Here is a 54,898-nt window from a genome sequence, read left to right on the forward strand (position 1 = left end):
TCGGGAAAGCGCGCCTCGAAAGCCTGGCGCGACATTGGGCGATCAGATTTCCAGCGGGCGGGCATGTGAGAACAATACGGAAACGCGACGCCTGCCGCAAGCCCTCGCACCACATGTTGTGGCTCCGGAGTCAGGGGGATAAGCCTTCAGGTTGAATTTGCTCATCGTTCGCGACCTCTGGTGCTATCGCATATGATCGCACGAAACCGCGCAGAGCAAGGAGCCCCCGCGCAAACGAAAAACGGCGCCCCGCGAAGGGCGCCGTCCTGTCCGTCCGCAGCGGTCCCGCGCTCAGGAGGCTTCGGTGATGAATTTCACCGCATCGCCGAAGGTCTGGATCGTTTCGGCGGCGTCATCCGGAATCTCGATCCCGAATTCTTCCTCGAAAGCCATCACCAGCTCGACCGTATCAAGGCTGTCGGCGCCAAGATCGTCGATGAACGACGCGTTCTCGGTCACTTTGTCCTCTTCCACACCCAGGTGTTCGACGACGATCTTCTTCACCCGGCTCGCGATGTCGCTCATGTCAGTTCCTCATGAAGTTTCGGGAGGTGTCCCGTTTCGTACTGTCCCGTGCTCGTTCGAGCGGCTCACCCCTGCCCGTGGCAGGGTCGTTGGTCCTGCTTGCGCAAGCAAACCGCGCGGCGCTTCCGCCCCCCGGTCCAATCTGCGCCGCCTATAGCATGTTCTCTGCGCAAGGCAAACGCTTTCGGCCCGGCCTCCAGTGCCGCGCGTCAGATCATCGTCATGCCGCCGTTCACATGCAGCGTGGCCCCCGTCACGTAAGCAGCCTCGGCGCTGGCGAGATAGAGCACCGCCGCCGCGATCTCGTCGCCCGTGCCCATCCGCCCGGCCGGGATCTGGATCAGGATCTTACCCTTCTGCTCGTCGTTCAGCTTGTCGGTCATCGCGGTGGCGATGAACCCCGGCGCCACGCAGTTCACCGTGATGCCCCGGCTCGCCACCTCGTAGGCCAGCGACTTCGACATCCCCACCAGGCCCGCCTTGGCGGCGGCATAGTTGGCCTGCCCCGGATTGCCCGTCGCCCCGACGATCGACGAGATGTTGACGATCCGCCCCCAGCGCGCCTTCATCATGCCGCGCACCACGCCCCGGCACAGCCGGAAGGTCGAGGTCAGGTTGACCTCGATCACCTGCGCCCAGTCGTCATCCGACATCCGCATGAACAACTGGTCGCGCGTGATCCCCGCGTTGTTGACCAGAATGTCGACCGCCCCCATCGCCGCCACCGCCGCCTTCGGCAGCGCCTCGACCGAGGCCGCATCCGACAGATCGCAGGTCAGCACATGCGCCCGCTCCCCCAGCTCCGCCGCCAACGCCTCCAGCGGCGCGCGCCGCGTCCCCGATAGCGCCACCGTGGCCCCCTGCGCGTGCAGCGCCCGCGCGATCGCGCCGCCGATCCCGCCCGAGGCGCCCGTCACCAGCGCCGATTTCCCCGTCAGATCGAACATGGTGTTCCCCTTGCAAAGCCCTCCGATCTGATTAGAGCCTCACAGATGCGCTGCCAACCACCGAACGCGCCGCAGCAGGCGGCACCGCGTCGGGATCGCCTGCCTCAGAGCTTCCGCGCACGCCAGGTTCCGCCGGCGGCACCTGCAGGCCCGGCGTCATAGTCACCGCCGATTGCCGAGGCGGAACTCACATACCCCGTCCAGCTTGTGCCAAAAGCATCGATGATCGAGAATTGCGTCCCGCTGAGGCTCCAGTCGCCATTGCGGCTCGGCGCGATATTGCCGTCCGTGAACACCATGCTGCTGGTTCCATTGGCCCTCAGCACCATCGTGCCCCGCCAACCTCCCGAAGGTCCGGTGGGATTCGAACTCCAGCCTGACTGGGTTCCTTCGGTGACCCAGTTGCCGACAAGATCCTTTGCCTCGACGCTCATGTCGATGACCTCCCAAAACACACACGCTAAAGATGCACGAACATGCACCCGGGATCGGTTTTTTGTAAACCCGTTCCTGCCGTTGATGACATCGTGCCGCATTCCCGCAACCTGCAACACGTTGCCCGGTTCTGCTCGTGCACGCGACGAAGGGCCGGGGTCAATTCCCGCATGCCCAGCCCGCCCGCTGTCGCTGACCCTTGCCCTGACTTTGGCAGCCGACGTTGCGGGGCGGCTGCACCGAAAGCCCGGATCGCCCTGCTACCCCGCCACCGCCGCCGCCACATCCTCCGGCGAGCCCACCGCCCGCGTCGCCACATCCTTGACGATCCGCCTCACCATGCCCGACAGCGCCTTGCCCGCACCGATCTCCCAGATCTCGCTGACCCCCGCGCCCGCCATCCACAGCACCGACTCGCGCCAGCGCACCGACCCGGTGATCTGCTCGACCAGCAGATCGCGGATCAGCGCCGGATTGCTCACCGCCTCGGCGCGCACATTGGCGACCAGCGGCACCACCGGGCGCTCGATCGCCACGCCCGCCAGCGCCTCGGCCATCACCGCCGCCGCGGGCTGCATCAGCGCGCAGTGAAACGGCGCACTCACCGGCAGCAGGATCGCCCGCTTGGCGCCCCGCGCCTTCGCGATCTCCAGCGCCCGCTCCACCGCCTCGCGATGGCCCGACACCACCACCTGGCCCGGATCGTTGTCATTGGCCGCCTGGCACACCTGACCCTGCGCCGCCTCATGCGCCACCTCGACCGCCGTGGCGAAGTCGAGCCCCAGCAGCGCCGCCATCGCCCCAACGCCGACCGGCACCGCGTCCTGCATCGCCCGGCCCCGCACCCGCAAGAGCCGCGCCGTATCCGCCAGCGTCAGCGCCCCCGCCGCGCAGAGCGCGGAATATTCCCCCAGCGAATGCCCGGCCACGAACGTCGCGCTCTCGATGCCGATGCCCTCCGCTTCCAGCGCCCGCATCACCGCGATCGAGGTCGCCATCAGCGCGGGCTGCGCGTTGGCGGTCAGCGTCAGCTCCTCGATCGTGCCGTCCCAGATCAGCGCCGAAAGCGGCTCGCCCAGCGCCTCATCCACCTCGTCAAACACCGCCTGCGCCGCCGGATAGGCCCGCGCCAGCGCGCGCCCCATGCCGATCGTCTGGGCGCCCTGGCCCGGAAATACGAATGCCCGGCTCATATCGTCTGTCCCTCTGTTTTCCCTCGCATAGCGCGCGCGCCTCCCCGAGGCAATCCGCGCGCGTTGAGCTTCGGGGCTCCGCCCCGAACCCCGGGATACTTGCAGACCGAAAGAACCACGCAAAGCGTGCACTTTCCTCTTTCGGTCCCCAAGTATCCCGCAGGAGTCCGGGGGCGCGAAGCCCCCGGCGCCCGCCGCCGCGCGCGCCATCCCCGCTTGCATCCCTGCGCACCCTCCCCTATAAGCCCGCATCCTTCCGCAATACCCATGAACCGGCGATGCCTCTCGTGGACGGGCCGCGGAAGGCGCAAGGCCCGTTTCCTATGAAGCCGCCCGACACGAACGGAGCCCGCATGCCGCTTTACGAGCATGTCCTCATCGCGCGCCAGGACTTGTCCAGCGCGCAGGCCGAAGGCCTCATCGAACACTTCTCCACGGTTCTCGCGGACAACGGCGGCAAGGTCGTCGAGTTCGAGTACTGGGGCGTCAAGACGATGGCCTACAAGATCAACAAGAACCGCAAGGGCCACTACGCCTACATCAAGTCCGACGCCCCTGCGGCGGCGGTGCAGGAGATGGAGCGTCTGGCCCGCCTGCATGACGATGTCATGCGCGTGCTGACCATCAAGGTCGACGCCCACGAGGAAGGCCCCTCGGTCCAGATGCAGAAGCGTGACGAACGCTCCGAGCGTGGCGACCGGCCCGACCGTGGCGACCGTGGCGACCGCCCGGATCGTGGCGACCGTCCGAGCTTTGGCGGCGACCGTGGCGACCGCCCCAGCTTTGGTGGCGAGCGGCCCAGCTTTGGCGGTGACCGCCCAAGCTTCGGCGGCGATCGCCGGCGCTGATCAGGCACGAGGAAAGGATACATCATGGCTACCAAACCGTTTTTCCGTCGTCGCAAGGTCTGCCCGTTCTCCGGCGACAACGCGCCGAAGATCGACTACAAGGACGTGCGCCTGCTGCAACGCTACATCTCCGAGCGTGGCAAGATCGTGCCGTCGCGCATCACCGCCGTCTCGGCCAAGAAGCAACGCGAACTGGCCCGCGCCATCAAGCGCGCCCGCTTCCTCGCCCTGCTGCCCTATGCCGTGAAGTAAGGAGAGACCCACATGCAAGTCATCCTGCTCCAGCGCGTGGCCAAGCTTGGCCAGATGGGCGAAGTCGTCAACGTCAAGGACGGCTACGCCCGCAACTACCTGCTGCCGCAAGGCAAGGCCCTGCGCGCCAACGAGTCCAACATCAAGTCGTTCGAGCACCGCAAGACCCAGCTCGAAGCGCATAACCTCGAGACCCGGAAAGAGGCGGAAGGCTTCGCCGGCACGCTCGACGGTCAGGTGTTCGTCGTGATTCGCTCGGCCTCCGACGCCGGCGTGCTCTACGGCTCGGTCACCACCCGTGACGCGGCCGAGGCCGCGGCGGCGGGCGGTTTCACCGTGAACCGCGCGCAGATCGTGCTCGACCGGCCGATCAAGGATCTGGGCATTCACCCGGTCTCGGTCGTGCTGCACCCTGAAGTGACCGTGACGATCAGGCTCAACGTCGCCCGTTCGCCGCAAGAGGCCGAACTTCAGGCCGCGGGCAAGTCGATCCAGGAACTGGCGGCCGAAGCCGAAGCCGCCGCCGAGTTCGAAATCGCCGAACTCTTCGACGAAATGGGCGCCGCGAACGTGGACGGCGAGGACATGGGCCGCTAAGCCCTTCTCCAGAAACAAAGACCAGGGCCGCACCGGGCAACCGGTGCGGCCTTTTCAATCCCTGCCCCATGTCGGGAACGGCGCAGCCGCCGCGGGCGCGCGCAGCTAGGGTCGCAGCAGACACCGCCGAAGGCCGCCCGCATGACCGCCACCGCCCCGCCCGCGACCAGCGCCAACTCGCGCGGCATCCTGCTTTTGTGCATCGGCATCGCCGTCTTCTCGGGCCAGGACGTGATCCTGAAGCTGCTCAGCGGCGGCTACCCGCTGTCCGAGGCGATGACGCTGCGCGCCCTCGTCACCGCGCCCCTGCTGCTGATCCTCGTGCACCGCGACGGCGGGCTCGGCACCCTTGTCACCCCCGGCCTGCGCCGGATGCTGGGGCGCGGCGTGATCATGTTCGTCGCCTATACCGCCTATTACCTCGGCCTCGCAGGGCTGCCGATGGCCACGGCGGTCGCGCTCTACTTCTCGGCGCCGCTGTTCATCACCCTCCTCTCGGCGCTCGCCCTGCACGAAGGTACGGGCTTTCGCCGCTGGGTCGGCGTGCTGACCGGCTTTGTCGGCGTCATCATCATGGTGCGCCCCGGGTCGAGCCTGTTCGACTGGGCCGCGCTGCTGCCGGTGGTGTCGGGCATGGCCTACGCCGTCTCGATGGTCACCGCGCGCCGCCTTGGCAGCACCGAAACCGCCCCGGCGCTGGCGTTCTGGGGTAACGCGGTGTTCCTTGGCGGGGCGGTGGTGATGGCCGCCGTCTTCGGCTCCGGCCGCTTCGACACCGACGCGACGCCCAGCCTCGCCTTCCTCACCCGCGCCTGGGTGATGCCGACCCTGCCCGACGCCGCCCTGATGATGGCCTGCGGCGTGATCGCCGCCGCGGGGCTGACGCTGCTGACCCAGGCCTACCGCATCGGCGAGGCCCATGTCGTCACGCCCTTCGAGTATTCCGCGATGATCTGGGGCGTGCTGAACGGTTGGCTGTTCTGGGGCGACTGGCCCGACACCGTGGGCTGGCTCGGCATCGCGGTGATCGTGGCGGCGGGGCTCTATGTGCTGTGGCGCGAGGCGGTGCGGGCGGGGGACGGCCCGGCGCCGCCATGAAAAAGGGCCGCCACGCGGCGGCCCCTTCCCGAATTCCCGGCGAACCGCCGCGCCTTACATCTCGTCCAGCGCGTCCACGGCGACCTTCAGATCGTCCTTCGACACGTGCTTCTCGGTCACGTTGGCGCCGGACACGATATGGTCCACCACCTTGTCCTCGAAGATCGGCGCGCGCAGTTGTTGCTGCATCTGCGGGTTCTTCTGCACGAATTCGAAGAACGCGCGCTCCTGCCCCGGATACTGCCGTGCCTGCGCCAGCACCGCCTGCGTCATCTCGGCGTCGGTCACCTGGATCTCGTGCTTGCGGCCCATCTCGGCCAGCAGCAGGCCCAGACGGACCCGGCGCACGGCCAGCGTCTTGTGCTCGTCGCTCACCGCGATGGCGTCATGGTTGTGGCCATGCTCCTCGGGGTGCTCCTCGTGCCAAAGCTGGTGGGCGATCTGGTTCGCCTCGGCGTCGACCAGGGTTTCCGGCAGTTCGAACGACACCATCTTGTCAAGCTGGTCCAGCAGCGAGCGCTTCAGCACCGCGCGGGCGGCGCCATTGTATTCGGCCTCCAGCCGCTCGGCGATCTGCGTGCGCAGGTCGGCCAGGCTTTCGGCGCCATACTTCTTGGCCAGTTCGTCATTGACCTCGGCGGCGACCGGCGCCTTCACCTCTTTCATCGTGCAGGCAAAAAGCGCGTCCTTGCCGGCCAGATGCGCGGCCTGGTACTCGGCCGGGAAGGTCACCTGCACCTCGATCGCGGCGCCCGCCGCAACGCCGATCAACTGCTCCTCGAAGCCCGGAATGAACGAGCCCGAGCCCAGCACCAGCGGATAGTCGTCCGCCGCGCCGCCCTCGAACGGCACGCCGTCGACCGAACCCAGGAAGTCGATCACCACCTGGTCGCCCGACTGCGAGACTTCGCCCTCGCCCCGCGCGACGAAGTCCTGCGACGACTTGGCCAGTTCGGCCAGCGCCTCGTCCACCGCGGCGTCGTCGGCCTTGACCACCAGCTTGTCCACCGCAACCTGCGACGGGTCGATCTCGGGGATCGCGGGCAGCGCCTCGTAGGTCATCGCGACCACGACGTCCTGACCCTCGGCCCAGGTTTCGCCGTTCTGCATCTTCACGTCGGGCTGCAAGGCCGGGCGGTCGCCGGTGGCCTCGAAGTGCTCCTTCATCGCGCCGTCGATGGCTTCCTGCATCGCGTCGCCCAGAATGCGCGGGCCGAACTGCTTGCGCAGGATCGGCATCGGCACCTTGCCCTTGCGAAAGCCCTTGATCTCGATGTCGGGCTGCGCCTCGACCAGCTTTTCCAGCACCTTGGCGTCCAGTTCCGCCGCCGTCACCGTGATGGTGTAGCCGCGTTTCAGACCGTCCTTCAGGGTCTCGGTGACCTGCATCTTCACGTCCTTTTTTCTCTCTGGTGCGGGTGAAGGGACTTGAACCCCCACGCCTCGCGGCGCCAGAACCTAAATCTGGTGCGTCTGCCAATTTCGCCACACCCGCATGAAGCAAAGACAGCCCCGCCGAACCTTCCCGGCAGGGCCGTCCCGAAATCCGCGCTGTTCTAACAAAGCCACAGGCGGGATGCGAGGGAAAAAAGAAGCCCCGAAAAAGCTCGCCGTTAACGCATTGTTGCCGTATTTTGATGGAAAAAAGAAAAGGCAGGTTGAAGATGAGGCAGGCCGATGTCGAAACCCACAATCCCCGCTTCCGTCGTGCCGATGCTGGATGAGGCGGCGGTCGCCCCCTGCACCGGGCTTCTTGCCGGAACGCAGGTGCTGACCCTCGCCGGCGAGATACCGGTGGAGTTTCTCAACCCCGGCGACCGCATCATCACCCGCGCCGGCGCACGCACCCTGTGCCGCATCACCGCTCGCACGATCCGCAACGCCCGCGTCGCCCGCCTCAGCGCCGGATCGCTCGGCCACGACCGGCCGGGGCGCGACCTCATGATCGGTGCCGACCAGCCGGTGCTGGTGCGCGACTGGCGCGCCAAGGCGCTGTTCGGCGCGCCCCAGGCGATGGTGCCGGTGTCGCGGCTGGCCGATGGCCACTATGTCCGCGTCGTGACGCTGGTCACCGCGCAGGTGATCACGCTGGAATTCGACCGCGACGAAATCGTCTACGCCGACGGGGTGGAGCTTGGCTGCCCGGCGTTCGCCAGGGCCTGAGCCGCCAGCACCCGGAACACCGCGGGCAGTTGCTCCGGCAGGTCCTCGGCAATCAGCCCCGGCCCGAAGCTCAGCGCACACTCCACATGCAGCCAGGCTGCGGTTTCCGCCGCCTGCATCGGCGCAAAGCCGCGCGCCAGCAGCCCGGCGATGAACCCCGCCAGCACATCGCCCGCCCCCGCCGTCGCCAGCCAGGGCGCCGCGCGATCGTAGGCCGCCGCGTTGACGCTGCACCGCCCCGAAGGGTCGGCGATCACCGTATCCGCCCCCTTGTAAAGCACCACGCAGCCCGCCCGCGCCGCCGCCTCGCGGGTCGCGTCCACCTTGGAATAAGCCGGGCCGCTGGTTGGCGGGGCCGCGAGCTTCGCCGCAAGATCCGGAAACAATCGCGCGAATTCGCCCCCGTGCGGCGTCAGCACACACTTGCCGTGGACCTGCGCGAACAGCCCCGCATCCGCCGCCAGCGCCGTCAACGCATCCGCATCCAGCACCAGCGCCCGCCCCCCCGAGGCCAGCGCCACCGGCAGCATCGCCGCCGCCCGCGCGACCCCCAGCCCCGGCCCGAGGCCGAGCGCGTTGATCCGCCGGTCCGCCAGCACCGCCGCCAGCGCCGCCGCATCCTCGACCGGCCGCAGCATCACCGCATCCAGCCGCGCCGCGTTCTCCGCCACCGCCTCCGCCGGGCACCCCAGCGTCACCAGCCCGGCCCCGATCCGCAAGGCCCCGCGTGCCGCCAGCCGCCCGGCGCCGCCGTGGCCGGGCGCGCCCGCCAGCACCAGCGCGTGGCCGTGGGCGTATTTGTGGCCCTGCGGCTTCACCTGCGCGTCATCCGGCCGCGTCTCTTCCACCACCGCATCGCCATCGGCGCGCAGCATGGCGTCCATCTGCGCGGCAAGCCCGATCGGCACTACCCGCAGCCGCCCCGACAGCCGCGCCCCTTCGTCCAGGACATGCCCGAGCTTCGCGCGCTCGAACGTCACCGTCAGGTCCGCCGCCCGCTCGATGAACCCGCCGTCAGCCCGCACCCGCCCGCTGTCGGCGCAGAGCCCCGAGAGGATGTCGACCGCCACGATCCGGCAGCCGCGCGCGACCGCCATCTCCAGCAGCCCCCAGACCCCCGGCGCGATCGCGCGGGCAAGCCCGGTGCCGAACATCGCATCGACCACCAGCGGTCCGCCGTCGAGATCGCGCCAGTCGAACGCCGCGGTCGTGCCAACCGGACCCATCGCCGCCCACCTGGCCCGCATCGCGGCGGCATCGGGCGTCAGCGTCGGGCCAAGCGCCACCACCTTGACCGCCCAGCCGAACGCGCGCAGCAACCGCGCCACCACGAACCCGTCGCCACCGTTGTTGCCCGGCCCGCACAGCACCACCGCGCGCCGCGCCCCCTCACTTTCGGTCGGCAAATATCCCGGGGGTGCGGGGGCAGCGCCCCCGCGGCTTGCCCCAAGCTCCGGCCATTCGGCGAAAATCGCCGCCACCACCCCCTGGCCCGCGCGTTCCATCAACTCCCGCCCGGTCACCGCCCCCGCGGCGATTGCCGCCTGTTCGATGGCGCGCATTTGGGCAGATGTCAGAAGTTCGGTCATCGTCGGCCCCTCCGGATTCGCAATCCGCCCAAGAAATAGGCGGCTTGCATGGATTTTGATCGCCACCGCCAGAATCCCCCGGCTCCGCGCGCTTCGTCCAGCCTATCCAATTGTCCCTCCCGCGCGGAAGTGGTCAGTCACAGTCGGACAGTGCTTCAGCGGAGAGTCGGCGGCGATGAAGAAAATCGAGGCGATCATCAAGCCCTTCAAGCTCGACGAGGTGAAGGAAGCCTTGCAGGAGGCCGGCATTCAGGGCCTTTCAGTGATCGAGGTCAAGGGCTTCGGGCGCCAGAAGGGCCATACCGAGCTTTACCGCGGCGCCGAATATGTGGTGGATTTCCTGCCCAAGGTGAAGATCGAGGTGATCCTCGCCGATGATCAGGTCGAAGGCGCGATCGCGGCCATCATCGGCGCCGCCCGCACCGAAAAGATCGGCGACGGCAAGATCTTCGTCTACCCCTGCGAACAGGCGATCCGCATCCGCACCGGCGAATCGGGCGACGAAGCAATCTGACAGACGCGCCCGCGCCTTGGCGCCGGGCCGGAATTACGCTCAACAGAAGGGATCATGGCGACATGAGCAAGGATAAGGTTCTGAAGATCCTGAAGGACGAGGAGGTCGAATATGTCGACATCCGCTTCACCGACCCGCGCGGCAAGCTGCAGCACGTCACCGTCTGCGCCGACCTCGTGGACGAGGATTTCATCGACGAGGGCTTCATGTTCGACGGCTCGTCGATCGCGGGCTGGAAGTCGATCGACCAGTCCGACATGAAGCTGATGCCGGATACCTCATCGGCCTACATGGACCCGTTCTACGCGGAAAAGACGCTGTGCATCCATTGCAACGTCGTCGAGCCCGACACCAACGAGCCCTACAGCCGCGACCCGCGCTCGACTGCGCAGAAGGCCGAAGCCTACCTGAAATCCTCGGGCATCGGCGACACGTTCTATTGCGGGCCGGAAGCCGAATTCTTCATCTTCGACGACGTGCGCTACGCGGTCACGCCGCGCAAGGTGGGCTACGAGATCGACGCCGAGGCGGCGGCCTGGAACACCGATGCCGAATTCGACTCGGGCAACCTGGCGCACCGCGCGGGCCACAAGGGCGGCTACTTCCCGGTCAACCCGGTCGACGAGGCGCAGGATCTGCGCGGCGAGATGCTGTCCACCATGAAGCGCATGGGGATGAAGGTCGACAAGCACCACCACGAGGTCGCGACCTGCCAGCACGAACTCGGCATGATCTTCGGCAAGCTCACCGAGCAGGCCGACAACATGCAGAAGTACAAATACGTCATCCACAACGTGGCGCATGCCTACGGCAAGACCGTCACCTTCATGCCCAAGCCGATGAAGGGTGACAACGGCTCGGGGATGCACGTCAACATGTCGATCTGGAAGGACGGCAAGCCGCTTTTCGCGGGCGACAAGTATGCCGACCTCAGCCAGGAGGCGCTTTACTTCATCGGCGGCATCCTCAAGCACGCCAAGGCGCTGAACGCGATCACCAACCCCGCGACCAACAGCTACAAGCGCCTGATCCCCGGCTTCGAAGCCCCGGTGCTGCGCGCCTACTCGGCCCGCAACCGCTCTGGCTGCGTCCGGATTCCGTGGACGGAATCGCCCAAGGCCAAGCGCGTCGAGGCCCGCTTCCCCGATCCGGCGGCGAACCCCTACCTCGCCTTCGCGGCGCTGCTGATGGCCGGTCTGGACGGCATCAAGAACAAGATCGACCCCGGCCCGGCCTCCGACAAGGATCTTTATGACCTGCCGCCGGAAGAACTGGCCGCGATCCCGACCGTCTGCGGTTCGCTCCGCGAGGCGCTGACCGAACTGGAGGCCGATCACGACTTCCTGCTGGCCGGCGACGTGTTCACCAAGGACCAGCTTGAAGGCTACATGGCGCTGAAGTGGGAAGAGGTCTACGCCTACGAACACACGCCGCACCCGATCGAGTACCAGATGTATTACAGCTGCTGACCGGGCTCACTCCCGGTTCGGACGAGGGGCGCGCCACCTGGCGCGCCCTTTGCATTGGCGCGGGATCGTCTTGCGGCGGGAAACCGTACCCCGAACCGCAGCCCGAACCGCACCTCTCGCCGAACACTCGCCGACATGCGGCGCAACGCAACCTGCGGGCTATAGTGTTGCCGCAATTGTGCGGGAATTTTCCACAATGCGCCCCCAATGGGAGCACATTCCTCAATCATAGCTTAACGCGTAGCTTGGTTTGAGGAGTCCGTCATGGCGACCAAAGGCACAAGTACGAGTGTTTCGCTTTTGTATGTCGAACGTCCGGTCTTCAACTTCGTCCGCTATGTGGACAATCTCGAACGCGCGCTGCGCGAAAGTCAGCATGACCGCTTCGACCTGCGCTGGGACAATGACGACTTCGTGGTTTTCGACATCGACGGCAGCCGGGTCGTGCTGGGCTACTGCGACCTGGTCAGCGAGGCCGTGCATCAACTGGGCGAACCCGCGGCCTATGCCGCAGCCCTGGTGCTGGCGGTCGGCCCGAGCGGGCGCAACTGGATGCCGCAACCCATCGCCGACAACGCCCGCGAGTTGTGCATGTCGGTGATCGAGCGCATCCAGACCCGCAATTCCGCCGACCTGATCCTGTGGACCGAAACCCCCGGCGTCTTTACCGCCGACACCTTCGACAGCCTGGTGGACGCCGCGATCTCGACCCCGCTGGCCGAGGCCGAGGACGCGGTCGACAGCGAAAATGCCAACATCTTCGCCTCGACCCCGACGCCGCGGATGATCGACCGCTTCGGCGAACCGCCGGTCGCCCGCCTGCTGGACCGGCTGGCCGCCGAAATCCGCCCCCACGACACCCTGCACGCGACCCGCGTGACGGAACGCCCGGTCGTGCCGGACTATGCCCTCGTGGTGGCCGCCGCGGTCATGCCGATGCCCGATCAGCGCAAGCCCTCGCCCCCCGACATGGCGCGCATCCGCGATGCGCTCTACCCGCCGGAACCGGAAGGCGAACGCCGCAAGAAGGAACCGCTGGTCCGCCGCATCACGCTTTACAGCCTGAACACGACGTTGATGATCGTGGCCCCGCCGATCGGCGCGGCGCTGATGACCTACAGCGTGCTCGGGCGCGAGGACTCGCGCACCACGGCCCGCGTCATGGCGCTGACCGGCGCGGTGTTCGCGATCACCCACGCCTTCCTCCGCGGTTACTTCCACATCGGCGCCTGACGACCGACTTACCCCCCCGCGCGGTGGATCGGGTGCTCGTGCAGCGCCTGTTCCTGCGCCGGTGTCAGGTTGTCGCGACGCAACACCCAGGTGTGGATTGCGAAGACCACTGCATTCGTGCGCGGCAGCCGCGTCAGGCTTTGCCGTTCCGACCGGATGTAGGGCGCGACACCCTGCGGCTTGGGCCGCGGCGCCGCCTCGGTGCGCGGATGGTGCAGCGTTGCGTCGGTGTAGTGCAGCGCGTTCGCCCGCCACAGGCCCTGCCCCGGCCGGATCGCCTCAAAGAGCCGCTGCACCCGGCGGGCAAGGTCGGCGTCGTAGACCGCGACCGGAACATGGATGCCGATCAGCGGACGGAGGAACTTTTCCGCCAGCGTCCAGCTTGCCGGAAAGCACAGGATCGCGCCGGTCAGGATGTGCTCGCCCTCGCCTTCGGCGCGTTCCAGCAGGCAGAAATCCTCCTGGCAAAGCCGCCCCAGCGTCAGCAGCGGCTCCGCGCAGTCGAGCGGCACCACCACACCATCGGGCCGGGTGACCGTCTGCGTCGCAACCGTATAGCCCGGCTTGCCGCGCAGATCGTCCAGCACCACCTCCAGCAATTCCTCCGCCGCCGGGCGCGCACGGTCCGACAGCGCGTGGACGGCCTCGCGCCGGGTGGCGATCAGCCGGTCCCGTTCGGCCATCTGGCCGGCGAAGGCGTCATCGGCGCGCAGCCAGTCGCCCGGTTCCAGCGGCAGGATGCCCGGCAGGCGCCGGGTGCGGGGATCGGCCCAGGGGGCGAACGGCAGGCTGGCTTGTAGAATCTCGGTCATGGCGCCGGGATACCCCAAACCGGGCGGGCCGGAACAGGCCCAAACCGACGCCCCCCGTCGCATTCCGGCGCGCGCACCGGGCCCGGCGGCACGCATCCTGACCCCAACAGGGGGGCACCGATGACCACGCATTATTCTGACCGCCGCAAGATCGACCCGAGCCGGGGCCAGACGCTGGGCGACGGCAGCCCGAACGACCTTGACCGGGTGGAGATCGGGCCGACGCAACTGGCGTTTCGCGAATGGGCGGCGGCGGGGCTGACGCCGCCCAACCTGACCGCGATGCGCGAATTCCGCTGGGGGCGGCTGACGCAGGCGCTGGTGGACCGCGACATCGGCGGCGTGCTGATGTTCGACCCCTTGAACATCCGCTACGCCACCGACACCACCAACATGCAATTGTGGAACAGTCACAACCCCTTCCGCGCCGTTCTTCTGTGCGCCGACGGGCATATGGCGATCTGGGACTACAAGCAGGCGCCGTTCCTGACCGCCTTCAACCCGCTGGTCAAGGAGGTCCGCTCGGGCGCCTCGTTCTTCTATGCCGTGACCGGCGACCGCGGCGACGCGGCGGCGCAGTCCTTCGCGGGCCAGATCGACGAGGTGATGCGGGCCCACGCGGGCCGGAACCGGCGGCTGGCGGTCGACAAGATCATGGTCGCCGGTCTGCGCGCGCTGGAACGCGCCGGGTTCGAGGTGCTGGAGGGCGAGGAGGTCACCGAACGCACCCGCGCCATCAAGGGCCCGGACGAGATCCTGGCGATGCGCTGCGCCCACCACGCCTGCGAGGCGGCGATCGCCGAGATGGAGGCGGCGGCGCGCGATGGCATCCCCCGGGGCGGCATGTCGGAGGATGACGTCTGGGCCGAACTCCACGCGGGCAACATCCGCCGCGGCGGCGAGTGGATCGAGACGCGGCTGCTGGCCTCGGGCCCGCGCACCAACCCGTGGTTTCAGGAATGCGGGCCCCGGATCATCCGGCCCGATGAAATCGTTGCCTTCGACACCGACCTGATCGGCGCCTACGGCATGTGCATCGACATCTCGCGCACCTGGTGGGTCGGCGAGGCCCGGCCGACCAACGCGATGATCTCGGCCATGCACCACGCGATGGACCATATCGAGGTGAACCGGTCGCTGCTGAAACCCGGCGTGACGGTGCGCGAACTGACCCACGGCGGCCATCAGCTTGACCCGCAATACTGGGCGCAGAAATATTCGTGCAAGATGCACGGCGTCGGCCTGTGCGACGAATGGCCCTTCGTGCCCTACCCCGACGGCTGGGTCGATGGCGCCTTCGAGGTGGTGCTGGAACCCGGCATGACGCTGTGCGTCGAGGCGCTGGTGTCGCCCGAGGGCGGCGACTTCTCGATCAAGCTGGAGGATCAGGTGCTGATCACCGAAACCGGCTTTGAAACGCTGACGCGCTATCCGTTCGACCCGCGGCTGACCGGCCGGGCGTGATAACGGCGGCGAAAAATCGGGCAAATTCTGCGCGTTGTCGGAAAAAATGTCCACCCGAGGGAAAACAGCCAAGGCACGGCTTGCTTTTGAATGCCCGTTCAATAAGCTTGCGGCTACAACGCGCCCTGCGCGGGCTTGACCCGTGCGAAAGGCCAGAGCACCCGGATCAGCCGGGTCAGCAACAGGGATACGCCAAACGTGCTTGATGCACCGGATACGTCTGCAATCGCCATTCGTCAGGTCAGCAAGGTCTTCGGCACCGGGGACGACCGCGTCACCGCGCTGGCCGAGGTCGAGATCGACATCCGGGCGAATGAATTCTTCACCCTCCTTGGCCCGTCCGGCTGCGGCAAGACCACCCTGCTGCGCCTGATCGCCGGGTTCGATTACCCGACCACCGGCGAAATTCGCCTTTATGGCGAGGATATCGCCCGCCTGCCGCCCTACAAGCGGCCGATCAACACGGTGTTCCAGAACTACGCCCTGTTCCCGCACATGACGGTGGGGCAGAACATCGGCTTCGGCCTTGAAATGCTGGGCAAGCCGAAGGCCGAGATCGCGGCGCGGGTGGATCAGATGCTCAAGCTGGTCCGCATGGAGGAGTTGAAGAACCGCAAGACCAGCCAAATCTCCGGCGGCCAGCAGCAGCGCGTGGCGCTGGCCCGCGCGCTGGCGCCGCAGCCCAAGGTGCTGTTGCTGGATGAGCCGCTGTCGGCGCTCGACTACAAGCTGCGCAAGGAGATGCAGCTTGAACTGAAGCGGTTGCAGCATGAAACCGGCATCACCTTCATCTTCGTCACCCACGATCAGGAAGAGGCGCTGACGATGAGCGACCGCATCGCGGTGATGTCGAAGGGCCATGTGCTGCAGATCGGCTCGGCGCACGAGATCTATGACAAGCCGTCGGAACGCTTCGTGGCGAACTTCATCGGCGAGACCAACTTTCTGGAAGGCGCGGTGATCGCCATCGACGGCGCCAATGCCAGCGTGCGGCTGGGGGCCGGGGCCACGCTGTCGGCGGGCGTGCCGGACGGCTTTGCGCCCAGGGGCCGCACCACCGTGGTGATCCGCCCCGAACACGCTGAGGTGGTGGCGCCCAGCGGCGCCGAGGCCTTCGCCGGCACCGTCGCGAACGTGGTCTATTTCGGCACCGACACGCATTACTACGTCACCCTCGACGGCGGCGAGGAATTCATGGTGCGGCGCCAGAACAGCCGCGGCGCGCAGGTGTTCGACACCGGCGCCCGCGTCGGCATCCGCGTCGACGAGGGCGCCGCCCGCGTGCTGAGGGATTAGGGATGACCGACACCCCCCCCGTCAACGATTTCGAGGCCGAGGCGACCCGCGCCGCCGCCCGCCGCAACCGCGCCCTCGCCAGCCCGGCGGTGGTGATCGTGACGCTGTTCGGCATCGTGCCGCTGTTGATCGTGCTGGTCTATTCCTTCCTCGCGCCCGCGCCCTATGGCGGCGTGCTGTGGCAGTTCACGCCCAACGCCTACATGAACTTCCTGTTTCAGCGCGACATCTTCTCGGACGCGCTGCAATTCTCGCCCGACTTCCTGATCATCTACTTCCGCTCGTTCGTCTTTGCGGTGGTGACCACGGTGGTCTGCCTCGGCATCGGCTTTCCGACCGCCTACTTCATGGCGACCCGGCCGCCCGCGCAGCGCAACTGGTGGGTTCTGCTGATCACCATTCCGTTCTGGTCGAACCTGCTGGTGCGCACGCTGGCGATCATGTTCATCATCCGCGACGAGGGGCTGATCAACATCACGCTGATGAGCCTGCACATCATCGACAAGCCGATCACCCTGCTTTACACTAACTTCGCCATCGTGCTGGGGCTGCTCTACAGCTTCCTGCCGTTCATGGTGCTGCCGCTGTACGCCAGCCTGGAAAAGCTCGATTTCCGTCTGGTCGAGGCGGCTTACGACCTTTACGCCACCCGCCGACAGGTGCTGTGGCGGATCATCATCCCGATGTCGATGCCGGGTATCGTGGCGGGCAGCCTGCTGGTCTTCATCCCGACGCTGGGCGCCTATGTGACGCCGCTGATCCTGGGCGGCGGCACCCACCTGATGATCGGCGACCTGATCGCGCAGCAGTTCGGCTCGGGGCGGAACTGGCCGCTGGGTTCGTCGCAGGCATTGATCCTGATGGCGGCGGTGCTGGTGGCGCTGTTCTTCTATGTCCGGGCGACGACGCGGGGGACGAAGCATGGCTGAAAAGCTTCTGCTCGACACCAAGGAACAGCCGGGCTTTCGCGGCGTGGCACTCTTCTGCCTGTTCGTGCTCTATGCGCCGATCCTGATCCTGATGATCTTCTCGTTCAACTCGGGGTCGATCGTCACGCACTGGGAGGGCATCAGCCTGCACTGGTACGGCACCGCGCTGGCGAATGAAGATTTCCACTCGGCGGCGAAGAACACGATGATCATCGCCGTCACCGCCACCATCGTGTCGACCGTCACCGCCACGCTGGCGGCGATCGGGATGACGCGGGTGAAGCCCTGGCGCGGCCTGATGGCCGCCTTCATGGTGATCAACCTGCCGCTGATGGTGCCCGAGATCGTCACCGCGATCGCGACGCTTTCCTTTTTCGCGCTGGTGGCGGGCCGACTGGGCATCAACCTGGGCATCGGCAACCTGATCATCGCGCATTCGGTGTTCTGCATCCCCTTCGCCTACATGCCGATCCGGGCCCGGCTGGAGGATATGGACCTGACGCTGGAACAGGCCGCCGCCGACCTTTACGCGACGCCCTGGCACGCCTTCCGCCGGGTGACGCTGCCCTTGCTGGTGCCCGGCATCCTGTCGGGCATGGCGCTGGCCTTCATCGTCTCGTTCGACGACTTCACCATCACCCAACTGGTGGCCGGGCCGGGCCAGACCACCCTGCCGCTGTACATCTGGAACCAGATCCGCCGCCCGATGACGCCCGAGATCAACGCGATCTCCACCATCCTCCTGATGGTCTCGATCATCGTGGTGGCGATCTCGTTCCTGATCGCGCGCAAGCGCCGCTGACCTGATCGCGCGCAAGCGCCGCTGAACCTGCAAGCCGAAAGACCAACAGAGGAGACGACAATGAAAAAAGGACTGATGGCCGCCATGATGGCGACGGCCGCACTGGCCGTGGCGCTGCCCGCCCTCGCGGATGGCGAGTTGCACATCTACAACTGGGGCGACTACACCAACCCCAAGCTGATCGACAAGTTCGAGAAGCAGTACAACATCAAGGTCACGCTCGACGACTACGACTCCAACGAGACGATGCTGTCGAAGGTGCGCGCCGGAAACTCGGGTTACGACATCGTCGTGCCCTCCGACTACACCGTGAAGATCATGGTCGGCGAGGGGCTGCTGGAAAAGACCGAGCCTGACCAGATGTCGAACTTCAAGAACGTCAAGCCGGAATACGTCGGCGTCTACTGGGACGACGGCCGCCACTATTCGGTGCCGTGGCAGTTCGGCACCACCGCCTTTGCGGTGGACACGTCGAAGTTCAAGGGCGACATCAACACCTACGCGATCCTCTTTGACACCCCGGCCGAGCTGAAGGGCCAGATCAACGTGCTGGACGACGAGAACTCGGTCATCCACGCCGCCGAACGCTACCTTGGCCTGCCGCGCTGCGGGGCCGACAAGGACGCGCTGAAGAAGGTCAACGACCTGCTGCTGAAGGCCAAGGCCGACTGGAAGACCTTCAGCTATGACACCATCACCAAGATGACCTCGGGCGACGTGATCGTGACGCAAACCTGGAACGGCGCGGCCTACCGGATGCGGCAGAAGATGCCGACGGTGGCCTTTGCCTATCCCAAGGAAGGCATCGAAGGCTGGATGGACAACGTCACCGTGCTGAAGGGCGCGAAGAACATGGACAACGCCAAGCTCTTCCAGAACTTCATCATGGACCCGGAAAATGCCGCGCTGATCTCGGAATTCGCGGGCTACAACAACGGCATCGAGGGCAGCCTGAAGTTCCTGCCCGCCGAGTTCGCGACCTCGCCCGAGGTAACGCCGCCGGCCGGCACGCCGGTGCCCGAGTTCGTGCCGCCCTGCCCGCCCGAGGTTGTCGACATCTACAACAAGATCTGGACCAACCTGCGCAAGTGATCCCGACGGGGGGCCTTCGGGCCCCCCGTTCCCGTTCAGGACAAAGCATGACCCCCGATCCCACGTCCGATCCGCGCCCGGCCATCATGGCAGGTTCGCCCCCGACGCTGATCCCGCCGCGCCTCGACTGGGACCGCGCGCCGTGGAACCGCTGGAGTTTTCAGCACATCCGCGAGGTGCAGCCCACCGCCGAGGTCTGGCGCGGGCCGGGGCCGGTGACGCCGCTGGCGCGGGCGGAACGCGATCTCGATACGCTCGACGTGCCGCAGGTCGGCGGCGGGCAGGGGCCGCTGACACGGCTGTGGCAGGACACCTATACCGACGGCTTCCTGCTGATGCAGGACGGCGCGGTTGTGGTAGAGCGGTATTTCAACGGCATGACCCCGCGCAGCCTGCACCTGTCGCAGTCGGTCGCCAAGACGGTGACGGGCGCGGTGGCGGGCATCTTGATTGGGCGCGGGCTCCTGGACCCCGCCGCCCCGGTGACGGCGTATCTGCCGGAACTGGCCGCCACCGGCTGGAACGGCGCGCTGTTGCAGCATGTGCTGGACATGACCACCGGCGTGCGGTTCGACGAGACCTATGAGAACCCGACCTCCGAGATCGGGCAGCTTGATGTCGCCTGCGGCTGGAAGCAGCCGCCGCCCGAGGCCGACCCGGCTTTTGTCTGGCCGGAACACGTCTGGAAGCTGATTGTGAGCCTGAAGGATCAGGTGCGGCCCCACGGGCAACGCTTCGAGTATCGCTCGATCGAGACCGACGTGCTGGCCTTCGCGATGGAGCGGGTAACGGGCAAGCGCCTGCCGCAACTGGTGTCGGAGGAAATCTGGCAACCGATGGGCGCCGAGGAAAGCGCCTGTTTCACGGTCGATCGCGCGGGCTATGCGCTGGCCGATGGCGGCTTCAACGCCAGCTTGCGCGACTATGCCCGTTTCGGCCAGTTGTTCCTGGGCGGCGGGGTGATCCCGCCCGGCTGGATCGCCGCGATCCGCAGCCGCAACAGTGCCGAATTCCCGCCCGAGGCGCGCGCCACCCTGCCCGAGGGCGGCTATCGCAACCAGTGCTGGCTGGGCAACCGCGACAACAGCCTGATCCTGGCGCGCGGGGTGTTCGGCCAGTTGATCTATATCGACCTTGCGCACAACGCGGTGGCGGTGAAGCTGTCAAGCTGGCCCGAGTTCCTCAGCCCGATGCGCGACGTGCCGACCCGCGCCGCGATTGCCGCGATGATCGCGGCGGTGGGGTAGGGCGTCGCGGGACCGCAAGGCAACTCTCCAGTGGAGAGTTGTCCGGTCCCGTTGCCCATAAGGCTGAAAGCCGTTGGGCAAGTTGGGTGCGGCTGGAACCGAACCGCGTTCATCGGGCCGCGCCTGCCTGGGCTGGCGCGGTAACGCGCCAGCCAGGGGGTGATGAGGGAAAAGCAAAGGTCCTGTAGACCTTTGCCCCGAAGAACGGCCGCCCCGTGGGCGGCCCGGGTGGCAGGCGCGGCCCGATGTGTCAACGGACACATCGGGCAAGATCCCCCCTGCAACAACCGCTCACCATCCCGTCAGGTCGCTGACACAGGCTTGCGGCGCGGCACCCGCCCCGGCAGGTTTCCGCCCAAGGGAGACCCGCATGCCAACCGAACGACTGACCTTCGAGGGCCGCGACGGCCTCCGACTTGCCGCCCGGCTCGACCTGCCCGAGGGGCCGCATCTCGCCACCGCGCTCTTTGCCCATTGCTTTTCCTGCGGCACGGACGTGGCCGCCGCGCGCCGCATCGCGCGCCGCCTGACCGCGCTCGGCATCGCCGTCTGCCGCTTCGATGTCACCGGCCTCGGCCATCCGGGCGGCGAGGTCGAGAACCCGAGTTTCAGTGCCAACGCCGCCGACCTGATGGCCGCCGCGCAGGCACTGGAGGCGCGCGGGATGCCGCCCGCGCTGCTGATCGGCCATTCGCTCGGCGGTGCCGCGATCCTGTGCATGGCGCCCTGGCTCGACTGCGCCCGCGCGGTGGTGACGCTGGCCACGCCCTTCGATCCGACCCATGCCGATGGCAACTACGGCGGCGCGCTGGAACGGCCGACCGATCGCGGCTGGGCCAGGATCGACCTTGGCGGGCGCAGCTTTCGCGTCGATGACCGCTTCATCGCCGACATCGCGCCGGGCAAGCTGCGCCAGGACCTTGGCAAGCTGAACAAGGCGCTCTTGGTGATGCACGCGCCGCGCGACCCGGTGGTCGGCATCGACAACGCGACCCGCATCTTCACCGCCGCGAAACACCCCAAGAGCTTTGTCACGCTTGACACCGCCGACCATCTGATCAGCGATCCTGCCGATGCCGACGCCGCCGCCGGGGTGATCGCCGCCTGGGCCGCGCGCCATCTCGACCTGCGCCCCCCGGCGCCGCCGCCCGGAGCGCCCGAGGGCGTGGTCCGCGTGACCGAGGCCGATCCGCGCGGCTTTCAGCAGGACGTGGCGCTGGGGCCGCGCCACCACCTGACCGCCGATGAGCCGCTGGCCTATGGCGGCACCGACCGCGGCCCGTCGCCCTACCAGTTGCTCGCCGCGGGCCTCGGCGCCTGCACCGCGATGACGATCCGGATGTATGCCCGCCGCAAGGGCTGGCCGCTGGCCCAGGTGATAGTCGAGGTGACGCATGACAAGGTGCACGCACAGGACTGCGCGCATTGCACCGAGGCCGACAAGATCGACCGCTTTACCCGCCGCATCACGCTGGAGGGCAAGCTCGACACCCCCCAGCGCGTCAAGCTGATCGAGATCGCCGACCGCTGCCCGGTGCACCGCACCCTCGGCGCCGCGACACGCATCGACACGGCGCTGGTGGGGTAAGGTTGCACCCCCCGGCGGTTCCGGCCAAGGATGGCGACCAACCGCAGGAGTCCCCGATGCAGGCGCATATCGTTCTGGCCCACCCCGAGCCGCAGTCGTTCAACGCGCACCTTGCCGCCGTGGCGCGCGAGGCGCTGATGGCGCAGGGCTGGGGCGTCACCGTCTCCGACCTTTACGCGATGGGCTTCGATCCCTGCGAGGGGCCGACGTACTACCCCGACCGCGCCGACCCGGCCCGGTTCGACGCGCAGTCCGAACAACGCCACGCCTCGGCCACCGGCACCCTGCCGCCCGAGGTGACAGCGGAAATCGCCCGCCTCGACGCCGCCGATCTGGTGATCCTGCAATACCCGATGTGGTGGCACCTGCCGCCCGCCATGCTGAAGGGCTGGTTCGACCGCGTGTTCGCCTATGGTGCCGTCTACCGCGGCGATTACCGCTTTGAAACCGGCCGCTTCATTGGCAAACGCGCGCTGCTGTCACCCACCGTGGGCACCAGCCGCGACACCTATGGCTTCGACGGGCGCAGCGGCGACATCGATCTGATGCTCTGGCCGGTCAATTTCACACTGGCCTATGTCGGCTTCGGCATCTGCGCGCCCCAGGTCGCCTATGGGGTCGAGGCGGGTCTGCGCTACTCCGATCCCGCCACGGTCGAGGCGCGGTTGCGTGGGATCACCGACGGTCACGCCGCGCGGATGGCGGGCATCATGGCCGAGCCGCTGGTGCCCTTCAACCGGATGGCCGACTGGGGCCCCGACGGCCGCATCAAGCCCGGCGCGCCGGTCCACAGCCCCTACATCCGCCGCCGCGAACGGCTGGAGATCGAGTAGGGCCGCCGACGCCGCGCCCCCCGGTCCGAAAGGACACCTTTCCGGGGATCGGTGCCAGGGCCGGTTGCCCATAAGGCTGAAAGCCGTTGGGCAGGGGCGTGCGGCCGGGTGCGTGTGGGATCATCGGGCCGCGCCTGCCTGGGCTGGCGCGGTAACGCGCCAGCCAGGGGGTGATGAGGGAAAAGCAAAGGTCCAGTGGACCTTTGCCCCGAAGAACGCCCGCCCCGTGGGCGGGCCGGGTGGCAGGCGCGGCCCGATGTGTCAACGGACACATCGGGCAAGACTCCTGCCCATCCGGCAACGCGACTCTTCCCGCGCCTGTCATCACGTCCTAGTCTCGCCCCATGACCCAACCCGCCGCCCTCTCTGCCCCCATCCCCCGCGCCGTGGTTGCCCTCGGCTTCGTGTCGCTCCTGATGGACGTCTCGTCCGAGATGACCTACGCGCTGCTGCCGGTGTTCATGGTCACCGTGATGGGCGCGCCGATGGCGGCGGTGGGGATGATCGAGGGCATCGCGCTGGCGACGGCGGCGATCGTCAAGGTCTTTTCCGGCGCGCTGTCGGACTGGCTGGGGCGGCGCAAGGCGCTGGCGGTGCTGGGCTACGGGCTGGCCGCCCTGACGAAACCGCTGTTTCCGCTCGCGCCCACACTGGCCTGGGTGGTGGCCGCGCGCTTTCTCGACCGGGTCGGCAAGGGCCTGCGCGGTGCGCCGCGCGACGCGATGATCGCCGATCTGGCCCCGCCCGAGGCGCGCGGCGCCGCCTTCGGCCTGCGCCAGTCGCTCGACCTCGCCGGGGCCTTCCTGGGCCCCTTGGGCGCGATGGTCGGCGTCTGGCTTTTCGCGGGCAACCTGCGCGCGGTGTTCTGGGTCGCGGTGGCGCCCGCCTTCCTCGCCCTTGGCCTCTTGATCGTCGCGGTGCGCGAGCCCGCCAGCAGCGCCCGCCCCGCCGCCCGCATTCCGCTGCGGCGGGCGGAACTGCGGCGGCTCAAGCCCGCCTACTGGCTGGTGGTCGGCGTCGCGAGCCTGATGACGCTGGCCGAGTTCAGCACCGCCTTCCTGATCCTGAAGGCGCAGGAAACCGGGCTGCCGCTGGCGCTGGTGCCGCTGGCGCTGGTCGGCGTCAACCTCGTCTCGTCGCTCGCCGCCTACCCGGCGGGGCGGCTCTCGGACCGAACGGGGCGCATCGGTCTGCTGGCCGCCGCCTTCCCGGTGCTGATCGCGGCCGATCTGGTGCTGGGCCTCGGCACCGGCCTCGGCGCGCTGGCGCTGGGTATCGCGCTCTGGGGCCTGCATGTCGGGCTGTCGCAGGGGCTGCTGGCCACGCTGGTCGCCGACATCGCCCCGCCCGACCTGCGCGGCACCGCCTACGGCATGTTCAACCTGATCACCGGGGTGGCGCTGCTGGTCGCCAGCACGCTGGCGGGCGTGCTCTGGCAGGCGGCGGGATCGGGCGCGACCTTCCTCGCCGGGGCGGGGCTGGCCGTCCTCGGCCTGATCGCCCTCGGCCTTGCCCGCCGCGCGATCCCGACGCTGGGCGCCACGCCCAAGGCCTAGCGCGAATTGCGTTTTATCTGACACAAGGACATCAGAATTCGCCCAAATCCTGGGGCGAATTCTGAGTCAAGATGAACGCAATTCGCTTTAGATGGCCGCGCCCCGCCGCACCCGCCGCCGCGCCACGACCTTCATCACCGTGAACTGCACCAGGAACAGCGCCAGCTTGCTGACCAGCGCATAGACCGCCATGACCGAGGCCCATTGCACCGGGTCGAGCCGCAGCGCCAGCACGATGTTCAGCCCGGCCGACAGGATCATCAGCCCGGCCCAGAGAAAGCCGAAACCCTCGACCACATCGGGCACCAGCTTTTGCACGATCGGGGGCATATAGCGCGTCATCCAGCCCCGCTTCAGCATGACGGCGCCAATGATCAGGTAGATCAGGCTCGGCTTCAGCATCACGATCCGCGCGTCGCCGGTCAGCAGCGCGACCCCGCCCGAGCCCAGCACCAGCCCGAGGCTGAGCCATTGCATCGTCTCGACCCGGCGGCCGCGCCAAAGCTCCCAGCCGATCTGGGCGGCACCCAGCGCCATGCCCGCCAGGATCGCCGACGGCACATCGCCGGTGGCGATCACGATGATGAGGAACAGCACGGTCGAGGCAAGGTCGGACAGCAAATGCCCGACCGCATGAACGAAGTATTGCACTGGCCACCGCCCTCTCGCTACTTCGCCGAACCCCTTACCAGACTCCCGCCCTCCGGTCCAGCCACCACACCGCTTGCGCCGCCCGGCGAAACCCGCGAAAGCTCGGATGCAGCGCAACAGCGGGACACGCCATGCTTTCCTACCAGCACCTTTACCATGCCGGAAACCTCGCCGACGTGCACAAGCACGCGCTGCTGGCGGTGATGCTCGATTACCTGACGCGCAAGGACAAGCCGCTCAGCTACCTCGAAACCCACGCCGGGCGCGGCCTCTATGCGCTCGACGCCCCCGAGGCGCGCAAGACCGGCGAGGCCGCCGGCGGCATCCTGCGGGCCGAGGCGCGGGGCTGGTTTCCCCCCGATCACCCCTATGCCCGCCGCCTCGCGCAGACCCGCGCCCTGCACGGCCCGGCCGCCTACCCCGGCTCGCCGCTGATCGCCGCGCTTTCGCTGCGCCCCGGCGACGTGATGCACCTCGCCGAGTTGCACCCGCAGGAACACGCCGCCCTGGTGCAGGCGATGGCCCCCTACGGCCTCGCCCGCGTCCACCGCGAGGACGGCTTCGCGATGGCGCTGTCGCGCACGCCGCCGACGCCGCGGCGCGGGCTGATGCTGATCGACCCGAGCTACGAGGTAAAGACCGACTACGAGGCCCTGCCCGACCTGATCGCCGCCGTGCACCGGCGCTGGAACGTCGGCACCCTGATGCTGTGGTATCCCTTGCTGCCCGACGCCCCCCATCACGCCATGCTGCGCGCGCTCGGCGAGGCCGGCCTGCCCGGCGCCTTCCGCCACGAGGTCCGCTTCGGCCCCGCCCGCGACGGCCGCGGGATCGAGGGCAGCGGCGTCTTCCTCGTCAACGCCCCCTGGGGCATCGAGGTGGAAGCCAAGCGGCTGAGCGGGCTGATCGAGGGGTGACAGGCGCGGCGCGGAACCGCGAGGGCAGACCCGGGCCCGGCGCCGCCCCACCGGGGCCGCCCCGGCGACGCGCCTTGCCCCAAACGAAACGGGCGCCCGCCTTGCGGCGCGCGCCCCTCATCCGTCCGGAAACCCCGATCAGCCGCGCGCGCGGCCGACGATCTTCCACAGCCCCGGCAGCAGCAGCGCGGCCAGCGCCAGCTTCATCGCGTCGCCGATCAGGTAGGGCGTCAGGCCCCAGGCCAGCGTCTGATCCCGGACGGTGGCAAAGGTGTCGGCCTTGAACAGGCCCCCCGCCACGATGACATGATTCAGCCAGAGCACGCCCGGAAGGTAGATCAGCGCGTTGCCGATCAGCATCGCGCCCGCCATCTTCGGCACCGAGCGATCCCAGCCCGCCCGCGCCGCCAGCCCCAGCGCCAGCGTCGCCAGCACATAGCCCGCCAGATAGCCGCCCGTGCTGCCCATCATGTAGGCCAGTCCGCTGACCTTCGCGGACCCGGCGAACACGTCGGCGCCCAGCGCACCGATCGCCATGTAACCCAGGATCGTCACCAGCCCCAGCCGCGGGCCATAAGCCGCGCCCAGCGCCAGCACCGCGAAGGTGCCCATCGTCACCGGCACCGGCGAGGGCCACATCGGCACCTGCACCTTGGCCGCCAGCGTCAGCAGCGCGATCCCCGCCACCACCAGCACCACCTGCATGAGCGCCGCGCGCGGCGCGACCCGCTCGGCCAGGGTCATGTCCGTCATCGCCATCTGCCGTCCCTCCGTGAAAGCCTTGCCCCGTTTCTGCCGCAACCCCCGCCCCCGCGCAAGCCCCGCCATGCTGCGGTCGCGAAACCGCCGGGGCGCGGCCCCCCAGCCCGGCCCACGGGGCCGGGCGTTCGTTGCGGACATGCGCCACTGGCGCATGTCGGATCGCGCCTCAGCCCGGGATATTTGCGGGCCGAAAAAGAGGCGGCGCGGCCCCATTTTCGGTCCTCAAGTATCCCGGGGGGTGAGCGCCGCACGGCGCGAGGGGGGCAGCGCCCCCCTACCGGCGGTAGAGGCTTTCCATCCGGTAGTCCTTGCGCGGCCCGCGCACCTGCCACACCGCGCGCCACAGCGGCCAGGCGCTGAAATCGTAACGCACGCGGTAATCGTCGGGGTCGCACCAGTGCGCGGCCTCCGCCGCGCCCGCGGCGGGATCGAAGCTGTGGAACGCCCGCCCGTCGGCAAAGGCCACCGCGATGCGCCCGCCCTCGCCTTGCGTCCAGCGATAGCGCCGCTCGGCCGTCATCGGCGCGCCCGCCCCCAACACCAGTTGCCCGCGCTCGGCGTAGGTCAGGCCCGCGCCCTCGGGCGTCAGGTCGGCCGCGCCGTCAAAACGGCCCTCGACCCCGGCGCGGCGGTCCGCGATCCGCCGCTCCAGCCTCCAGCGCCCCGCGAAGTCCTGTATCCCCGGCATCCGCGCCCTTCCGCTTGTCGCGCCCCCGCGCCCGTTCTATGAGGGCGCGCGCCCGCCCCGCAACCCTTCCCCGCGAAAGGCCTCGCCGATGATCCCGCGTTATTCCCGCCCCGAAATGGTCGCCCTGTGGTCGGCCGACACCAAGTTCCGCATCTGGTTCGAGATCGAGGCCCATGCCTGCGACGCGCAGGCCGCCCTTGGCGTGATCCCCAAGGCCAACGCCGAGGCGGTGTGGCGCGCGAAGGACGCCACTTTCGACGTCGCACGCATCGACGAGATCGAGGCCGTCACCCGGCATGACGTGATCGCCTTCCTGACCCATCTCGCCGAGATCGTCGGCGCCGACGCCGCCCGCTTCGTGCATCAGGGCATGACCTCGTCGGACGTGCTCGACACCACGTTCAACGTGCAACTGATGCGCGCCACCGACATCCTGCTGGCCGACATGGACCGGGTGCTGGCCGCGCTGAAGGCGCGCGCGTTCGAGCACCGCATGACGGTGCGGATCGGCCGCAGCCACGGCATCCACGCCGAACCGACCACGATGGGCCTGACCTTCGCACGCTTCTACGCCGAGATGGCGCGCGGCCGGGCGCGGCTGGTGAACGCGCGTTCGGAAATCGCCACCGGCGCGATTTCCGGCGCCATCGGCACCTTCGCCAACATCGACCCGGCGGTCGAGGCGCATGTCTGCGCGATGCTGGGCCTGACGCCGGAACCGATTTCGACGCAAGTGATCCCGCGCGACCGCCACGCGATGTTCTTCGCCACGCTGGGCGTGATCGCCAGCTCGATCGAGAACTGCGCCACCGAGATCCGCCACATGCAGCGCACCGAGGTGCTGGAGGCGGAAGAGTTCTTCGCGCCCGGCCAGAAGGGGTCTTCGGCGATGCCGCACAAGCGCAACCCGGTGCTGACCGAGAACCTGACCGGCCTCGCCCGCCTCGTGCGTTCGGCGGTGACGCCGGCGCTGGAGAACGTGACGCTCTGGCATGAACGCGACATCTCGCACAGCTCGGTCGAACGCGCGATCGGACCGGACGCCACCATCACGCTCGATTTCGCGCTGAACCGGCTGGCGGGGGTGGTGGAAAAGCTGGTGATCTACCCCGAGACCATGCTGCGGAACCTCAACCAGTTCAACGGGTTGATCCATTCGCAGCGGGTACTGCTGGCGCTGACCCAGAAGGGTGTCTCGCGCGAGGACAGCTACCGGCTGGTGCAGCGCAACGCGATGAAGGTGTGGGAACGGGGCGCCGATTTCCGCGCCGAACTGAAGGCCGACCCCGAGGTGCGCGCGGCGCTGAGCGAGGCCGAGATCGACGAGAAGTTCGACCTTGGCTACCACACCCGGCACGTCGACACGATCTTTGCCCGGGTCTTCGGCGAGAGCTGACGCGGGCGGCCGACCGTAAGGCGGCCTTAACCCCGGCCTGTCAACCTGCCCCCGAGTCAAGCGACGGAGGGTGATGGTGTCGAACGAACTGGCCGCCAGAGCGGCGTCCCCGCGCCGAATGCCCGGCGGCGCCATCGCCACGCCGCCCCAACGCGGGCTGACCAGCCGCCAGAAGGCCGCGGTGATCGTGCGGCTGTTGCTGGCCGAGGGTGCCCCGGTGCCGCTGTCGGCGCTGCCCGAGCATCTGCAAGCCGCGCTGACCGAGGAAATCGGGCTGATGCGGATGGTCGACCGCGACACCCTGCGCGCCACGGTGGAGGAGTTCCTGACCGAACTCGACGGCGTGGGCCTGTCGTTCCCCGGCGGCATCGACGGCGCGCTCGGCCTGCTCGACGGCCACATCAGCGCTTCCGCCGCCGCGCGTCTGCGCCGGATGAGCGGGCTCGCCGACCGCGCCGACCCCTGGGAACGCATCGCCACGCTGCCGCCCGAACGGCTGATGGCCGTGCTCGACGCCGAAAGCGCCGAGGTGGCGGCGGTGCTGCTGTCCAAGCTGCCGATCACCCGTGCGGCCGATCTGATGGGCCGCCTGCCGGGCGAGCGTGCCCGCCGCATCGCCTATGCCGTGTCGCTGACCGCCAACATCGACCCCGACACCGTGCGCCGCATCGGCCTGTCGCTGGCCGCGCAGCTTGACGCGGTGCCGCCGCGCGCCTTCGAGGCCGACCCGGTGGAACGCGTGGGGGCGATCCTCAACCTCTCGGCCGCGCTGACGCGCGACGAGGTGCTGCGCGGTCTCGACGCCACCGATGCCGAGTTTGCCGGGCGGGTGCGGCGCGCGATCTTCACCTTCTCCCATATCCCGCGCCGCCTGGTGCCGCGCGACGTGCCCAAGGTGCTGCGCCTGATCGACCAGGCGACGCTGGTGACCGCCTTCGTCGGTGCCGCCGCCGCCCCCGAGACCGCCGCCGCGACCGAGTTCCTGCTCGCCAACATGTCGCAACGCCTCGCCGCCGCGCTGCGCGAAGAGATCGAGGCCCGCGGCCCGGTGAAGGCGAAAGACGCCGAAGACGCCATGAACGCCGTTGTGATCGCAATCCGCGGGCTCGAAACCGCCGGCGAGGTGGTGCTGATCCTGCAGGAGGACTAGGCGCCCGCGCCCTGCCCTCCCCCTGCCCGGCCCCCCAAGGGTGGTCTCGGCCGCGGCGACCGGGCGCATCACCCAAAGACCGCCGGGCCGCGCCGCGCCGACCCGGCCGGACCCGCGCCACGCCCTTCGCGGGACCACGCCGCCCCGCCGTCCGGGCCGCCAACACTCGCGGAGCGATGAGCGTCCGGAAACCCGTCGGGGGCCTCGGGGGCAGCGCCCCGCCGACCCAACGCCGTCGCACGCGCCCCGTTGCCTCTGCCCGGCCGGTCCGCCTAAGGTCGCGCCATGACCACCCCCCGCCCCTCTGTCACGCCCGCCCTGCCCGCCGCGACCGCGCGCGGCATCGTGATGATGCTGGCCGCCGTCGTCGCCTTTACCGCGATGGACGCGCTCGCCAAGGCGCTGATCGGGCGCTACGACACGGTGCAGGTGGTCTGGGCGCGCTACACGGTGCAGTCGGTCGGGGTGGCGCTGTGGCAGGCGCGGCGGCTGGGGGCGGTGCTGCGGACGGCGCATCCGTGGTTGCAGGTCGCCCGATCAATGTGCCAGCTCGGCTCCACCGCGATGTTCTTCGCCGCGCTGCGCTGGATCGGGCTGGCCGAGGCGACCGCCATCGCCGACCTCAGCCCGGTCTTGATCACGCTGGCCGCGGCACTGGTCCTGAAGGAAAAGATCGGCCCGCGCCGCATCGCCGGGGTGGCGGCGGCCTTCATCGGCGCGCTGATCATCATCCGGCCCGGCAGCGCGGTCTTCACCCCCGCCTCGCTGCTGCCGCTGGGCGGCGCGCTGTGCTACACCGGCTACGCGATCATCACGCGCCGGATCGGGCAGGCCGAGTCGGTTTGGACCTCGCTGCTTTACTCCACCCTGATCGGCGCGGCGGCGACCACGGCGGCCCTGCCCGCGGTCTGGCGCCCGATCGCGCCCGCCGACCTGTGGCTGTTCGCCGGCATCGGGCTGGTCGGCGTGGTGGCGCAGCTGTTCCTGATCCGCGCCTTCACCCTGGCCGAGGCTTCGGTGGTCGCCCCCTTCGGGCAGACCGACCTGATCTTTGCCGCAGCCCTGGGGCTGATCTTCTTCGGTGACTGGCCCGATGGCTGGACCATTCTCGGTGCGCTTGTGATCGCGGGGGCCGGACTTTATGTCTGGCACCGGGAAACCCGGGCCAGCCGCGCCCGGCAGGCCACCGGACGGGACGGGACATGAGCGACGAGACCGAGGGCCGCACCGCCGCCGACTGGCGCCAGGACAGACTGCTGCGCGGCCTGATCGGTGCGCTGCTGCGCGTGCCCTACCGCTGGCGCGTGCCGCTGTGCGGCTGGGTGATGGCGCGGCTGGTGGCGCCGCTGGCGGGCTACCGGGCCCGTGTCCGCGCCAACCTCGCGCTCGTGCGCCCCGACCTGCCTGCCGCCGAGGTGCGCCGCCTGATGCGGGCGGTGCCCGACAACGCGGGCCGCACGCTAATCGAGATCTACTCGGGCACCGAATTCGCCGCCCGCGTGGCGCAGATGCCGATCACCGGGCCGGGGCTGGCAACGCTGGACCGGGCGAAGGCCGAGGGGCGGCCGGTGGTGCTGGTCTCGGGACATTTCGGCAATTACGACGCCTGCCGCGCCGCGCTGATCGCGCGGGGCTACCGCGTCGGCGCGCTTTACCGCCCGATGAGCAATCGCTACTTCAACGAGCATTATGTGCGCGCGATCGAGGCGATCGGCCGCCCGATGTTCGCGCGCGGCAAGGCGGGGCTGGCTGACATGGTGCGGTTTCTGCGCGGCGGGGGGATGCTGGCGATGCTGATCGACCAGCATTTCCACCGCGGCGCGCGGCTGCGTTTCTTCGGCCACGAGGCGCTGACCGCGCTGTCGGCGGCCGACCTGGCGTTGCGCTACGATGCCGACCTGGTGCCGATGTACGCCATCCGCGCGCCCGACGGGATCAGCTTTCACATCGTGGTGGAGTCCCCGATCCCGCCCGGCACGCCCGAGGCGATGACGCAGGCGCTGAACGACAGTCTGGAGGCGCATGTGCGCCAGAACATGGACCAGTGGTTCTGGGTGCACCGCCGCTGGAAGGGCGGGTCGGAAGACTGACCCTAGCGCAGCACGGCCGCCGCCAGAATCTCGCCCGGCCCCGGCTGCTGCACGATCACCACCACCGGCTCGCTGCCCTGCGCCTGCGCCAGCAGCGAGAACGGCTGGGCGCCGTCCCAGGTGCCGACGGTCTGCCAGGCGGTCACGATGTTGCGGTAGGTGATGGTCTTGCCCGCGTTCTCGCCGCGTTCGATGTCGACGGTCTGTTCGGGCAGATAGCGGACCAGTTCCAGCAGCACCTTCGGCCCGAAGGTCTGCGTCGAACTGGCCTCGATCTTCACGCTGTCGCCGTCGCGCACCAGCGTCAGCACCACGGGCGTGGTTCCGGCGTGGTGTTCCTGGATCAGTTCCGCCACGTCGAGCGGCCGCGGCCCCTCGACCCGGTCGTCGCCCTCGATGATCAACTGCGGCGTGTAGATCGTGCGATTGCCCGCGGCATGGGCATAGGCCTTCTGCCGCGCGGTATAGGCGGGCGAGCCGAACTTGTCGGCCCAGCCGATGTAATCCCAGTAATCGACGTGCAGCGCGAGCGGGATCACGCCGGGATGGTTGACAAGCTGCGACAGCACCGCGTCGGCCGGCGGACAGGAGGAACAACCCTGCGAGGTGAACAGCTCGACCACCACGACCGGGTGCGCGGTGGCGGCGCCGGGCTGCGCGGGGGCGGCGTCCTGAACCTGGTGCTGGCCCGAATCGGCGCGCTGCGGGTCTGCCGGATGCTCGTCATTCGGCCCGTCGGCGGCGGCGACCGCGTCCATCTCTTCGGCCGCGCCGAGGTTGGCCGCGAGCGCCAGAGCGAAACCGACGACAACAGCGGCCAAGCGACGCTTCTTCATGACTCGTTTCCTCTGGTTCGCCCCAGTCTTATTCAACTGTGGCGCCTGCGGCCAATCAAGGTTTAGCGAGGCGAACCCGACACTTGCTGTCGGATTCTCGATCGGCCGTGACATGGGCGCCTCGTTCCGGCAACGGGAGGATGAATTGCACTGGATTTTTGGCATACAATTGCATACAATTGTGCCGACTCCCTTGCACCGCAACCCCCCGTGGGGCAAGAGGACATTGCCCATGACGCCAGATGCCAGGAGGCCCTGATGACCGTGATCGTCGGACATGACAGCGCGAAAACCCGCAAGACCCTGACCGCGGGCGGCGCCACCGTCGCCTATTATTCCATCCCGGCGGCCGAAGCCGCGGGGCTTGGCCAGTTCTCGCGCCTGCCCGCCGCGCTGAAGGTGGTGCTGGAGAACATGCTGCGCTTCGAGGATGGCAAGACCGTCAGCCTGGACGACATCCGCGCCTTCGCCGACTGGGCCACCCTCGGCGGCAAGAACCCGCGCGAGATCGCCTATCGCCCGGCCCGCGTGCTGTTGCAGGATTTCACCGGCGTGCCCGCCGTGGTCGATCTTGCCGCGATGCGCGACGCGATCATCGCGCTGGGCGGCGACGCCGAAAGGATCAACCCGCTGAACCCGGTCGATCTGGTCATCGACCACTCGGTGATGATCGACGAATTCGGCAACCCGCGCGCCTTCCAGATGAACGTCGACCGCGAGTATGAACGCAACATGGAACGCTATGTGTTCCTGAAATGGGGCCAGTCGGCGTTTCAGAACTTCCGCGTCGTGCCGCCGGGCACCGGCATCTGCCATCAGGTCAACCTCGAATACCTCGCCCAGACGGTCTGGACCGACACGGATCAAAGCGGGGCGGTGGTCGCCTATCCCGACACGCTGGTCGGCACCGACAGCCACACGACGATGGTCAACGGGCTTGCCGCGCTCGGCTGGGGCGTCGGCGGGATCGAGGCCGAGGCCGCGATGCTGGGCCAGCCGGTGTCGATGCTGATCCCCGAGGTCGTCGGCTTCAGGCTGACCGGGGCGATGCGGGAAGGCACCACGGCCACCGATCTGGTGCTGAAGGTCGTGCAGATGCTGCGCAAGCATGGCGTGGTGAACAAGTTCGTCGAATTCTGGGGCGAGGGGCTGGACCATCTGCCGCTGGCCGACCGCGCCACCATCGCCAACATGGCGCCCGAATACGGCGCCACCTGCGGCTTCTTCCCGGTCGACGGCGAAACCATCCGCTATCTGCGCCAGACCGGGCGGGATGAGGCCCGCGTGGCGCTGGTCGAAGCCTACGCGAAAGCCAACGGCATGTGGCGCGGGGCGGATTATGCGCCAGTCTATACCTCGACGCTGGAACTCGACATGGGCACCATCGTGCCCGCGATCTCGGGGCCGAAGCGGCCGCAGGATTACACCCCGCTCGATCAGGCCGCGGGCGGCTTCTACAAGACCGTTTGCGAGTACCGCGGCGTCGATGCCGGCACCGCCGCGAAGGACATGGGGTCGGAGGGCCCGAACCACACCCCGGTGATGGATGCCCGCAAATCCGCCGCCGTCGCGGGCGAAGCCTACACCCTGCACGACGGGTCGGTGGTGATCGCCTCGATCACCTCCTGCACCAACACGTCGAACCCCTATGTGATGATCGGCGCGGGGCTGGTGGCGCGCAAGGCGCGCGCGCTGGGGCTGACCCGCAAGCCCTGGGTCAAGACCTCGCTGGCGCCCGGCTCGCAGGTGGTCAGCGAATACCTCGAAGCCGCGGGCCTGCAGCAAGACCTCGACGCGATCGGCTTCAACCTGGTCGGCTACGGCTGCACCACCTGCATCGGCAACTCCGGCCCGCTGCAGCCCGAGATTTCGAAGGCGATCGGCGACAATGACCTGATCGCCACCGCCGTGCTGTCGGGCAACCGCAACTTCGAGGGCCGCATCTCGCCCGACGTGCGCGCCAACTACCTCGCCAGCCCGCCGCTGGTGGTGGCCTATGCGCTGGCGGGCGACATGAACATCGACCTGACCATCGAACCGCTTGGCACCGGCACGGACGGCCAGCCGGTGTTCCTCAAGGACATCTGGCCGAGCAACGCCGAAATCGCCGATCTGGTGGACCGGACCGTCACCCGCGCCGCGTTCCTGAAGAAATACGCCGACGTGTTCAAGGGCGACGCCAAGTGGCAGGGCGTCAAGACCACCGACAGCCTGACCTACGACTGGCCCGCCACCTCGACCTATGTGCAGAACCCGCCCTACTTCAAAGGCATGGCCAGGGAACCGGGGGTGATCCACGACATCGACGGCGCGCATGTGCTGGCGATCCTGGGCGACATGATCACCACCGACCACATCAGCCCGGCCGGTTCATTCAAAGCCTCAACTCCGGCCGGCAAGTATCTGACCGAACGGCAGGTTCCGGTGTCGGAATTCAACAGCTACGGCTCGCGGCGCGGCAACCACGAGGTGATGATGCGCGGCACCTTCGCCAACATCCGCATCCGCAACGAGATGCTGGCCAATGAAACCGGTGGCGTCGAAGGCGGCTACACCAAGGGGCCGGACGGCGCGCAGACCTCGATCTATGACGCCTCGATGGCCTGGCAGGCGGCGGGCGTGCCGCTGGTGATCTTCGGCGGCATCGAATACGGCGCGGGGTCGTCGCGCGACTGGGCGGCCAAGGGCACCGCCCTGCTGGGCGTCAAGGCGGTGATCGCCGAAAGCTTCGAGCGCATCCACCGCTCCAACTTGGTCGGGATGGGCGTGATCCCGTTCGAGTTCACCGCAGGAATGACGCGCAAGTCCCTGGGATTGAAAGGGGATGAGGTTGTCTCGATCCACGGGTTGGCGGGCGATCTGACGCCGCTGAGCCTGGTGCCCTGCACGATCCGCTTCGCGGACGGGTCGGAAACGACGATCGAGATCAAGTGCCGGATCGATACCGAGATCGAGATCGACTATGTGCGCCACGGCGGCGTGCTGCACTACGTGCTGCGCAACCTCGCCAAGGCGGGGTGATCCGCACCGCGGCCGGGGGGCTGTCTGCCCCCCGGACCCCCCGAGGATATTTGCGGACCGAAAATGAGGGGCGCGGGATCTGGACGTCGCGCCCTTTCGCCTAGTCTGGCAGCACTGCGGCGCGGTAGAGGTGCCATGTCGCGTGGCCGAGGATCGGGATCACCACCACCAGCCCCAACAGCGCCGGAATCGCGCCAAGTGCCAGCGAGCCCGCCACGATCAGGCCCCAGACCGCGACCGTTTCGGGGCTTTGCCGCGCCACCTCGACCGAGGTCACCACCGCCACCGGCAGGCCGACGTTGCGGTCGAGAAGCAGCGGGAACGAGATCACGCTGACCACCAGCACCAGCGCCGCGAAAAGGAAGCCGCTGCCGAGGCCCAGCAGGATCAGCGCGTGACCGCCCGCCGTGGTCAGCACGTCATGCAGGAAAGCGCGGGCCGAAGCGGGCACCTGCGGCCCCATCGTCAGGGCGTAGAGCCCGTCGGCGACCAGAAGCCAGACCACGAAGGTTGCCAGCAGAAAGAGCCCGAGCACGAAGATCGCGCCGAACGAGGGTTCCGCCAGCACCGCGAAGGCGTCGGCCCAGCTTGCCTGACCCATCCGCTCGCGCCGGCGGCTCATCTGGTAAAGCCCGACCGCCGCGACCGGGCCCAGGAGCGCGAAGCCCGCCAGCAGCGGGAACAGCATCGGCAGCATGCTCTGGTGGAACGCCACCCAGCAGAGCGCGAGGCCGATCACCGGGTAAAAGAGGCACAGGAACGCGACGTCGCTGCGCAGGGCGGCGAAATCCTCGACGCCCTTGCGCAGCGCCACGCGGATGTCGTGCATGCCGATGTGACGCACGCGCGGCCGCGCCAGTTCCGGCGCGCCGCCAAGGGTTTCGGTCATCTGGGCGACATGCGCGCCCGCCCCGGCGAGCGATTTCGCCGTCCACGATAACGGATTGCCGATTGTCTGAACCATGCCGCCCTCCTCAAGCGAGGCAATCCCGGCGGCGACCCTGATGACCCGTGACCCCGGGGCCGTCGGTTCGAGGGCCGCACGACATTGCACTTTCCGGTTGCGACAAAGTAGCACAGGCCGGGCGGGCTGTCGCCTGCCCCGGTGCTCACACCTGCGGGATTGGCGGCTTCGCTCAGTCGGCGGCGGCTTTGGCCAGCGCGGGCTTGATGGCGGAGTTCAGCACGTCATTGGTGATCGGGCCGGGAAGGCGCAGCAGCACCTTGCCCTTGCCGTCGATCACATAGCTTTCCGGCACGCCGTAGACGCCCCAGTTGATCGCCATCTGCCCGGCGACATCGGCGCCCATCGCGCTGAAGGGATCGCCCGCGTCGGCCAGAAAGCCCAGCGCGGCGGCGGGTTTGTCCTTGTAGTTCACGCCGTAGATCGGCAGGCCGCCCGCCGCCATCCGGCCCAGCGTGGCCGCCTCGGCGCGGCAGGGCTCGCACCAGCTTGCCCAGAAGTTCACGATCTTGACGCGGCCGTCGCGCAGCGTCGCATCGGTGAAGGGCGCGCCATCGCCCAGCGCCGTCAGCACGACGGCGGGGGCCTGTTGCCCGACGATCATCGAGGGCAGATCATCGGGGTTGTGCCGGTTCATGCCGATCCAGAACGTCGCCGCAAGGGCGGCGAACAGCACCGGCGGCAGGATGACAAGCGGCTTAACCTTCATGCGATTTCCTCTGCCGGGCCTCGACCTCTTCCAGTTGGCGGCGCACCTTGGCGCCCCGGATCAGCGTCACCGCGATCAGCGCGGCGATCAGCACGATGGCGGCGGCATAGGCCGACAGCACCGTCACCTCGTATTTGCCGAGATCGGGCAGCATCAGGCCATCCTCTCGCGCGCCAGCAGCGCCTTGAGGCGGCGGGCGCGAATTTCGGTGCGGGTGCGCAACAGCACCATTGTCAGGAAGAACAGGATGAACCCGGTGATCGAGAGCATCAGCGGATACCAGTAGGCATCGGCGACGTGCTGTTTCTGGTCGATCGTCAGGCTGGGGCCCTGATGCAGGCCCTGGTTCCAGAAGTTCACCGCATAGCGGCTGAGGATCGCGAAGACCGAACCGACGAGGCACAGCACCGAGGTGAGGTCGGCCGCGGTGTCGGGGTCGTCGATCGCCTCCCACAGCGCCATGTAGCCGAGGTAAAACAGAAACAGGATCAGGAACGAGGTCAGCCGCGGATCCCAGGCCCACCAGGTGCCCCACATCGGCTGGCCCCAGATCGCGCCGGTGATCAGCGCGATCAGCGTCATGGTGGCGCCGATCGGCGCGGCGGCGCGGGCGGCGAGCGCCGAGACGTGGTGGCGCCGGATCAGCCAGATCAGCGAGGCGACCAGCATCATCAGCCAGGCGTTGATGCCGATCATCGCCGAGGGGACGTGCAGGAAGATGATCTTGACGGTCGATCCCTGCCGCATCTCGTCGGGGGTGAAGAAGAAGCCCCAGACCAGACCGGTCAGCATCAGGCAGGCGGTGACCGGCACCAGCCAGGGCAGCACGCGGCCGGAGGTCCGCATGAACAGGACGGGGTTGGCATATTTCCAGATCGACATGGGGCCCTGCTTAGGGGGTTTCGCGGCTGATCTCAATTCAGGAATGCGGGCCGCTCACCGCAGATTGATGCGCAGCGCGGCGGCCGAGGCGAAGGGCAGCAGCGCCGCCGCCCCCGCCGTGATCCCGGCCAGCAGCAACAGCGGCGTATCGGTCGCCTGCCCGGTGGCGCCGCGCTTCACCACCTCAGCGCCGAAGATCAGCGTGGGGACGTAAAGCGGCAGCACCAGCAGCGACAGCAGCAGACCGCCGCGCTTGAGCCCCACCGTCAGCGCCGCGCCGAAGGTGCCGATGACCGACAGCGCCGGGGTGCCGAGCACGAGGCTGAGCATCAGCCAGCCATAGCCGCCGAGGGGCAGGTTGAGGAGCAGCCCGAGCACCGGCGAGGCGAGCGTCAGCGGCAGGCCGGTGGTCAGCCAGTGCGCCAGCGCCTTGACGCTGACGACGCCTTCGAGCGGGATCGGCGCGGTGGCCAGCAGGTCGAGCGAGCCGTCCTCGAAATCGAGCGCGAAGATGCGGTCGAGCGACAGGAGGCAGGCCAGCAGCGCGGCGACCCAGAGGATGCCGGGGGCGATCAGCGCCAGCGTGGCGCCCTGCGGGCCGACGCCCAGCGGCACCAGCACCACCACGATCAGGAAGAAGGCAAGGCCAAGGCCGAAGCCGCCGCCGGCGCGGATCGCCAGCCGCAGGTCGCGGGCAAGGAGGGCGATCACAAGCCAGACCTTCTCATAAGAACGCCTCGTCGAACGCGCCGGTGATGCCACCCTGCCCCGGCGGCTTCGCCTTGTGGGGGGTGAGATCGAGAATCGCGGCCTCGGGCAGGCCGAGGTCGATGTGGGTGGCGATCAGCGTGCTGCCGCCGCCCGCAAGGTGGGCGCGGATCACCCCGCCGAAGAGCGCGACCGAGGCGGCATCGAGCGAGACCGTCGGTTCATCCAGCATCCAGACCGCGCGGCCCGAGACCAGCAGACGGGCGAGGCCGAGGCGGCGTTTCTGCCCGGCCGACAGGTTCTGCGCCTGCCGGTCGGCCAGCGCGGTCAGGTTCATCGCATCGAGCGCGGGCGCGATGGCGCCGGTGCCGAAGATGCAGGCCCAGAAGGCCAGGTTTTCCGCCACCGTCAGCGTCGCCTTCAGCCCGTCGGCATGACTGGCATAGGCGATCGCCTCGGGCGGCGCCGAGATGGTGCCCGCGAGCGGCACTTGCAGCCCGGCCAGCGTGCGCAGAAGGGTGGTCTTGCCGATGCCGTTCGGGCCGCGCAGGATCAGCGCGTGGCCGGGGGCGAGGGTGAAGCTCACCCCCTCCAGCACGGGCAGGCCGCCGCGCGCGACGGCAAGATCGGTGACGGCAAGGTTCATGCCCCGGACCTAGCCGAAACCGGCGCGGCGCGGAAGGGGGGCGATTTTTCCGCGAAAAATCACAGCCTCCGGCGGGAGTATTTTTGCCAGGAGAATTGGGCGGATCAGACCGGGATCAGGGCGGCGGCGATGCGGCGGCCTTCCGAGAGGATCACGTTGTAGGTGCGGCAGGCGGCGGGGGTATCCATCGCCTCGACCCCGATCCCGGCGGCGTCGAGCGCGTTGCGCAGGGTGGCGGGGATGCGCGCGATGGCGGCCCCGGTGCCGAGAAAGATCACGTCGACCTGACCCGCGAGGGCAAGCAGCGTGTCGGCGTCGCCATACCCGCCCCAGGCGGTCACGCCGGTCGCGGTGACCAGAGCCGCGCCGTGGTGCACCTGGCCCGCGACACGGAAGAAGCCCGGCCCATAGCCGTCGATCGGGCGCGCCTCGGGATAGCTGATCTCGGTCAGGCGCATCAGCCCTTGGCCGCGAACTGCGTGCCCGCCCCGGTATCGTCCTTCTTGCCCCAGTCGCGTTTGATGCCGAGCATCAGCACGATGTTCTTGGCGACGTAGATCGAGGAGTAGGTGCCGGTGATGACGCCCCAGGTGATCGCGAAGACGAAGCCGCGGATCACGTCGCCGCCGAGGATCAGCAGCGCGATCAGCGGGATCAGGGTGGAAAGCGAGGTCATCAGGGTGCGGCTGAGGGTCTCGTTGGCCGAGAGGTTGAGCACCTCGCGCAGCGGCATCTTCTTGTATTTGATCAGGTTCTCCCGCGCCCGGTCGAACACCACCACGGTATCGTTCAGCGAATAGCCGACGATCGTCAGCAGCGCCGCGATGATCGACAGGTCGAACCGGATCTGCAGCAGCACGAAGATGCCGACCGTCAGCGCCACGTCGTGGATGGTGGCGACGGCGGCGCCGAGCGCGAACTGCCACTCGAACCGCAGCCAGATATAGGCCATGACCGCGATGATGGCGCCGGTGATCGCGGTGAACGCCTTCCATTCCAGCTCGCCCGAGACCTTGGGCCCGACCGAGTCGATCGAGGGGAAGGTCATCGAGGGGTCCACCGCGTCCAGCGCGGCCTCGATCTTGTCGAGCACGGCGGGGGCGATGCTTTCCTGGCCCTGTTCGGCCGAGACGCGGATGTTGGCGACATGCTGGTCGGGGCGGAACGAGGGGTCGAAGACCTCGGTGATCACCACGTCGCCGAGCTTCAGCGGCTCCAGCGCGGCGCGGTAGGCGGCCACGTTCACCGGCTGGGCCGCCTCGGTGCGGATCGTGGTGCCGCCGAGAAAGTCGATGCCGAAGTTCAGCCCGAAGATGAAGGGCGCGATCAGCGACAGCACGACAAGGATCATCGAGCCGCCGAAGGTGACGCGGGCGATGGCGAAGAAGTCGATGTGGGTATGGTCGGGGACCAGGCGCAGGCGACGCATCTTACACCTCGATTGTCTTGGGGCGGCGACGCTCGAACCACATCACGATGATGAGGCGCGAGAGGTAGACCGTGGTGAACACCGAGGTCACGATGCCGAGCATCAGTGTCACGGCGAAGCCGCGCACCGGGCCGGAGCCGACGAAGTAAAGGATCATCGCCGTGATCATCGTGGTGATGTTGGCGTCGATGATCGCGCTGAGCGCGCGGTCGTAGCCGAGTTCGATGGCCCGGGCCGGGCCCTTGGCGTGGCGCAGTTCCTCGCGGATGCGCTCGTAGACCAGCACGTTGCCGTCGACCGCGGTGCCCACCGTCAGCACGATGCCCGCGATGCCGGGCAGCGTCAGCGTGCCGCCGATCAGCGAGAGCGCGCCGAACATCATCGAGAGGTTCAGGATCAGGCCGAGGTTGGCGATCCAGCCGAAGAAGCCGTAGACCGCGACCATGAAGACCGCGACGGCCAGACCGCCCGCGACGGCGGCGACCTTGCCCGCGCGGATCGAGTCGGACCCAAGCTCGGGGCCGATCGTGCGTTCTTCCAGGAAGGTCATCTTGGCCGGCAGCGCGCCCGCGCGCAGCAGCACGGCGAGGTTGGTCGAGCTTTCCACCGTGAAGTTGCCGGTGATGATGCCCGAGCCGCCGCCGATATGCGACTGGATCACCGGCGCCGAGATCACCTTGTTGTCCAGCACGATGGCGAAGGGCTGGCCGATGTGGCCGGCGGTATAGTCGCCGAACTTGCGCGCGCCCGAGGTGTCGAAGCGGAAATCGACCGCCGGGCGGCCGTTCTGGTCAAAGGCGGGCTGCGCGTCCACCAGATCGTCGCCCGAGACGACCGCGCTGGTGTTGACGATGTAGAACACGCCCTTTTCATCCTGCGAGGGGATCAGCGTGTTGCCGGCGCCCGCAATCGCGTTGGCGTCACCGGTGCGGCCCATGACCTGGTTGAAGGTCAGCCGCGCCGTGGTGCCGAGCAGTTGCTTCAGCTCGGCGGCGCTGCCGATGCCGGGCACCTCGATCAGGATGCGGTCGGTGCCTTCGCGCTGAATCGTCGGCTCGCGGGTGCCCGCGGCATCGACCCGGCGGCGCACGATTTCCAGCGATTGCTGGAGGGTGCGGTCGTCGGTGGCGGCCTGCTCGGCGGGCGACAGGCTGAGGGTGATGGAACTGCCGTCGGCGACGGCCTGAATGTCTTTCTGGCCGACCCCGGTCAGCGAGACGACCGGGCGTGCGAGGCCGCGCACGACCTCCAGCGCCTTGTCGATCCCCGCCGGGGTCGAGATCGAGACCTTGAGCACGCCGGGCGGTGAGGGTTCGCGGCGCACGTTGCCCACGGTATCGCGTTCCTTGGCCAGCGCATCGCGCACGTCGGGCCAGAGCCCGTTCATGCGGTCGGTGTAGACATCGCTGAGCTGCACCTCGGCCAGCAGATGGGCGCCGCCGCGCAGGTCGAGCCCGAGGTTGACGATGTCGGACGGCAGCCAGGCGGGCCAGCCCGCCGCCGCCGCGTCAAGCGCGGGCGTTTCGTCGCCGCGGGCGATCTTGGCGAGCGCGTCGTTGTGGTTCTCGACCCGGGCATAGAACAGGTTCGGCAGCGCGAGCAGCAGCCCGAGCAGGCAGAGCCCGAGGATGATGGTCCGCTTCCAGAAGGGGATTTGCATGGGGGCGTCCGATCTCAGGCGGCGGGTTCGGTCTTCGACAGAACCTGCGAGATGGTCGAGCGGATCACCCGCACCTTCACGCCGTCGGCGATTTCCACCTCGACCTCGCCGTCGTCCTTGACCTTCACGACCTTGCCGACCAGGCCGCCCGCGGTCACGATCATGTCACCGCGCCGCAGCGCCTCGACCATCGAGCGGTGATCCTTCAGCTTCTTCTGCTGCGGGCGGATCAGGATGAAGTACATGATCCCGAAGATCAGGATCAGCGGCACGAAGCTGGTGAATGTGCTGAGCGAGGCGCTGCCGCCGGCGGCCTGGGCGAAGGCGGGGGTTGCGAACATGACGGCTCCTGTTGGTCTTGCGCGCCACAAGGGCACGGGAAAGGGGCGCGGCACCCGGCAGGGCGCCCGCGAAACTGGCGCGCACCCTACAAGCGGCCTCCCGCGATGGCAAGGCGGCGCGGGGTCATTTCGGCGCGCCGTCCGGCCCCCCCGGATCAGCGCAGGAAAAGCCCGAGGATGACCGCCATCAGCCCGATCGTGGCAATCCCCAGCGCGCCCAGATTATAGGCCACCAGCCGGTTGAGCCGGTCGCGCAGGGCCGCATCGGTCAGCCCCGCGCGGCGCAGGCGCAGCCCGCCCACCGCGCAGGCCAGCAGCCCCGCGACGCCCGCCAGCGCCATCACCGCGCCGCCCCAGATCAGATAGACCATGCCGCCCTCCCGCGTTGCGCCGCCGCCATAGCGCGCGACGCCGCCAAAGGGCAAGTCGCCCCCTCCCTTTCGGTCCACAAATATCCCACGGGGGTGAGGCGCGCCCGCAAACCCTCCGGGGGAGGGTTTGCAGCGACGAACGCCTTGCCCCGCAAAGGGGCGAGGCCGGGGCGGGGGTGTGAAACCCCCGCTGCTGCCCGCGCCGCCTTGCGCCCGGTCGGCCCTTGAACGCCCGCCCCGCCCCGGCTAGGGAAAGCCCGACACCCCGCGAGAAGGAGGCCCCCCATGAGCGACCCCATCACCGACGCCCAGACCAATGCCACCGCCGAGGAGCTGCGTCAGTTCATCGAGCGTTACGAGCATCTGGAGGCCGAGAAGAAAGACCTCGCCGACCAGCTCAAGGAAGTCATGGCCGAGGCCAAGGGCCGCGGCTACGACACCAAGGTGATCCGCAAGATCATCGCACTGCGCAAGCGCGACAAGGACGACCTGGCCGAGGAAGAGGCGATCATGGAACTTTACAAGGCCGCGCTGGGAATGGCCTGACGCGCTACGGCGTCAGCACCGTCACCCCCGGCATCGCCGCAATCTCCTCGAGGTCGTCGTCGTAGCGTTCCGACAGTTCCTCGATCAGCGCGTCATCCCAGCCGGGCAGGTCAAGCTCCACCTCGATCTGGTCGGCCAGCGCGTATTTGTCGAGGAACGCCGCCACGATGCGGCGGCGCTGGGCGGTGGTGAGGCCGGGATGGCCGTCGAGGTAGGCGGTGAGCCGCGCCATGCCCTCGGCCGACATGATGCCCGCCAGCAGGTCGTTTTCCCGCGCCAGCGCCATTTCGGCCGGGGCGCCCGCCACCGCGCGCAGCACCTCGGGCCAGATCAGCGGCGTATCCTCGTCGCACCAGAGCGTGATCGGCAGGGTCGGGTTGGCGGCGCGGATGCGGCCGATCACGTCGGCCCAGCTCAACCCCAGCGGATCGGTGCCGCCGAGGAAATCGTCGAAGCTCGCGTTCTTGCCCGACTGGTAGAGCGCGGGCAGGAAGGTCGCGGGATTGCGGATCGCCAAAGCGATCTCGGCCTCGTGCGAGGGCAGGAGGCCGACCAGCCCCGCCACCTTGTCGCCCGCCGCCGTATAAAGCGTGTTGCGCCCCAGCACCCAGGCGCGCACGCACAGGAACGCATCGTTCGAGAACACGATCCGCTCGGCCTCGTCCTGCACCATCACGGCGTCGAGGATGGTTTCCTCGGTGTCGGCGGTCGAGGGCTTGCCCTTCATCGCGTTGACGACGTTGCGCAGCATCGGGCGGTAGACCTCGGGATCGGGGATGATGATTCCCTTTTGCGCCAGCGCATCGGCGTTGGCGCGCAGGCAGGTCACCAGCCTGCGCTCATCGGTGCAATGCACCCCGAGATGATAGATGACCTTCATCCTGACCCGCCTTCCGCCCCCGGCACGACGATACGGAGTTTGCCGCCAAGGGGAACCGTCTTACCCATGACAGCCGAGTTGGGCAAGAGTGTGGCCGCGCGTCTTGCAGCACCGGGCGCGCGCTGCTAAATCGACGGCGTGCCCCTATAGCTCAGCTGGTAGAGCGCCAGTTTTGTAAACTGGATGTCGGCGGTTCGATCCCGTCTGGGGGCACCAATCACCCGGAAAACGGCGCCACCGCGACCTGGCGGCCGATCAGGAAGGCGTCGGCGCAAAGCCGCAGCGGGGCCAGGTCAACGTCGCTGGCGCGTGCCGCGATCAGGTCGGCGAAGTGGCGGTAGATGCCGGGGTATTCGGCCTCGGGGCCGACATCGACCGGGGCGCCGTCGATCGCCATCTTCGCGCCGCCAAGGGTCAGGCGCAGGGTATGGCCCCCGGCCTCGACCGCGATATCCCAGGTCTGCACCCCCTCGTGGCGCCAGTCGAAGGTCGCCTGCACCGGCACCCCCCGCGGGCCGGTGATCGAAAGCCGGGCACCGATCGGGGTGGCGCAGTTCGACGGCACCTCCAGCGTGGCGGCGGTAACGTGCATCGGGCCGGGCAGGATTTCCGTCAGGATCGACAGCGCGTTGATGCCGGGATCGAAGACGCCGAAGCCGCCCGGTTGCCAGATCCAGTCCTGACCGGGGTGCCAGCGGCGCACGTCCTCTTTCCAGGTGATGGTGACGCGGTCGAGGGCGCGACCCGCGAGCCAGGCTTTGGCGGGGGCCACGGCGGGGGCAAAGCGCGAATGCCAGGTGGCGAACAGCGTGACCCCCGCCGCGCGGGCGGCGGCGGTGATCGTCTCGATCTCGCCCAGTGTGGCGGCGGGCGGCTTCTCGATCAGCAGGTCGCGCCCGGCGGCGACGGCCTTCAGCGCCATGTCCAGCCGGACGGCGGGCGGGGTGCAGAGCGCCACCGCCGCCTCTGGCCCCTCGGCCAGAAACCGGTCGAAATCGGTGAAGTTCGGCACGCCGGGCACGGTTGCGTGCCGCGACACGGCGGCGACCAGGCGGAAGCGCGGATTGGCGGCAATGGCGGGCAGGTGCTGGTCCTGCGCGATCTTGCCGACGCCGACGAGGGCGAGCGGAATCGGTGTCATCTGCGCCCCCTAGTGGCTGTCGCGGCCGACCGCGTGGCCGCGGCAGCCCTTCAGGAAATCAAGGTCCGCGCCGGTATCCGCGCCTTCGACGTGGTCGTGGTAAAGCTGCGCATAGCCACCGTTCGGGCGGGCGATCGGCGTGCTCCAGGCCGCCAGCCGCGCCTGCAATTCGGCATCCGGTATATCCAGGTGCAGGCGGCGGTTCGGCACGTCCAACTCGATCATGTCGCCGGTCCGCACCACCGCCAGCGGCCCGCCGCGCGCCGCCTCGGGCGAGGTGTGCAGCACCACGGTGCCATAGGCGGTGCCCGACATGCGGGCATCGGAAATGCGCACCATGTCGGTGATGCCGCGGCGCAGCACTTTCGGCGGCAGGCCCATGTTGCCGACCTCGGCCATGCCGGGATAGCCGCGCGGGCCGCAATTCTTCATCACCATCACGCAGGTCTCGTCGATCTCCAGCGCCTCGTCGTTGATGCGGGCCTTGTAGTCGTCGATATCCTCGAACACGACGGCGCGGCCGCGATGCACCATCAGGTGCGGGCTGGCGGCCGAGGGTTTCAGCACCGCGCCACCGGGGGCAAGGTTGCCGCGCAGCACCGCGATGCCGCCATGCTCGGTCAGCGGGTTGTCCACCGGGCGGATCACGTCCTCGTTCCAGTTGCGCACGTCCTTGACCTCGTCCCAGATGCCGCCACCCGAAACGGTGATCGCATCGCGGTGCAACTGCCCGGCCTCGCCCAGACGGCGGATCACCACGGGCAGGCCGCCGGCATAGAAGAACTCTTCCATCAGATACTTGCCCGAGGGCATCAGGTTCACGATGGTGGCGATGTCGCGCCCGCACCGGTCCCAGTCATCGAGCGTCAGATCGACACCGACGCGGCCCGCAAGCGCCAGCAGGTGGATCACCGCATTGGTCGAGCCGCCGATGGCGCCGTTCACCCGGATCGCGTTCTCGAACGCCGATTTCGTCAGGATGTCAGAGGGTTTCAGGTCGTCCTTCACCATGTCCACGATGCGCCGCCCGGTCAGATGCGCCATCACGCGGCGGCGGCTGTCCACCGCCGGAATCGCGGCATTGCCCGACAGCGCCATCCCCAGCGCCTCGGCCATGCTGGCCATCGTCGAGGCGGTGCCCATCGTGTTGCACGAGCCGGGCGAGCGGCTCATCGCCTGTTCGGCGTCCAGAAAATCCTCTTTGGTCATGGTCCCGGCCTTGATCGCCTCGGACATCTGCCACAGCGCGGTGCCCGACCCGACCCGTTCGCCCCGGAACCAGCCGTTCAGCATCGGCCCGCCCGACACCACGATGGCCGGAATATCGACGCTCGCCGCCCCCATCAGCAGCGCGGGCGTGGTCTTGTCGCAGCCCGCCAGCAGCACGACGCCGTCGATCGGGTTGCCGCGCAGCGCCTCCTCGACATCCATCGCGGCAAGGTTGCGGAACATCATCGCGGTGGGGCGCAGCGTGCTTTCGCCGGTCGAGAACACCGGGAATTCGACCGGCAGCCCGCCCGCCTCATAGATGCCGTGCTTCACCCGCTCGGCCAGATCGCGCAGATGGCCGTTGCAGGGGGTCAGCTCGCTCCAGGTGTTGCAGATGCCGATCACCGGGCGGCCGTCGAACAGGTCGGCGGGCAGGCCCTGATTCTTCATCCAGCTGCGGTGGTAGATGTTGTCCTTCGAGGTGCCGCCAAACCAGGTTTGCGAGCGCAGGACGCGGGGCCATTGGGCGGGGGCGAAGGTCATCGGGTTTCCTGTCAAAGTGCGCGGACGCCCGCATCCTGCGCGGGGTCGAGCGAAAGGGTGTTGATCAGCGGCAGCCCGAAATCGGGCGTTGAAATCTCGAACTGGTCGCCGGTCCGGGTCTGGATGCCGTCGGCGAAACTCAGAGTGGCGGTGCCGAACATGTGGATGTGCACGTCCCCCGGCTGGCGGAACAGCGCGTATTTGAAATGATGGTGTTCCAGGTTCGCGATGGAATGCGACATGTTCGCCTCGCCCGACAGGAACGGCTTTTCCCAGATCACCGCGCCCTGGCGGCGGATGCGCGAGGCGCCGCGAATGTCCTGCGGCAGCGGGCCCAGCCGCAGTTCGGGGCCGACCGAGGCGGGCCGCAGCTTGGAATGCGCGAGCCAGAGGTAGTTGCCCTTTTCGGTGACGTGGTCGGAAAACTCGTTCGCCAAGGCAAAGCCAAGCCGATACGGCACGCCATCCGGCCCGATGATATAAAGCCCGGCGATTTCAGGCTCTTCGCCGCCGTCCTTCGCGAAGGCGGGCGAGGCCAGCGGATCGCCCGGCCCGGCCAGCGTGGTGCCGTTGCCCTTGTAGAACCACTCGGGCTGCACGCCCTCCACGCCGACAGGCGGCTTGCCGCCCTCGATCCCCATGCGGAACATCTTCATGCTGTCGGTCAGGCCCGCCGCATCGGCGTGCATCGCGTCGCGCGCCGAGGCCGACCCGGTATGGGTCAGCCCGGTCCCGGTCAGGTGCAGGTGCGCGGGGTCGGGGTGGCGCAGCGGCGTGTCGATCCGCCCCTCGTCGAGCAGGCGGGCGAGATAGGCGACCTCGCCCTCGCCCTTGCCCGTCACGGTCTCGGCCAGGCTGGTGCCCGCCGCGATCGCCTGCTGCGCCAGCGCGTAGACCGTGGTCGTGCCGGGCACATGGCGCGCGACAGGGCCGACGCGGCAGATCACGCCGCCGTCTTTCAGTTGGGTCAGATGCATCTTTGCCTCAGGTGGATTTGGATTTGTTGTAGACGTCGAAGATCACCGCCATGAGCAACACGAGCCCCTTGATGACCTGCTGGTAGTCGATGCCGATCCCGAGGATCGACATGCCGTTGTTCATCACGCCCATGATGAAGGCACCGATCACCGCGCCGACGATGGTGCCGACCCCGCCCGACATCGAGGCCCCGCCGATGAAGACGGCGGCGATCACATCGAGCTCGAACGAGACGCCGGCCTTGGGGGTGGCGGTGTTCAGCCGGGCGGCGAAGATCAGGCCCGCCAGCGCCGCCAGAAACCCCATGTTGGCGAAGGAAAGGAACACCAGCCGTTCGGTGTTGATGCCCGACAGCTTGGCCGCCTTCTCGTTGCCGCCGATGGCATAGATGCGGCGGCCCACGGTGGTCGAGTTGGTGATGAACATGTAAAGCACGATCAGGATCGCCATCGTGATCAGCACGTTCGGCAGGCCGCGGTAGGTCGCCAGCAGGAACGAGATGTAGACGATCGCCACCGCGATCAGGCCGTTCTTGCCCGCGAAGAAGGCAAACGGTTCATCCGCCATGCCGTGCGCGGCGGCGCGGGCCCGCCCGCGGCTGGCGAGCACGAGGATGGTGACCGCCATCGCCAGCCCCAGCAGGAACGCCGTCGCGTTGAACTGCGCCAGCCCCAGCAGCGGCGCCATGTCGGGCAGCACGTCGGGCACGAAGCCGGTGGACAGAAGCTGGAACACCTTCGGGAACGGCCCGACCGACTGGCCGTTCAACAGCCACAGCGTGGCGCCGCGGAACACCAGCATCCCCGCCAGCGTCACGATGAACGACGGGATGCGCCAGTAGGCGACCCAGTAGCCCTGCGCCGCGCCGATCGCCACCCCCACCGCCAGCGACGCCGCCATCGCCAGCGGCACCGGCCAGTGCCACTGCACCAGCATCACCGCCGCCAGCCCGCCGACAAAGCCCACGACCGAGCCCACCGACAGGTCGATGTGCCCCGACACGATGACCAGCAGCATCCCCAGCGCCATGATCACGATGTAGCTGTTCTGCAGGAACAGGTTGGTCAGGTTCACCGGCTTCATCAAGGTGCCGTCGGTCATGAACTGGAAGAAGGCCATGATCGCGACCAATGCCAGCAGCATGCCGTATTGCCGCATGTTGTTCTTCAGATAGGCCCCGATGCCGCCGGTCCTTGCCATGCTCATGCGCCTCCCCCAGCGCCCTTCTCGGCGGCCATGATCATCGCCATGATCCGCTCCTGACTTGCCTCGGCGCGCGTCAGTTCCCCGACGAAGGCGCCCTTGTTCATCACATAGATCCGGTCGCACATGCCCAGCAGTTCGGGCATTTCCGACGAGATCAGGATCACCCCCCGGCCCTGCTCGGCCAACTGGTTGACGATCGCATAAATCTCGAACTTCGCGCCGACGTCGATGCCGCGCGTCGGTTCGTCGAGGATCAGCACCTGCGGATCGGTGAACAGCCATTTGGCCAGCACCACCTTCTGCTGGTTGCCGCCCGACAGGTTCACCACCTTCTGGAACACCGAGGGTGTGCGGGTGCCCAGCGCGGTGCGGTATTCCTCGGCCACCCGGCGTTCGCGGTTGGCGTCGATCACGCCCCGCGTGGACACGCCCGCCAGATTCGCCAGCGTGGTGTTGCGCAGAACGGTATCGTCGAGCACGAGGCCCAGCGCCTTGCGGTCTTCGGTGACATAGGCCAGCCCGGCGCGGATCGCGGCGGGCACGGTGGACAGATCGACCGGCTTGCCGCCCAGCGTCACCCGGCCGGTGATGCGCTGGCCCCAGCTCTGGCCGAACAGGCTCATCGCGAATTCGGTGCGCCCGGCCCCCATCAGGCCCGCGATCCCCACCACCTCGCCGCGCCGCACCGTCAGGTTGGCGCCGTCGATCACCTTGCGGTCGGCGTGGGTCGGGTGGAACACGCACCAGTCGCGCACCTCCAGCAGCGTTTCACCGGGGTGCGGCGTGCGGGCCGGAAAGCGGTGCGCCATGTCGCGGCCGACCATGTCGCGGATGATCCGCGCCTCGGAGATTTCGGCGCGCCCCATGCCGGACACGGTCGCCCCGTCGCGCAGCACGGTCAGCCGGTCGGCCACCCGGCCAACCTCGTTCAGCTTGTGGCTGATCAGGATCGAGGTGATCCCCTCGGCCTTGAATTCCAACAGCAGGTCCAGCAGCTTCTGGCTGTCGGTCTCCTGCAGGGCCGCGGTCGGCTCGTCGAGGATCAACAGCTTGACCTTCTTCGACAACGCCTTGGCGATCTCGACCAGTTGCTGCTTGCCGACGCCAAGGCTGTCGATCCGCGCGCTGGGGCTTTCGCGCAGCCCGACCTTGGCCAGCAGCGCCTCGGTGCGCCGGTAGGTCTGGTGCCAGTCGATCACGCCGTGGCGGGTGATTTCGTTGCCCAGAAAGATGTTCTCGGCGATCGACAGCAGCGGCACCAGCGCCAGTTCCTGGTGGATGATGATGATGCCGCGCGCCTCGCTGTCGTGGATGCCGCCAAAACGGGCGGGCTGGCCCTCGAACAGGATCTCGCCGTCATAGCTGCCGTAGGGGTAGACGCCCGACAGCACCTTCATCAGCGTGGACTTGCCCGCGCCGTTCTCGCCCACCAGCGCGTGAATTTCGCCGGGGCTGACCGACAGGGTCACGTTGTCCAGCGCCTTGACGCCGGGGAAGGACTTGGTGATGCCGCGCATCTCGAGGATCGGGACCATGGCGCCATCCGATATCTGCAGGGAAAGGGTGACCCCGCCGCGGGGAGCGCGGCAGGGCCGGGTCGGCCGGTCAAGCTTACTTCAACTGGTCGGCGGTGTAGTAGCCGCCGCCCACGAGGATCTTCTCGTAGTTGGACTTGTCGACTTCCTGCGGTTGCAGCAGGTAGGACGGCACCACCTTGACGCCGTTGTTGTAGGTCGTGGTGTCGTTCACTTCGGGGGTCTTGCCGCCCAGCAGCGCATCCACCATGCCGACGGTGACCTTGGCCAGTTCGCGGGTATCCTTGTAGATCGAGGAATACTGCTCGCCCGCGATGATCGACTTGATCGACGGAACTTCGCAGTCCTGGCCGGTTACGATCGGCATCTTCAGATCGCCCGTGCCGTAGCCGACGCCCTTGAGCGACGACAGGATGCCGATCGACAGCCCGTCATAGGGCGACAGCACGCCGTTGACATGCTTGTCGGTGTAGTTGGCCGACAGCAGGTTATCCATCCGCGCCTGCGCCACCGCGCCATCCCAGCGCAGCGTGCCGACCTTGTCCATGCCCATCTGGCCGGACACGACCTTGACATCGCCCGCGTCGATCATCGGTTGCAGCACCGACATCGCGCCATTGTAGAAGAAGAAGGCGTTGTTGTCGTCCGGGCTGCCGCCGAACAGTTCCACGTTCCACGGCTTCACGCCGGGGAAGCGGTCCTTCATGCCGGCCACCAGCGAGTTGGCCTGCTCGACGCCGACCTTGAAGTTGTCGAAGGTGGCGTAATAGTCGACATGCGCGCTGCCCTTGATCAGGCGGTCATAGGCGATGACCTTGATCCCGGCGGCGGCGGCGTTGTCGAGCGCGTTCGACAGCGTGGTGCCGTCGATCGCCGCGATCACCAGAACCTTGTCGCCCTTGGTGATCATGTTCTCGATCTGGTTGAGCTGGTTGGGGATGTCATCCTCGGCATATTGCAGGTCGGTCTTGTAGCCTGCGGCCTCGAACAGCTTGACCATCGAGTTGCCGTCGGAAATCCAGCGCGCCGAGGATTTGGTGGGCATTGCGATGCCGATCGTGCCCTTGTCTGCCGACAGGGCCGGTCCGGCGGCGAGCAGCGCGCCAAGCGCCAGCGACGCCAGAGCGGCGGTAAATGTCTTCATGTCAGTCCTCCCTATCCCTGACGGTCGCCGGGCTCTTGCCCGTTCTCGCCGCAGGTGTGTTGTGGCCGGTCGATCCGTCCGCCCGCCAGACTAGACTCCGAATGGCATATCGTGCAAATTACTATTGCGACGCCTCGCATATCAATCATGGTATCCCCTATGCCCAACGCCCTGGCCGCCCGGCTGCAGATCAAGCATCTGCGCCTGATCACCGCGATTGCCGACCGGGGTCAGGTGTCGCTGGCCGCGCAAGGGCTTGGCATGACGCAGCCCGCCGCCTCGCGCGCGCTGGCCGAGATCGAGGCGATCGTCGGCACCCCGCTGTTTGAGCGCCACCCCAAGGGGATGACGCTGACGCCGGTGGGCGATGGCCTCGCCCGCCACGCCCGCAACGTGCTGGATGAAATCGCCTCGGCGGCGGTGGCGGTGGAAAAGCTGCGGCTGGGCCATGCCGGGGTGGTGCGGATCGGCGCCGTCACCGGGGCCGCGGTCGGTCTGGTGGTGCCCGCGATCCGGCGGCTGAAGGCGCTGGCGCCCGAGGTGGACCTGCACATCGACGTCGGCCCCAGCGAGGAGCTGATCAAGGGGCTGGTCGGGCTGCGGCACGACATGATGCTGGGGCGGCTGCCGGTGGGCGCCAAGACCGCGGATTTCCACCTGCAACGCGCCAGCGGCGAACGGGTGCGCATCATCGCCAACCGCGCCAACCGCTTTGCCGGGCAGGCCCGCATCGGGCTGGCCGAAACCGCGCACAGCGACTGGGTGATGCAAAGCCCCGGCGCGCCGATGCGCCAGGCGCTCGACGATGCGTTCCTCGCGCTGGGGGTGCAGCCGCCGCGCAATGTCACCAACACGGCCTCGTTGCTGGTGGTGCTGTCGCTGTTGCAGGACCGCGAGGTGCTGACGCCGGTCAGCCAGGAGGTCGCCGACCTGCTGACCGGAACCCATCCCGATCTGGTGCAACTCGACATCGTCGAGTCCGTCGTGGTCGCGCCCTATTCACTGATCACGCTCGCCGCGCGCCGCCTTCTGCCGGTGGCGGCGCGCTGCCATGACCTGATGTCCGAGGTGCTGCGCGAACAGCGCCTGCGGCCGGTCCAGGCGCGCCCGTGACCGGCGGCGTTCACCCCGGACCGGCCGCAGATCGGGTTTGCCGACCTCAGGCGGCGACGAAGGGCTGGCCCTTCACCGACGCCGCGAACCCGTCCAGCGCGGTGCTGACCTCGGCCCAGTGCGGCAGCGCCTTGACCCGGCCGAGCCAGGCATCGACCGCCGGGTATTTCGTAAGATCGGTGCCGATCATCTCGCCCAGCGCCACGATGCTGCCGGCGAAGTAGTCGGCGATGGTGATCCGGTCGCCCGCCAGCCAGTCCTTGCCCTGCCCCAGCCAGTAGTCGTTCAGCACCTGCAGCCAGAACTGGCTGTTCTTCTGGCCCCAGGCCACCGTCATCGCCTGCGCCTCGTCGGTCTGGCGCTTGTGGTGCGGGAACAGTTGCGGGTAGGCCAGATTGTAGCCCCAGTCGCGGTAGAAGTTGGAGTTGAACCAGTCCATCACCTCGTTGACCTTGGCGCGCTCTTTCAGGCCCTTGGGGTATTCGGGCAGGTCGAACTTGTCGGCCAGATACTTCAGGATCGCCGAGCTTTCGGTCAGCTTCAGATCGCCATCCTCCAGCACCGGCACCAGCCGGTTGGGGTTGAACGTGATGTAGGGCTCCTGATGGTGGGCGCCGGAGAACAGATCGACGATCACCGGTTCCACCGTCAGGCCCTTCTCGGCGATGAACAGGCTGACCGGGCGGCTGGTGATCGAGGCGGGATGCATATGCAGTTTCATGGGCTTCACCTTCTGTTGGCTTCAGGTCTTGTAGGGGTCTTTCGGTGTGCGGTCGGCCGAGAGCGAGCCCTGACGGCGGGCGACCAGCAGTTCGATCGCGTCGGCAAGGTGAATCTCGGCGATGTGGTGATCGCCGCGCGCCACCCGCAGGCGGTGCGCCTCGATCATCACGTCGGCAT

56 protein-coding genes and 2 tRNA genes (1 of these 58 cut by a window edge) are annotated in these 54,898 nt (G+C 68.2%); 26 read left to right on the plus strand and 32 right to left on the minus strand.

All coding sequences use genetic code 11. The annotated features are described in order from the left end of the window. Positions 1-291 precede the first annotated feature (291 nt). From AC11WY_RS11235 to fabD, 4 genes are all read right to left on the minus strand, one after another. Positions 292-525, minus strand: a complete 234-nt coding sequence (locus AC11WY_RS11235; RefSeq protein ID WP_482925431.1) for an acyl carrier protein — start codon at positions 523-525, stop codon at positions 292-294. Positions 526-734: 209 nt separating this feature from the next. After that, entirely contained in the window at positions 735-1,472 is a 738-nt protein-coding gene (fabG, locus tag AC11WY_RS11240) for a 3-oxoacyl-ACP reductase FabG (RefSeq protein WP_482925433.1), read from the minus strand. A 104-nt stretch (positions 1,473-1,576) separates the two neighbouring features. Continuing rightward, on the minus strand, positions 1,577-2,008 hold the full coding sequence (locus AC11WY_RS11245) for a hypothetical protein (RefSeq protein ID WP_482925435.1): 432 nt from the start codon (positions 2,006-2,008) through the stop codon (positions 1,577-1,579). A gap of 159 nt (positions 2,009-2,167) precedes the next feature. Continuing rightward, positions 2,168-3,100 (minus strand): ACP S-malonyltransferase, encoded by a 933-nt coding sequence (fabD, locus tag AC11WY_RS11250; RefSeq protein WP_482925437.1) that lies wholly within the window; start codon positions 3,098-3,100, stop codon positions 2,168-2,170. 353 nt (positions 3,101-3,453) lie between these two features. Between fabD and rpsF the strand changes: the two genes are divergently transcribed. From rpsF to AC11WY_RS11270, 4 genes are all read left to right on the plus strand, one after another. Next, a complete protein-coding gene (rpsF, locus tag AC11WY_RS11255) occupies positions 3,454-3,948 on the plus strand; it encodes a 30S ribosomal protein S6 (RefSeq protein ID WP_482925439.1) in 495 nt (164 codons plus the stop codon). A gap of 24 nt (positions 3,949-3,972) precedes the next feature. Continuing rightward, positions 3,973-4,200 (plus strand): 30S ribosomal protein S18, encoded by a 228-nt coding sequence (rpsR, locus tag AC11WY_RS11260; protein ID WP_482925441.1) that lies wholly within the window; start codon positions 3,973-3,975, stop codon positions 4,198-4,200. A gap of 12 nt (positions 4,201-4,212) precedes the next feature. Next, on the plus strand, positions 4,213-4,797 hold the full coding sequence (gene rplI / locus AC11WY_RS11265) for a 50S ribosomal protein L9 (protein ID WP_482925443.1): 585 nt from the start codon (positions 4,213-4,215) through the stop codon (positions 4,795-4,797). Between the two features lie 141 nt (positions 4,798-4,938). Next, positions 4,939-5,895, plus strand: coding sequence for a DMT family transporter (locus AC11WY_RS11270; RefSeq protein ID WP_482925445.1), 957 nt, complete (start codon positions 4,939-4,941; stop codon positions 5,893-5,895). A 54-nt stretch (positions 5,896-5,949) separates the two neighbouring features. Here AC11WY_RS11270 and tig read toward each other — a convergent pair whose 3' ends face one another. Continuing rightward, positions 5,950-7,284, minus strand: a complete 1,335-nt coding sequence (gene tig / locus AC11WY_RS11275) for a trigger factor (protein ID WP_482925447.1) — start codon at positions 7,282-7,284, stop codon at positions 5,950-5,952. 21 nt (positions 7,285-7,305) lie between these two features. Then, positions 7,306-7,390: transfer RNA gene (locus AC11WY_RS11280), tRNA-Leu, on the minus strand. Between the two features lie 182 nt (positions 7,391-7,572). Here AC11WY_RS11280 and AC11WY_RS11285 point away from each other — a divergent pair. Next, positions 7,573-8,058: a Hint domain-containing protein gene (locus AC11WY_RS11285; protein ID WP_482925449.1), complete on the plus strand. Its 486-nt coding sequence runs from the start codon at positions 7,573-7,575 to the stop codon at positions 8,056-8,058. Here AC11WY_RS11285 and AC11WY_RS11290 read toward each other — a convergent pair. Beyond that, positions 8,010-9,647, minus strand: a complete 1,638-nt coding sequence (locus AC11WY_RS11290) for an NAD(P)H-hydrate dehydratase (RefSeq protein ID WP_482925451.1) — start codon at positions 9,645-9,647, stop codon at positions 8,010-8,012. The two genes, AC11WY_RS11285 and AC11WY_RS11290, sit on opposite strands and share 49 nt — an antisense overlap. 175 nt (positions 9,648-9,822) lie before the next feature. Here AC11WY_RS11290 and AC11WY_RS11295 point away from each other — a divergent pair, with 175 nt between their 5' ends. From AC11WY_RS11295 to AC11WY_RS11305, 3 genes are all read left to right on the plus strand, one after another. Next, entirely contained in the window at positions 9,823-10,161 is a 339-nt protein-coding gene (locus AC11WY_RS11295) for a P-II family nitrogen regulator (RefSeq protein WP_482925453.1), read from the plus strand. A 62-nt stretch (positions 10,162-10,223) separates the two neighbouring features. Further along, a complete protein-coding gene (gene glnA / locus AC11WY_RS11300; RefSeq protein WP_482925455.1) occupies positions 10,224-11,630 on the plus strand; it encodes a type I glutamate--ammonia ligase in 1,407 nt (468 codons plus the stop codon). Positions 11,631-11,894: 264 nt separating this feature from the next. Further along, positions 11,895-12,863, plus strand: coding sequence for a hypothetical protein (locus AC11WY_RS11305; protein ID WP_482925457.1), 969 nt, complete (start codon positions 11,895-11,897; stop codon positions 12,861-12,863). Between the two features lie 8 nt (positions 12,864-12,871). On the opposite strand, the gene AC11WY_RS11310 is transcribed toward AC11WY_RS11305, so the two are convergent. Beyond that, positions 12,872-13,675: a heme-dependent oxidative N-demethylase family protein gene (locus AC11WY_RS11310; protein ID WP_482925459.1), complete on the minus strand. Its 804-nt coding sequence runs from the start codon at positions 13,673-13,675 to the stop codon at positions 12,872-12,874. 120 nt (positions 13,676-13,795) lie between these two features. Between AC11WY_RS11310 and dddP the strand changes: the two genes are divergently transcribed. The 9 genes from dddP (at position 13,796) to AC11WY_RS11355 (ending at position 24,482) form a co-directional block, all read left to right on the plus strand. Beyond that, positions 13,796-15,139 carry a dimethylsulfonioproprionate lyase DddP gene (dddP, locus tag AC11WY_RS11315; protein WP_482925461.1) on the plus strand — a complete coding sequence of 448 codons (1,344 nt, stop codon included), beginning with the start codon at positions 13,796-13,798 and terminating at the stop codon, positions 15,137-15,139. A gap of 198 nt (positions 15,140-15,337) precedes the next feature. After that, the gene (locus AC11WY_RS11320; RefSeq protein ID WP_482925463.1) at positions 15,338-16,435 is read left to right on the plus strand and encodes an ABC transporter ATP-binding protein; all 1,098 of its coding nucleotides are present in this window, start codon (positions 15,338-15,340) and stop codon (positions 16,433-16,435) included. Positions 16,436-16,437: 2 nt separating this feature from the next. Next, positions 16,438-17,364 (plus strand): ABC transporter permease, encoded by a 927-nt coding sequence (locus AC11WY_RS11325; RefSeq protein WP_482925465.1) that lies wholly within the window; start codon positions 16,438-16,440, stop codon positions 17,362-17,364. Next, positions 17,357-18,166 carry an ABC transporter permease gene (locus AC11WY_RS11330; RefSeq protein ID WP_482925467.1) on the plus strand — a complete coding sequence of 270 codons (810 nt, stop codon included), beginning with the start codon at positions 17,357-17,359 and terminating at the stop codon, positions 18,164-18,166. The genes AC11WY_RS11325 and AC11WY_RS11330 overlap by 8 nt, the downstream gene beginning before the upstream one ends. Positions 18,167-18,226: 60 nt before the next feature. After that, positions 18,227-19,258 (plus strand): extracellular solute-binding protein, encoded by a 1,032-nt coding sequence (locus tag AC11WY_RS11335; protein ID WP_482925469.1) that lies wholly within the window; start codon positions 18,227-18,229, stop codon positions 19,256-19,258. A gap of 47 nt (positions 19,259-19,305) precedes the next feature. Continuing rightward, a complete protein-coding gene (locus AC11WY_RS11340) occupies positions 19,306-20,505 on the plus strand; it encodes a serine hydrolase domain-containing protein (RefSeq protein ID WP_482925471.1) in 1,200 nt (399 codons plus the stop codon). A 370-nt stretch (positions 20,506-20,875) separates the two neighbouring features. Then, entirely contained in the window at positions 20,876-22,093 is a 1,218-nt protein-coding gene (locus AC11WY_RS11345; RefSeq protein ID WP_482925473.1) for a bifunctional alpha/beta hydrolase/OsmC family protein, read from the plus strand. A gap of 56 nt (positions 22,094-22,149) precedes the next feature. Then, entirely contained in the window at positions 22,150-22,926 is a 777-nt protein-coding gene (locus AC11WY_RS11350) for an NAD(P)H-dependent oxidoreductase (RefSeq protein ID WP_482925475.1), read from the plus strand. A 344-nt stretch (positions 22,927-23,270) separates the two neighbouring features. Next, positions 23,271-24,482: an MFS transporter gene (locus AC11WY_RS11355; protein WP_482925477.1), complete on the plus strand. Its 1,212-nt coding sequence runs from the start codon at positions 23,271-23,273 to the stop codon at positions 24,480-24,482. 87 nt (positions 24,483-24,569) lie between these two features. Here the strand turns inward: AC11WY_RS11355 and AC11WY_RS11360 are convergent, their stop codons facing one another. After that, on the minus strand, positions 24,570-25,133 hold the full coding sequence (locus AC11WY_RS11360; RefSeq protein WP_482925479.1) for an inner membrane-spanning protein YciB: 564 nt from the start codon (positions 25,131-25,133) through the stop codon (positions 24,570-24,572). Positions 25,134-25,264: 131 nt separating this feature from the next. Between AC11WY_RS11360 and AC11WY_RS11365 the strand changes: the two genes are divergently transcribed. Next, positions 25,265-26,050, plus strand: coding sequence for a 23S rRNA (adenine(2030)-N(6))-methyltransferase RlmJ (locus AC11WY_RS11365; RefSeq protein ID WP_482925481.1), 786 nt, complete (start codon positions 25,265-25,267; stop codon positions 26,048-26,050). 138 nt (positions 26,051-26,188) lie between these two features. Here AC11WY_RS11365 and AC11WY_RS11370 read toward each other — a convergent pair whose 3' ends face one another. Beyond that, on the minus strand, positions 26,189-26,803 hold the full coding sequence (locus AC11WY_RS11370; RefSeq protein ID WP_482925549.1) for a biotin transporter BioY: 615 nt from the start codon (positions 26,801-26,803) through the stop codon (positions 26,189-26,191). A 283-nt stretch (positions 26,804-27,086) separates the two neighbouring features. Continuing rightward, positions 27,087-27,500 carry a DUF6314 family protein gene (locus AC11WY_RS11375; protein ID WP_482925483.1) on the minus strand — a complete coding sequence of 138 codons (414 nt, stop codon included), beginning with the start codon at positions 27,498-27,500 and terminating at the stop codon, positions 27,087-27,089. Between the two features lie 88 nt (positions 27,501-27,588). Here AC11WY_RS11375 and purB point away from each other — a divergent pair, with 88 nt between their 5' ends. The 4 genes from purB to AC11WY_RS11395 all read left to right on the plus strand — a co-directional run bounded on the left by purB (position 27,589) and on the right by AC11WY_RS11395 (position 32,136). Further along, on the plus strand, positions 27,589-28,896 hold the full coding sequence (gene purB / locus AC11WY_RS11380; RefSeq protein ID WP_482925485.1) for an adenylosuccinate lyase: 1,308 nt from the start codon (positions 27,589-27,591) through the stop codon (positions 28,894-28,896). 73 nt (positions 28,897-28,969) lie between these two features. Beyond that, on the plus strand, positions 28,970-30,046 hold the full coding sequence (locus tag AC11WY_RS11385) for a flagellar motor switch protein FliG (protein ID WP_482925551.1): 1,077 nt from the start codon (positions 28,970-28,972) through the stop codon (positions 30,044-30,046). A 285-nt stretch (positions 30,047-30,331) separates the two neighbouring features. After that, on the plus strand, positions 30,332-31,252 hold the full coding sequence (locus AC11WY_RS11390) for a DMT family transporter (protein WP_482925487.1): 921 nt from the start codon (positions 30,332-30,334) through the stop codon (positions 31,250-31,252). After that, positions 31,249-32,136 carry a lysophospholipid acyltransferase family protein gene (locus AC11WY_RS11395; protein ID WP_482925489.1) on the plus strand — a complete coding sequence of 296 codons (888 nt, stop codon included), beginning with the start codon at positions 31,249-31,251 and terminating at the stop codon, positions 32,134-32,136. Before AC11WY_RS11390 ends, AC11WY_RS11395 begins: the two co-directional genes overlap by 4 nt. 2 nt (positions 32,137-32,138) lie before the next feature. Here AC11WY_RS11395 and AC11WY_RS11400 read toward each other — a convergent pair whose 3' ends face one another. Beyond that, entirely contained in the window at positions 32,139-32,972 is an 834-nt protein-coding gene (locus AC11WY_RS11400; RefSeq protein ID WP_482925491.1) for a DUF1223 domain-containing protein, read from the minus strand. 258 nt (positions 32,973-33,230) lie between these two features. Between AC11WY_RS11400 and acnA the strand changes: the two genes are divergently transcribed. After that, positions 33,231-35,993 (plus strand): aconitate hydratase AcnA, encoded by a 2,763-nt coding sequence (gene acnA, locus AC11WY_RS11405; RefSeq protein WP_482925493.1) that lies wholly within the window; start codon positions 33,231-33,233, stop codon positions 35,991-35,993. Between the two features lie 100 nt (positions 35,994-36,093). Here acnA and AC11WY_RS11410 read toward each other — a convergent pair whose 3' ends face one another. From AC11WY_RS11410 to AC11WY_RS11460, 11 genes are all read right to left on the minus strand, one after another. Beyond that, positions 36,094-36,957 (minus strand): DUF2189 domain-containing protein, encoded by an 864-nt coding sequence (locus tag AC11WY_RS11410; protein ID WP_482925495.1) that lies wholly within the window; start codon positions 36,955-36,957, stop codon positions 36,094-36,096. Positions 36,958-37,129: 172 nt separating this feature from the next. After that, entirely contained in the window at positions 37,130-37,666 is a 537-nt protein-coding gene (locus AC11WY_RS11415) for a DsbE family thiol:disulfide interchange protein (protein ID WP_482925497.1), read from the minus strand. After that, positions 37,656-37,820 carry a heme exporter protein CcmD gene (gene ccmD, locus AC11WY_RS11420; protein ID WP_482925499.1) on the minus strand — a complete coding sequence of 55 codons (165 nt, stop codon included), beginning with the start codon at positions 37,818-37,820 and terminating at the stop codon, positions 37,656-37,658. Before ccmD ends, AC11WY_RS11415 begins: the two co-directional genes overlap by 11 nt. Beyond that, entirely contained in the window at positions 37,820-38,548 is a 729-nt protein-coding gene (locus AC11WY_RS11425; RefSeq protein ID WP_482925501.1) for a heme ABC transporter permease, read from the minus strand. The genes ccmD and AC11WY_RS11425 overlap by 1 nt, the downstream gene beginning before the upstream one ends. A 54-nt stretch (positions 38,549-38,602) precedes the next feature. After that, on the minus strand, positions 38,603-39,259 hold the full coding sequence (gene ccmB, locus AC11WY_RS11430) for a heme exporter protein CcmB (protein ID WP_482925503.1): 657 nt from the start codon (positions 39,257-39,259) through the stop codon (positions 38,603-38,605). Positions 39,260-39,272: 13 nt separating this feature from the next. Next, complete coding sequence (gene ccmA, locus AC11WY_RS11435) at positions 39,273-39,902, minus strand: heme ABC exporter ATP-binding protein CcmA (RefSeq protein ID WP_482925505.1); 630 nt, start codon at positions 39,900-39,902, stop codon at positions 39,273-39,275. Positions 39,903-40,006: 104 nt separating this feature from the next. Then, a complete protein-coding gene (locus AC11WY_RS11440; RefSeq protein ID WP_482925507.1) occupies positions 40,007-40,360 on the minus strand; it encodes an Mth938-like domain-containing protein in 354 nt (117 codons plus the stop codon). Next, entirely contained in the window at positions 40,360-41,331 is a 972-nt protein-coding gene (secF, locus tag AC11WY_RS11445) for a protein translocase subunit SecF (protein WP_482925509.1), read from the minus strand. Before secF ends, AC11WY_RS11440 begins: the two co-directional genes overlap by 1 nt. A 1-nt stretch (position 41,332) precedes the next feature. Then, positions 41,333-42,991, minus strand: a complete 1,659-nt coding sequence (gene secD, locus AC11WY_RS11450) for a protein translocase subunit SecD (RefSeq protein ID WP_482925511.1) — start codon at positions 42,989-42,991, stop codon at positions 41,333-41,335. Positions 42,992-43,005: 14 nt separating this feature from the next. Then, positions 43,006-43,332 carry a preprotein translocase subunit YajC gene (gene yajC, locus AC11WY_RS11455; protein WP_482925513.1) on the minus strand — a complete coding sequence of 109 codons (327 nt, stop codon included), beginning with the start codon at positions 43,330-43,332 and terminating at the stop codon, positions 43,006-43,008. 155 nt (positions 43,333-43,487) lie between these two features. Then, positions 43,488-43,703, minus strand: coding sequence for a hypothetical protein (locus AC11WY_RS11460; RefSeq protein ID WP_482925515.1), 216 nt, complete (start codon positions 43,701-43,703; stop codon positions 43,488-43,490). Positions 43,704-43,988: 285 nt separating this feature from the next. On the opposite strand from AC11WY_RS11460, the gene AC11WY_RS11465 reads away from it, so the two are divergent. Beyond that, on the plus strand, positions 43,989-44,249 hold the full coding sequence (locus AC11WY_RS11465) for a DUF2312 domain-containing protein (RefSeq protein ID WP_482925517.1): 261 nt from the start codon (positions 43,989-43,991) through the stop codon (positions 44,247-44,249). Positions 44,250-44,253: 4 nt separating this feature from the next. On the opposite strand, the gene AC11WY_RS11470 is transcribed toward AC11WY_RS11465, so the two are convergent. Continuing rightward, positions 44,254-45,129, minus strand: a complete 876-nt coding sequence (locus AC11WY_RS11470) for a hypothetical protein (RefSeq protein WP_482925519.1) — start codon at positions 45,127-45,129, stop codon at positions 44,254-44,256. A 140-nt stretch (positions 45,130-45,269) separates the two neighbouring features. Here AC11WY_RS11470 and AC11WY_RS11475 point away from each other — a divergent pair. Then, a tRNA-Thr gene (locus AC11WY_RS11475) sits at positions 45,270-45,345 on the plus strand. A gap of 1 nt (position 45,346) precedes the next feature. Here AC11WY_RS11475 and AC11WY_RS11480 read toward each other — a convergent pair. The 6 genes from AC11WY_RS11480 to chvE form a co-directional block, all read right to left on the minus strand. Further along, positions 45,347-46,270 (minus strand): Gfo/Idh/MocA family protein, encoded by a 924-nt coding sequence (locus tag AC11WY_RS11480; RefSeq protein ID WP_482925521.1) that lies wholly within the window; start codon positions 46,268-46,270, stop codon positions 45,347-45,349. A 9-nt stretch (positions 46,271-46,279) separates the two neighbouring features. Further along, positions 46,280-48,022 (minus strand): L-arabinonate dehydratase, encoded by a 1,743-nt coding sequence (araD, locus tag AC11WY_RS11485; RefSeq protein ID WP_482925523.1) that lies wholly within the window; start codon positions 48,020-48,022, stop codon positions 46,280-46,282. 11 nt (positions 48,023-48,033) lie between these two features. Next, positions 48,034-48,999: an AraD1 family protein gene (araD1, locus tag AC11WY_RS11490; protein WP_482925525.1), complete on the minus strand. Its 966-nt coding sequence runs from the start codon at positions 48,997-48,999 to the stop codon at positions 48,034-48,036. A gap of 7 nt (positions 49,000-49,006) precedes the next feature. After that, positions 49,007-50,206, minus strand: coding sequence for a multiple monosaccharide ABC transporter permease (mmsB, locus tag AC11WY_RS11495; RefSeq protein WP_482925527.1), 1,200 nt, complete (start codon positions 50,204-50,206; stop codon positions 49,007-49,009). Beyond that, the gene (mmsA, locus tag AC11WY_RS11500) at positions 50,203-51,741 is read right to left on the minus strand and encodes a multiple monosaccharide ABC transporter ATP-binding protein (RefSeq protein ID WP_482925529.1); all 1,539 of its coding nucleotides are present in this window, start codon (positions 51,739-51,741) and stop codon (positions 50,203-50,205) included. The genes mmsB and mmsA overlap by 4 nt, the downstream gene beginning before the upstream one ends. 76 nt (positions 51,742-51,817) lie before the next feature. Further along, positions 51,818-52,885, minus strand: a complete 1,068-nt coding sequence (gene chvE, locus AC11WY_RS11505; protein WP_482925531.1) for a multiple monosaccharide ABC transporter substrate-binding protein — start codon at positions 52,883-52,885, stop codon at positions 51,818-51,820. A gap of 159 nt (positions 52,886-53,044) precedes the next feature. Here chvE and AC11WY_RS11510 point away from each other — a divergent pair, with 159 nt between their 5' ends. Beyond that, on the plus strand, positions 53,045-53,998 hold the full coding sequence (locus tag AC11WY_RS11510) for a LysR family transcriptional regulator (protein WP_482925533.1): 954 nt from the start codon (positions 53,045-53,047) through the stop codon (positions 53,996-53,998). A 46-nt stretch (positions 53,999-54,044) separates the two neighbouring features. On the opposite strand, the gene AC11WY_RS11515 is transcribed toward AC11WY_RS11510, so the two are convergent. Further along, a complete protein-coding gene (locus AC11WY_RS11515; RefSeq protein WP_482925535.1) occupies positions 54,045-54,719 on the minus strand; it encodes a glutathione S-transferase family protein in 675 nt (224 codons plus the stop codon). A gap of 21 nt (positions 54,720-54,740) precedes the next feature. Continuing rightward, positions 54,741-54,898 carry the 3' end of a VOC family protein gene (locus AC11WY_RS11520; protein WP_482925537.1) on the minus strand. The gene runs 430 nt beyond the window's last position, so 158 of the gene's 588 nt are visible here — the last part of the coding sequence; its start codon lies beyond the right edge, outside the window — the gene reads right to left on this strand; it ends in the stop codon at positions 54,741-54,743.

The sequence above is a fragment of the Solirhodobacter sp. genome (assembly GCF_964715405.1).

Coding starts and splice junctions, on each gene's coding strand:
- AC11WY_RS11310 (WP_482925459.1), bottom strand. CDS start 13,675: ATGACCGAGATTCTACAAGCCAGCCTGCCGTTCGCCCCCTGGGCCGAT.
- AC11WY_RS11350 (WP_482925475.1), top strand. CDS start 22,150: ATGCAGGCGCATATCGTTCTGGCCCACCCCGAGCCGCAGTCGTTCAAC.
- fabG (WP_482925433.1), bottom strand. CDS start 1,472: ATGTTCGATCTGACGGGGAAATCGGCGCTGGTGACGGGCGCCTCGGGC.
- AC11WY_RS11235 (WP_482925431.1), bottom strand. CDS start 525: ATGAGCGACATCGCGAGCCGGGTGAAGAAGATCGTCGTCGAACACCTG.
- dddP (WP_482925461.1), top strand. CDS start 13,796: ATGACCACGCATTATTCTGACCGCCGCAAGATCGACCCGAGCCGGGGC.
- AC11WY_RS11245 (WP_482925435.1), bottom strand. CDS start 2,008: ATGCGGCACGATGTCATCAACGGCAGGAACGGGTTTACAAAAAACCGA.
- araD1 (WP_482925525.1), bottom strand. CDS start 48,999: ATGCATCTGACCCAACTGAAAGACGGCGGCGTGATCTGCCGCGTCGGC.
- AC11WY_RS11390 (WP_482925487.1), top strand. CDS start 30,332: ATGACCACCCCCCGCCCCTCTGTCACGCCCGCCCTGCCCGCCGCGACC.
- AC11WY_RS11365 (WP_482925481.1), top strand. CDS start 25,265: ATGCTTTCCTACCAGCACCTTTACCATGCCGGAAACCTCGCCGACGTG.
- acnA (WP_482925493.1), top strand. CDS start 33,231: ATGACCGTGATCGTCGGACATGACAGCGCGAAAACCCGCAAGACCCTG.
- AC11WY_RS11330 (WP_482925467.1), top strand. CDS start 17,357: ATGGCTGAAAAGCTTCTGCTCGACACCAAGGAACAGCCGGGCTTTCGC.
- secF (WP_482925509.1), bottom strand. CDS start 41,331: ATGCGTCGCCTGCGCCTGGTCCCCGACCATACCCACATCGACTTCTTC.
- AC11WY_RS11295 (WP_482925453.1), top strand. CDS start 9,823: ATGAAGAAAATCGAGGCGATCATCAAGCCCTTCAAGCTCGACGAGGTG.
- rpsR (WP_482925441.1), top strand. CDS start 3,973: ATGGCTACCAAACCGTTTTTCCGTCGTCGCAAGGTCTGCCCGTTCTCC.
- glnA (WP_482925455.1), top strand. CDS start 10,224: ATGAGCAAGGATAAGGTTCTGAAGATCCTGAAGGACGAGGAGGTCGAA.
- rplI (WP_482925443.1), top strand. CDS start 4,213: ATGCAAGTCATCCTGCTCCAGCGCGTGGCCAAGCTTGGCCAGATGGGC.
- AC11WY_RS11460 (WP_482925515.1), bottom strand. CDS start 43,703: ATGGTCTATCTGATCTGGGGCGGCGCGGTGATGGCGCTGGCGGGCGTC.
- ccmA (WP_482925505.1), bottom strand. CDS start 39,902: ATGAACCTTGCCGTCACCGATCTTGCCGTCGCGCGCGGCGGCCTGCCC.
- AC11WY_RS11395 (WP_482925489.1), top strand. CDS start 31,249: ATGAGCGACGAGACCGAGGGCCGCACCGCCGCCGACTGGCGCCAGGAC.
- rpsF (WP_482925439.1), top strand. CDS start 3,454: ATGCCGCTTTACGAGCATGTCCTCATCGCGCGCCAGGACTTGTCCAGC.
- AC11WY_RS11345 (WP_482925473.1), top strand. CDS start 20,876: ATGCCAACCGAACGACTGACCTTCGAGGGCCGCGACGGCCTCCGACTT.
- AC11WY_RS11270 (WP_482925445.1), top strand. CDS start 4,939: ATGACCGCCACCGCCCCGCCCGCGACCAGCGCCAACTCGCGCGGCATC.
- AC11WY_RS11465 (WP_482925517.1), top strand. CDS start 43,989: ATGAGCGACCCCATCACCGACGCCCAGACCAATGCCACCGCCGAGGAG.
- AC11WY_RS11480 (WP_482925521.1), bottom strand. CDS start 46,270: ATGACACCGATTCCGCTCGCCCTCGTCGGCGTCGGCAAGATCGCGCAG.
- secD (WP_482925511.1), bottom strand. CDS start 42,991: ATGCAAATCCCCTTCTGGAAGCGGACCATCATCCTCGGGCTCTGCCTG.
- AC11WY_RS11335 (WP_482925469.1), top strand. CDS start 18,227: ATGAAAAAAGGACTGATGGCCGCCATGATGGCGACGGCCGCACTGGCC.
- purB (WP_482925485.1), top strand. CDS start 27,589: ATGATCCCGCGTTATTCCCGCCCCGAAATGGTCGCCCTGTGGTCGGCC.
- AC11WY_RS11515 (WP_482925535.1), bottom strand. CDS start 54,719: ATGAAACTGCATATGCATCCCGCCTCGATCACCAGCCGCCCGGTCAGC.
- AC11WY_RS11470 (WP_482925519.1), bottom strand. CDS start 45,129: ATGAAGGTCATCTATCATCTCGGGGTGCATTGCACCGATGAGCGCAGG.
- mmsB (WP_482925527.1), bottom strand. CDS start 50,206: ATGAGCATGGCAAGGACCGGCGGCATCGGGGCCTATCTGAAGAACAAC.
- AC11WY_RS11355 (WP_482925477.1), top strand. CDS start 23,271: ATGACCCAACCCGCCGCCCTCTCTGCCCCCATCCCCCGCGCCGTGGTT.
- AC11WY_RS11510 (WP_482925533.1), top strand. CDS start 53,045: ATGCCCAACGCCCTGGCCGCCCGGCTGCAGATCAAGCATCTGCGCCTG.
- AC11WY_RS11340 (WP_482925471.1), top strand. CDS start 19,306: ATGACCCCCGATCCCACGTCCGATCCGCGCCCGGCCATCATGGCAGGT.
- AC11WY_RS11400 (WP_482925491.1), bottom strand. CDS start 32,972: ATGAAGAAGCGTCGCTTGGCCGCTGTTGTCGTCGGTTTCGCTCTGGCG.
- AC11WY_RS11385 (WP_482925551.1), top strand. CDS start 28,970: ATGGTGTCGAACGAACTGGCCGCCAGAGCGGCGTCCCCGCGCCGAATG.
- AC11WY_RS11425 (WP_482925501.1), bottom strand. CDS start 38,548: ATGTCGATCTGGAAATATGCCAACCCCGTCCTGTTCATGCGGACCTCC.
- araD (WP_482925523.1), bottom strand. CDS start 48,022: ATGACCTTCGCCCCCGCCCAATGGCCCCGCGTCCTGCGCTCGCAAACC.
- AC11WY_RS11410 (WP_482925495.1), bottom strand. CDS start 36,957: ATGGTTCAGACAATCGGCAATCCGTTATCGTGGACGGCGAAATCGCTC.
- AC11WY_RS11325 (WP_482925465.1), top strand. CDS start 16,438: ATGACCGACACCCCCCCCGTCAACGATTTCGAGGCCGAGGCGACCCGC.
- AC11WY_RS11285 (WP_482925449.1), top strand. CDS start 7,573: ATGTCGAAACCCACAATCCCCGCTTCCGTCGTGCCGATGCTGGATGAG.
- ccmD (WP_482925499.1), bottom strand. CDS start 37,820: ATGCTGCCCGATCTCGGCAAATACGAGGTGACGGTGCTGTCGGCCTAT.
- AC11WY_RS11375 (WP_482925483.1), bottom strand. CDS start 27,500: ATGCCGGGGATACAGGACTTCGCGGGGCGCTGGAGGCTGGAGCGGCGG.
- fabD (WP_482925437.1), bottom strand. CDS start 3,100: ATGAGCCGGGCATTCGTATTTCCGGGCCAGGGCGCCCAGACGATCGGC.
- chvE (WP_482925531.1), bottom strand. CDS start 52,885: ATGAAGACATTTACCGCCGCTCTGGCGTCGCTGGCGCTTGGCGCGCTG.
- AC11WY_RS11370 (WP_482925549.1), bottom strand. CDS start 26,803: ATGACGGACATGACCCTGGCCGAGCGGGTCGCGCCGCGCGCGGCGCTC.
- mmsA (WP_482925529.1), bottom strand. CDS start 51,741: ATGGTCCCGATCCTCGAGATGCGCGGCATCACCAAGTCCTTCCCCGGC.
- AC11WY_RS11415 (WP_482925497.1), bottom strand. CDS start 37,666: ATGAAGGTTAAGCCGCTTGTCATCCTGCCGCCGGTGCTGTTCGCCGCC.
- AC11WY_RS11290 (WP_482925451.1), bottom strand. CDS start 9,647: ATGACCGAACTTCTGACATCTGCCCAAATGCGCGCCATCGAACAGGCG.
- AC11WY_RS11305 (WP_482925457.1), top strand. CDS start 11,895: ATGGCGACCAAAGGCACAAGTACGAGTGTTTCGCTTTTGTATGTCGAA.
- tig (WP_482925447.1), bottom strand. CDS start 7,284: ATGCAGGTCACCGAGACCCTGAAGGACGGTCTGAAACGCGGCTACACC.
- yajC (WP_482925513.1), bottom strand. CDS start 43,332: ATGTTCGCAACCCCCGCCTTCGCCCAGGCCGCCGGCGGCAGCGCCTCG.
- AC11WY_RS11440 (WP_482925507.1), bottom strand. CDS start 40,360: ATGCGCCTGACCGAGATCAGCTATCCCGAGGCGCGCCCGATCGACGGC.